We start from the raw sequence: 54,172 nt of genomic DNA, 5'->3' as shown, positions 1-54,172 counted from the left end.
TCGATGACGAACTTGGAGCGGTTTTCGGCGAGGGTTTCCTCGGCCAGTGTGGGTCGCTGAGAGATCAGCATTGTGTTCTTCTCCTTCTCGGCACCCGCTATTTGATGCCGTCTGGGTACTTACCGGCCGGGTGGCCGGTAAGTCATTACTTCGAGTAGAACTCGACGATGAGCTGTTCGGCGAGCGGCACCTGGATCTGCGCGCGCTCGGGCAGCTGGTGCACCAGGATGCGCTGACGCTCGCCGACGACCTGCAGCCACGACGGGATCGGACGCTCACCCGCGGTCTGCCGAGAAACCTCGAACGGCAGGGTGTTGAGCGACTTCTCCTTGACGTCGATGATGTCGTACTGCGACACCCGGAAGCTCGGGACGTTCACCTTGACACCGTTGACGGTGAAGTGGCCGTGGCTGACCAGCTGACGGGCCATCCGGCGGGTACGCGCCAGGCCGGCGCGGTACACCACGTTGTCCAGGCGGCTCTCCAGGATCTGGAGCAGGTTCTCACCCGTCTTGCCGGCCTTGCGGTTGGCCTCTTCGTAGTACTTGCGGAACTGCTTCTCCATCACGCCGTAGGTGAAGCGAGCCTTCTGCTTCTCCTGCAGCTGCGTGCGGTATTCGCTCTCCTTGATCCGCGCGCGGCCGTGCTGGCCGGGCGGGTAGGGGCGCTTCTCGAACGACTGATCTCCGCCGATGAGGTCGACGCCGAGACGGCGCGACTTGCGGGTGGCGGGTCCGGTATAACGAGCCATTGTTCAGATCCTCCCTAGACCCGGCGCCGCTTGGGCGGACGGCAGCCGTTGTGCGGCTGCGGAGTGACGTCGGAAATCGCGCCCACCTCGAGGCCTGCGGCCTGCAGCGAGCGGATGGCGGTCTCACGGCCCGAACCCGGGCCCTTGACGAACACGTCGACCTTCTTCACGCCGTGCTCCTGCGCCTTGCGGGCGGCGTTCTCGGCGGCCAGCTGCGCGGCGAACGGGGTCGACTTACGCGAACCCTTGAAGCCGACATGACCCGAGGATGCCCAGGCGATGACGTTGCCCTGGGGATCGGTGATCGAGACGATCGTGTTGTTGAACGTGCTCTTGATGTGCGCGGCGCCGTGCGGGACGTTCTTCTTTTCCCGGCGACGGGTGGTCTTGCCGCGCTTGGCGCCCGCGGCCTTCTTCGGTGGTGCCATCGGGGTTACCTAGCCTTCTTCTTGCCGGCGATGGTGCGCTTCGGGCCCTTACGGGTGCGCGCGTTGGTCTTGGTCCGCTGGCCACGCACCGGCAGACCGCGGCGGTGCCGCAGGCCCTGGTAGCAGCCGATCTCGATCTTGCGGCGAATGTCGGCCTGCACCTCGCGGCGCAGGTCACCCTCAACCTTGAGGTTGCCTTCGATGTAATCGCGCAGCTGGGACACCTGATCGTCGGTCAGATCCTTGGTGCGCAGGTCCTTCTCGATGCCGGTGGCGGCAAGGATTTCCTGCGAGCGCGTACGGCCGATGCCGTAGATGTAGGTCAGCGCGATCTCCATGCGCTTGTCGCGCGGAAGATCGACGCCCATGAGACGTGCCATGTGGCGGTGTTCCTTCTTCTCTGCGGAGGTCTGGTCCCAGCCCGTTCCCATCAGCCCCTAAGGACTCTCCGGGGTCCGGCCTCCGTTCCGGACGTGGATGCTTGCGCTCGGCTTGCATCGCAGATGAGCGGCGTATCGCTCAGTGGTGCTGGGAGTTCATCATTCAGTTGTCGTGCGCCGTCCGTGTGTGGACGGTTAGCCCTGGCGCTGCTTGTGGCGCGGATCGCTGCAGATCACCATGACCCGCCCATGCCGGCGGATCACCCTGCACTTATCGCAGATGGGCTTGACGCTCGGGTTCACCTTCACGGCTTTTCGATCCTTCTGGCTCTGTTGGTGGCGTGCACATGCGCACGTCACCGCTCTCGTCGTTACTGGTCGGGCTTCTATCGGGTCACTTGTACCGGTACACGATGCGGCCCCGGGACAGGTCGTAGGGAGAGAGCTCCACCACTACCCGGTCCTCGGGCAGGATGCGGATGTAGTGCTGCCGCATCTTGCCGCTGATGTGGGCCAAGACCTTGTGTCCGTTCTCCAGCTCAATGCGGAACATCGCATTGGGCAGAGGTTCGACCACGCGACCCTCGACCTCGATGGCACCGTCTTTCTTGGCCATACTTTTCGGCGATCCTTGCTTTCGTTTCGTAGCTTCATCAGTCGCAATGCAGCCCGTCGTGATGCTGCTGGCGACCGACTTCGAAACGTGAGCCGGATCGAGAGAAATTGCAGAAATTCAGCAGTTCCAAGACGGGGCACGCAAAAAGTCGGCACGATAGCCGCACCGTTGGTCCACAATACCCGCTCGACGGCCCGCGCCAAAATCACGGCTGATCAGCTCTGGCCGCCCGATACCTCCGCCGAAATTTGGTGCGCGGCGGACGCCTGGATCAAGCGAGAATGGTACGGACTGATCCGCTGTCCGGGGAACGGAGACCACGAGCACGTGATGGCTGTCTACCTGGCCGCGTTCGTCGTCGGCGGCATCGCTGTATTGGCCGCCCTTCTGCTCGCCGATGTCGGGCACGGGGACGGTATGCCGTTCCTGAGCCTGACCGGCCTGTCGGTGGCCCTGCTCGGCGCCGGGACCGGAGGCCTGATCGGCACGTGGCTGGGGCTGGGCACCGTGTGGACCGCAGCGCTGGCCGCGACCTGCGCCGTCGTGCTGGTGTTCGCCCTGAACGGACTACTGCTGCCCTACATGCGCCGCCAGCAGTCCAACTCGCACCGGGGCCGGTCCTCCTACGTCGGCCTGCTCGGCACGGTGACCCTCGATGTCCCGCCCGGCGGCTGGGGCGAGGTCTCCTTCGTCGACACCGACGGCAACCGGGTGTTCTCCCGGGCCAAGAGCGACGAGACCGCCGCGCTGCCCAAGGCCACCCGTGTCTACATCGCCGATATCGATCCCGACTTCGTTCACGTCGTCGCTGTTCCAGAAACCTGAGTAGTACCCGAGCACCGAACCTTCAGAAAGGCCACCACAGTGTCACTGGCGCTCATCGTCCTCCTGGCTGCCATCGCCGCCATCTTGATCCTGGTGGTCATACCGCTGGTCTACGTCAAGAACTACATCAAGGTGCCGCCCAACGAGGTGGCGGTCTTCACCGGTCGGGGCACACCCAAAGTGGTCCGGGGCGGGGCCCGGTTCCGGATGCCCGGCATCGAGCGGGTGGACATCATGAGCCTGGAACCGTTCAACGTCAGCATCAACCTGCAGAACGCGCTGTCCAACAACGGTGTGCCGGTCAACGTCGAAGCCGTCGGCCTGGTCCGCATCGGCTCGGCCGACGAGGCCGTGCAGACCGCGGTGCAGCGCTTCCTGACGTCCGACCTCAACGAGCTGCAGCGGCAGATCAACGAGATCCTGGCAGGCAGCCTGCGCGGTATCACCGCGACCATGACCGTCGAGGACCTCAACTCCAACCGCGACAGCCTGGCCCGCAGCGTGGTCGAGGAGGCCGGCGGCGACCTGGCCCGGATCGGCATGGAGGTCGACGTTCTCAAGATCGCCGGTATCTCCGACGCCAACGACTACCTGAAGTCACTGGGCCAGCGGCGCATCGCCGAGGTCAAGCGGGACGCCACGGTGGGCACCGCCGAAGCCGAGCGCGACACCCAGATCCAGTCGGCCAAGGCCCGCCAGGAAGGTTCGATCGCGCAGGCCGAGGCCGACACCGCGATCGCCACCGCCAACCAGAAGCGCGATGTCGAACTGGCCCGGTTGCGCGCGCAGACCGAGGCCGAGAACGCCCAGGCCGACCAGGCCGGACCGCTGGCCAACGCCCGCGCCCAGAAGGACGTCGGCATCGCCACCGAGCAGGCCGAGGCGGCCCGGGTGCAGGCCCGCATCGAGGTGGAGCAGCGTCGCGCCGAGCAGGCGCAGGCCGCTCTGCAGGCCGACGTGATCGCGCCCGCCGAGGCGAAACGGCAGGCCGACATCGCGCTCGCCGAAGGTCAGCGCCAGTCCACGATCCTGGCTGCCGAGGCCGCTGCCGAGGCCGAGCGGCGCAAGGGCCAGGCCGACGCCGACGCCCGCAAGGCCGCCGCCGACGCGTTGCGCGTCGAGAAGCAGGCCGAGGCGGACAGCCTGCAGGCCAAGCTGGTCGCCGAGGCTGCCGGCAAGAAGGAACTGGCCGACGCGCTGCGCGTCGAACAGCAGGCCGAGGCCGCCGGTATCGAGGCCAAGTTGCTGGCCGAGGCCAACGGCAAGAAGGAGATCGCCGCCGCACTCAACGGCTACACGGCCGACGCCGCGCGCCTGCTGATGCTGCCCGACGTGCTGGCCTCGGTGGTCAAGGCGACGGAGGCGGCCGCCGCACCGCTGGCCGAAATCGAGCGGCTGTCGATCATCGGCGGGTCAGGCGACACCCAGGACGCTGTGAGCAGCCTGCTCGGTGTCAGCCCCCTGGCGGTGGCCAACATCCTGGAGTCGCTCAAGGCCTCGGGCATCGACGTGGCGTCCATGCTCCAGGGTGCCAACGCGAACAACGGGAGCAGCTCGCACCCGAGCTGAGAAAACTGCTGGCGGCGGGGCGCATAATTGGTGACGATGACTGGCCCCGCCTCCCAGCCCCGTAAACCTGTAATCCTGACCGTCGACGACGATCCCGCGGTTTCGCGTGCCGTCGCCCGCGATCTGCGCCGCCACTACGGCGAGCGCTACCGGATCGTGCGTGCCGAATCCGGCCCGGACGCCCTGGAGACTCTCAACGAGCTGAAGCTGCGCGGCGACACCGTCGCGGTGTTCGTCGCCGACTACCGCATGCCGCAGATGAGCGGCATCGAGTTCCTCGAGTCGGCGATGGACCTTTACCCGATGGCCCGGCGCGTGCTGTTGACGGCGTACGCCGACACCACGGCGGCGATCGACGCCATCAACGTCGTCGACCTCGACCACTACCTGCTCAAGCCGTGGGATCCGCCCGAGGAGAAGCTCTACCCGGTGGTCGACGGCCTGCTGGAGGCCTGGCACGCCGTCGGTGACCGGGCCATCCCGCACACCAAGGTGATCGGACACCAGTGGAGTTCGCGGTCCTGGGAGGTGCGCCAGTTCCTGGCCCGCAACCAGCACACATTCCGGGCGTTCACCACCGACGAGCCCGTCGGCCGTCAACTCCTGGATGCCGCGGGACTGGACGGTCTGCAGCTCCCGGTGGTGATCACCGAGGGTGGCGAGACGCTGGTCGAACCCAGTGACGGCGAGCTCGCCGACATGCTGGGGCTCTCGACCACCCCGTCGCTGACCATGTACGACCTCGCGGTGATCGGCGGCGGCCCGGCGGGTCTGGCCGCCGCGGTGTACGGGGCTTCCGAGGGTCTCAAGACCGTGCTGATCGAGGGCACCACGACCGGCGGACAGGCCGGTCGCAGTTCCCGGATCGAGAACTACCTGGGCTTCCCGACCGGGGTGTCGGGGGCCGAACTGGCCACCTCGGCCCGCAGGCAGGCTGAGCGGTTCGGCGCCGAGGTGATCACCACCCGCGAAGCCGTCGCGCTCGACATCGCGGGCGCGGCCCGCACCATCACGTTCGCCGACGGCGAGACCATCGGCGCCCGCGCGGTGATCCTGGCCACCGGTGTCGAGTACCGGCAGCTCCCGGTGCCGGGATGCTTCGCGGATCCCGACAATCCGAACAACTACGTCGGCCGCGGCGTGTACTACGGCGCATCGGTGTCGGACGCCTCCGAATGCAAGGGCGAGGACGTATACATCGTCGGCGGCGCCAACTCGGCCGGGCAGGCCGCGATGTTCATGTCGCGCGAGGCCAAGTCGGTGACGCTGCTGGTGCGCGGACCGTCGCTGGAAGCGTCGATGTCGTACTACCTGATCCAGCAGATCGAACAGACGCCCAACATCTTCGTGCGCACCTGCACCGAGGTGGTCGGTGCCACCGGCGAGGACGACCACCTGGTCGGACTGGAGTTGGTGAACAGGCAGTCCGGCCAGCACGAGGAGGTGCGTGCGACGCGCCTGTGCTGCTTCATCGGCGCGACCCCGCGCACCGAGTGGCTCGACGGCGTGGTCGCCCGCGACGACCACGGGTTCATCCTGGCCGGCCCCGACCTGCGCGACGTGTGCGGCTGGACTCTGGAACGTCCGCCGCACCATCTGGAAACAAGTGTGCCCGGTGTGTTTGTTGCAGGAGATGTGCGTGCCGAGTCCGCCAAGCGGGTGGCTGCCGCCGTCGGCGAAGGGTCGATGGCTGTGATGCTCGTGCACCGTTACCTGGCAGAAGCGTGATGGCCGGCGAGGCCTGAGGAGTTGAGGACGGATATGGGCGAGACCTGCGTGCGGGACGAACTACGGACACTGTTTCTGTTCGAGCACCTGTCCGACGCGCAACTCGACACGTTGTGCCAGGCCGGCAGCATCGAGACGTTCCCGGCCGGCCCGATCGTCACCGAAGGTGATCCGGCCACGTGCTTCTACGTGATGCTCGATGGCGAGCTGGTGATGTCGAAGCGCTCCGGCGGCGTCGACATCCAGACCAACCGCACCTCGATGCGCGGCGTGTACTTCGGCGCCTGGTCGGCCTATATCCCCGGTGAGGAACACGTCTACGAGGCGTCCGTACGCCTGACGAAGCCGTCGCGGGTGTTCGTCCTGGATGCCAATGCGTTCGCGGGGTTCATGCAGTCCCAGTTCCCGATGGCCGTGCACCTGCTGGAGGGCCACAAGGTCGGCGGCCGGCGGCAGAGCCAGATCATCGGTCAGCGCGAGAAGCTGCTGGCCCTCGGCAACATCACGGCGGGCCTGACCCATCAGCTCAACAACCCGGCGGCGGCCACCGCCCGCGCCGTGGCCGACCTTCGCGAAGGCGTCGGCAAGATGCGTCACAAGCTGGCGATGCTGGCCGACGGCAAGTTCACCCCGCAGGCGCTGCGGATGCTGGTGACCATCCAGGACGAGGTCGCCGAGCAGGTCGCCAAGCACAAGGGGTTGGAGCTCACCGCGTTGGAGACCTCCGACCGCGAAGACGAGATGGGCGACTGGCTCGAGGACCACGACATCGTGTTCGCCTGGGACTACGCCCCGACATTCGTCGAGGCCGGTCTCGACATCGACTGGCTGGAACGTATCTCGGCATCCGTCGATGACGCGCTCAAGGACGGGGAGGCGTCGGCCACCCTGCAGGCGGCTCTGGGTTGGCTGAAGTACACGATCGACACCGAGCTGCGGATGAACGAGATCGCCGAGGCGAGCAAGCGGATCTCGGCGCTGTTGGCCGGCGCCAAGCAGTACTCGCAGATGGACCGCGGCGATTATCAGAGCGCCGACGTCCACGAACTGCTGCGCAGCACGCTGATGATGTTCGGCGACAAGATCGGTAAGGACAAGCCGGTCGGCCTGTGCAAGGACCTGGACAAGTCATTGCCCGAATTGCATTGCTACCCAGGCGATCTCAATCAGGTGTGGACCAACATCATCGACAACGCCGTCCAGGCGATGGGCGGCCACGGCACGCTGACCCTGCGCACCTGCCGGGAGACCGACGAGATGATCCGGGTGGAGATCGGCGACGACGGGCCGGGCATCCCCGCCGAGGACATCAACCGGATCTTCACGCCGTTCTTCACCACCAAGCCGTTCGGCGAGGGCACCGGCCTGGGCCTGGATCTGGCCTGGCGCATCGTGGTGGAGAAGCACCACGGGGATCTGCGGGTGCAGTCCAAGCCGGGCGACACCCGCTTCATCGTCTTGTTGCCGTTGGAGGCTCCCGCACCCGAGACCAGGGCCGCCGAGACTGAAGCGTCGGAGTAGTGCCGGCCCGGCCAGATCCACAATCAGCGTGATTCGCCCGGAATAGCCCCCGCACGGACCCCGGTTGACACGTTCATGACCCAGACCACGGCGGGCAGCAAGCCCGATCTCGGCACATACGGCGCGTTCGGCCACTATTCGCAGTTCCAGCAACTCTCGCCGCAGCAGCTGCGGGACATCGAAGCGCTGGGCTACGGCGCGATCTGGGCCGGCGGATCGCCGCCGGCCGAACTGGAGTGGATCGATCCGATCCTGGCAGCCACCGACACCTTGCAGCTGGCCACCGGCATCGTGAACATCTGGAGTGCGGCCGCCGGCCCGGTCGCCGAGTCGTTCCACCGCATCGAGGCCGCCTACCCGGGCCGGTTCCTGCTGGGCATCGGGGTCGGTCACCGTGAAGCGATCGGCGAGTACCGCAAACCGCTCGACGCGCTCACCGATTACCACGACAAGCTCGATGAGTACGGCGTTCCCAAGCATCGTCGGGTCGTCGCCGCTCTGGGCCCCAAGGTGCTGCAACTGTCGGCGGCCCGCTCGGCGGGTGCGCACCCGTACCTGACCACGCCGGAACACACCGCACAGGCACGCGAGTTGATCGGTCCCGACGCATTCCTGGCTCCCGAGCACAAGGCGGTGCTCACCACCGACACCGAGAAGGCGCGCGCCCTGGGTCGCAAGGCACTCGACATCTACCTCGGTCTGAGCAACTACCTCAACAACTTCAAGCGGCTCGGCTTCACCGACGAGGATCTGGCCAAACCGGGCAGTGACCGGTTCATCGACGCCGTCGTCGCGTACGGCACAGTGGACGAGGTGGCCGCCCGGTTGCGGCAGCATCGCGACGCCGGCGCCGACCACGTGCCTGTACAGGTGCTGACGTCACCGGACAAACTGGTACCCGCACTGGCCGAACTCGCCGGGCCGCTCGGCCTGGCTTAAGAGGACCGACAGACAAGGACTCTCAGATGACCGAATCGCTCTCGCTCAAGCCGGATCTGGGTCGCTACGGAGTGTGGACGTTCGGGGCGGTGCCGCCCGAGCAGGCCGTCGAGATCGAGAAGCTGGGTTACGGCGCACTCTGGGTGGGTGGCTCGCCGTCCGCCGACCTCGCCTTCGCCGAGCCGATCCTGGAGCGCACGCAGACACTTCAGCTGGCCACCGGCATCGTCAACATCTGGACGGCCGACGCCAACGCGGTCGCCGAATCGTTCCACCGCATCGAGGCGGCTTACCCGGGCCGGTTCCTGCTCGGCATCGGGGTGGGGCATCCCGAGCACACCGGCGAATACCGCAAGCCGTATGAAGCACTGGTCGAATACCTCGACGTGCTGGACGCGGCCAAAGTACCGACCAGCCGGCTGGTGATCGCCGCACTGGGCGACAAGGTGCTCAAGCTCTCCGCACAGCGCAGCGCCGGCGCGCACCCCTACCTCACGACGCCCGAGCACACCGCCCATGCCCGCGAGGTGCTGGGCGAGTCGGTGTTCCTGGCACCCGAGCACAAGGTGGTGCTGAGCACCGACGCCGCGGCGGCCCGGGCGATCGGGCGCGAGACCGTCGACTTCTACCTGAACCTGAGCAACTACCTCAACAACTGGCGCCGGCTCGGTTTCACCGAAGATGACATCGCCAAGCCGGGTAGCGACAAGTTGATCGATGCGGTCGTCGCGCACGGGACCGCCGAGGCGATCGCCGCGCGCCTGCAGCAGCACGTCGCCAACGGCGCCGACCATGTCACGATCCAGGTGCTCGGCGGTCCGGACAAGCTGATCCCGACACTGACCGAATTGGCCGGGCCACTGGGCCTGAAGGGCTGACGCTGCGGCCGGTTAGGGTTGGCGCATGCGGCTACTGGTCACCGGCGGCGCCGGGTTCATCGGCGCAAACTTCGTGCGACTTGCCGTCGGGGAGGCGACGACCACGTCGGTGACGGTGCTCGACGCGATGACGTACGCGGGCAGCCAGGAATCTCTGGCTCCCGTGGCCGGCCAGATTCGGCTGGTACAAGGCGATGTCGCCGACGCCGGCCTGGTGAACCAGTTGGTCGGCGAGGCGGACGCCGTCGTGCACTTCGCGGCGGAAACCCACGTCGACAATGCCCTGGCGAACCCGGAACCGTTCCTGCACAGCAACGTCATCGGCACGTTCACGGTGCTGGAGGCGGTCCGCGCGCACGGGGCCCGGTTGCACCACATCTCCACCGACGAGGTGTACGGCGATCTCGAGCTCGACGATCCGGCCCGGTTCACGCAAGCCACGCCGTATAACCCGTCGAGCCCGTATTCATCGACCAAGGCCGCCGCCGATCTTCTGGTACGGGCCTGGGTGCGGTCTTATCGGGTGCGCGCGACGATCTCGAACTGCTCCAACAACTACGGGCCCTATCAGCATGTGGAGAAGTTCATCCCGCGCCAGATCACCAACGTCCTCACCGGCAGGCGCCCCAAGCTCTACGGCACCGGCGCCAACGTGCGCGACTGGATCCACGTCGACGACCACAACCGTGCGGTGTGGCAGATCCTCATGGGGGGCCGCGTCGGGCAGACGTACCTCATCGGCGCCGAATGCGAGCGCAGCAATCTCACGGTCATGCGCACCCTGCTGCGGTTGATGGACCGCGACCCGGACGACTTCGACCACGTCACCGATCGGGAAGGCCACGACCTGCGCTACGCCATCGACCCGTCGACGCTGCACGACGAACTGGGCTGGGCGCCCAAACACACCGATTTCGACGAAGGCCTCGCGGCCACCATCGACTGGTATCGCAACAACGAATCCTGGTGGGGCCCTTTGAAAGAAAACGTGGAGACCAACTACTTGGTGCGCGGCCAGTGACCGCGCGCGAACTGACCATCCCCGGCGCGTGGGAGATCACCCCCAAGCTGCACGGCGATGCACGCGGCATGTTCTTCGAGTGGTTCACCGAGGCCGGGTTCACCGAGATGACCGGCCACCGCTTCGATGTGCGACAGGCCAACTGCTCGGTGTCGGCGGCCGGGGTGCTGCGCGGTGTGCATTTCGCTCAGCTGCCGCCGAGCCAGGCCAAGTACGTGACGTGTGTGCGCGGCGCCGTGCTCGACGTGGTGGTCGACATCCGGGTGGGCTCCCCGACTTTCGGACAGTGGGATTCGGTGCTGCTCGACGAACTCGACCGGCGTTCGGTGTATCTGTCCGAGGGGCTCGGTCACGCCTTCCTGTCGCTGCAGGACGACTCGACGGTGATGTACCTGTGTTCAGCGCCGTACAGCCCGGAGCGGGAGCACACCATTTTGGCCACCGACTTCGGGATCGACTGGCCGATCGAGGGCGAACCGCTGCTGTCCGACCGTGACGCAGCCGCCCCGACGCTGGAGCAGGTGCGGGCCGCGGGGCTGTTGCCGACGTGGGACGACACCCGCGCGTTCGTCGACGAGTTGCGCGCCCGCGTCCAGGGCTGAATGAGGTAGTCCACTACTGCATACGTGGCCGTGCGGCGGGGCGACGATGAGCGCATCAGCTCGACACGCGCCCGTGTCGAGCTCAGTGACCTTCCAGCACCAGGGCCGAGTGGAGCAGCTTGTGATCGAGCGCATGCGCGGTCAACCCGCCGCGGCCGGTCATGGTCTCAGCGGCCACCAGAGCATTGACGATGGCCTCCTCGGTGGCCTCGATCGCCAGGTCGAACAGTCGGGTCATCAACTGTGGCGCCACCATGCGCACCGCGATCTCGGGCCGGTTGGCATCGGGGTTCTCGTCCCACCCGTACGGCGGGATTCCCCGGTTGCCGGTGGAGAAGGCCAGCATCAGGTCGCCGCTGTACTGCTCCCCTGTTCCGCCGACCCGGCCGACGGCCAGGGCCGAGCGTTGCGCGAGCCGGGTGCACTGATGTGGCAGCAACGGCGCGTCGGTGGCGATCACGACGATGATCGAGCCGGATCCCGCCGGATACGGAATCGGAAGGTGAGGGGTCGGCACCAGCTCGGGACTCACCATCTCCCCGACAGGCACCCCGTTGACCCGAAGGCGTTCCCGCCGACCGTGATTCGCCTGCACGAGCACGCCGACGGTGTAGGGCCCGGCCACGGTGTCGGTGACCCGCGATGCGGTCCCGATCCCGCCCTTGAAGCCGTGGCAGATCATGCCGGTCCCGCCGCCGACATTGCCTTCGGCGACCGGGCCGCCCGTGGCGTCGGCGAGTGCGGCGCCCACGTGTTCGGGGCGGACGTGGTGGCCGTTGATGTCGTTGAGCAGCCCGTCATAGGTCTCCCCCACGACCGGCAGGGACCAGTAGAGCCCATCGCCACGGGCCCGCACCTGGGCTTGGACCAGTGTGTCGCGGACGACGCCGACGCTGTGGGTGTTGGTCAGGCCGATGGGTGTGGTGAGTTCACCGGACTCACGGATCCACTCCAGTCCGGTGAGTTCTCCGCTGCCGTTGAGCCGGTGGGCCCCGGCGAACACCGGCTCGGTGAAGATCTCGGGATGTGGGATCACGACGGTGACGCCGGTGTTGACCGGGTTGGGTCCGGGCCGCTGGATCGTGGTGTGCCCGACGCGTACGCCGGCGACATCGGTGATGGCGTTGTTCAGGCCCGTGGGGTGCTCGCCGATGACGACGCCGATATCGCGGGCGCGCGGACGCCGCGAGGAGCAGTCCAGCATGCGTCCTCCGGAAAGTTGTGGCCAAATTCTTTTCAGGATTGGAAAATAATGGCGGTGGGTAGCCACCGGAGTCAACTGAAGTGACCGAATTCGTGAAGGATGGGACCCGTGGGACGGCCGAACCGACAGGCGCAACGACGTGAGGAGATCCTCGACGCCACGATCGCCTTGATCGAGCGCAACGATCTGACCGCGTTCCGGATCGCCGACGTCGCCGCTGAGCTCAATCTGACCCCCAACGCCGTGCGCTACTACTTCCGCGAGATGGACCAGCTGCTCTCGGCGCTGGCGCAGCGCTCGGACAGCAAGTTCTACGACGACCGGCTCGCCGTCGTCGAGCGCACCGAGGACGCGCGGGATCAGATCACGTTCATGATCGCTGCCGGGCTGCCGTCCGGACCGGAGGACGTCGAGTGGCGGTCGATCTGGCGGGCTGTGATGGCCGCCGGATTCGTGCTCGACCAACGCCCCGACGTCCAGCACATCTATCACCGGCAGGTGGGCCTCTACGCTTCGATCCTCGAAACAGGCTCTACTGCAGGAATTTTCACACTCACCGCACCCGCGCGCGATATCGCCATGACATTGATGTCCATGGAGGACTATCTCGGGTACCGAATCGTGGCGCGGGACCCGGACCTCGACCGCGCCACTGCGCTACGGCTGATGCGGGGCTATGCCGAACTGGCGACGGGGGCCCACCTTCCGGTGACGGTGTGACGGTGGCGGTGTGACCACGCGCGCCCCACTCGGGGCTGCGCTGCTGGTGGTGGTCGCCGCGATCAGCCAGGAGGTGGGCGCGGCGTTCGCGGTCGGCCTGTTCGCCGCGGTCGGCACCGTGGGGGCCTTGTTCGCCCGGTTCGGGGTCGCCGGTGTCATCCTGTGCGCAGCGGTACGCCCATCGGTGCGGGGCCTGACGCGGCAGGCCTGGGGCGCGGCGATCGCACTGGCCGTGACGCTGGGCACGATGAACTACTGCTTCTACCTCGCCATCGAGCGGATTCCCCTCGGCATCGCGGTGACCATCGAAGCCCTCGGCCCGCTGGTCCTTTCGGTGGTGACGGGTACCCGCCGCGTCGCGTGGCTGTGGGCCGCGCTGGCCTTCGCCGGGGTCGCGATGCTGGGCCTGCCGCACGGGGACGGCGGGCACTTCGAGGCCACGGGATTCGCCTTCGCGGCTGCCGCGGGCGTGGCGTGGGCCGGCTACATCCTGGCGTCTGCGCGTACCGCCGCCGAGTTCCGTCGCGTCGACGGCCTGGCATTGGCCACGGCGATGGGAGCCCTCGTCGTCGCCCCCTTCGCGGTCGCCTCGGTACCCCTGGACGCACTCGACTGGCGCGTGCTCGGGGTGGGCGCGGCGGTCGGAATGCTGTCCTCGGTGATCCCGTACTCGTTGGAGTTGATATCCCTGCGCCGCCTCCCGCCTGCCACCTTCGCCGTGCTGACCTGCCTGTCACCGGTCACCGCCGCGCTGGCCGGGCTCGTGGTGCTCGGCCAGCAGATCGGACTGCTCGGCTATCTGGGCGTGGCCCTGGTCACCGTCGCGAGCATCGGCGCGGTACGTTCCGCGCATGCGGGGCCGGCCGAACCTCTCGGTTAGCCGCCGAGTTCGGCCACCGCCTCGTCGATCAGATTCGCAATCGCGGTGGGCTGGGACGCCAACGAGGCATGGCCGGCGTCGAGTTCGATGACCTTGCGGGGGTTCATCCGCTGAGCCATCCGGCGCTCGTTGTCCGGATGGATCATGCGGTCCGCGGTCGACACCTGATACCAGGTGGGCTTGGTCTTCCAGGCCGGGGTGGACACGGCGTCACCGAAAGTCGAACCGAGCGGCGCCTTTTGGGTCACCGCCATCACCAGGGTCTCGTCGTCGGGCAGATCCTGAGCGAAGCTCTCGCCGAATTTGTCCTGCTTGATCCACAGGTAGCCATCCGAGTCCGGGGCGATGTTGTCGAACGCCGCCGGTGGCAGTTGCTCACTGATCTGGCCGGGGCTCTCCCCCGCGTCGGGTGCGAAGGCCGCGACATAGACCAGCCCGACGACATTGGGCAGATCCCCCGCTTCGGTGATGACCGCCCCACCGTACGAGTGGCCTACCAGCAACACGGGCCCATCGACCTGCTTGACCATTTGCTGCGTGCGGTGCGTGTCGTCCCGCAGGGACGTGAGGGGGTTCTCCACCGCATACAGCTTGTCGTAGCCCCGCCTCCGCAGTTCCACGATCACCTTCGCCCAGTGCGCCGCTCCACCCCAAAACCCGTGCACCAGAACGATTGCCGGCTTGTCGGTCATCTTCGGACCCTCCTCGGTCTCGGAATCCCGGGCGTTGACCACCCGCGACCGTTCCACCATATTTGGAGGATGAGGCAACAGCCATGACCCATTCGCCGGGAAAATTAGCCGATCCTCTGAGTCCGCCGTCCGCAAGCCTAGCCGATTCGGACGCCCTGTCGGAGATCCTGCGCACCGTGCGCCTCCGCGGGGACACCGTGACGCGCTGGTCGCCGGCCGCGCCCTTCCATGTGGCCATCCCGGCTGCGGCCCGAGTACTGCACATCGCCGAGACCGACGGACTCACCCTGCACATCGGCGATCAGACCCTGTCGATGGACGCCGGCGACATGGCACTGCTGGCCCGCGGCGACGCACACAGCATCTCCCACGGGCGTGGCGCCGGCCCCCGCACACTGTCCGGAAGTGACCGGAATTCCGATCCTGGGCAGGATGATCCGGACTCGCCGCGCTGGCTCAGCGGAATCTTCGCCGTGGACAGCACGGTCGCCGGCCCGCTCTTGTCGGTGCTGCCACCGGCCATCATGATCCGGGCCGGCGCGCAGGGCCACGAGTGGCTGCCGCTGAGCCTGCAGTTGTTGCTGGCCGAGACCACAGAACCCCGGCCGGGCGCGAAGGTAATGATCTCCCGCATTCTCGATCTGTTGTTCATCCACGCCCTGCGTGCGTGGTCCGGGTCCGCGGACGCCGCCCCAGGCTGGCTCACCGCGGCGATGGATCCCCAACTGGGTCCGGTTCTCACGGCTGTGCACAACGATCCGGCACATCAGTGGTCAGTCACCGAACTCGCCGACCTCGCACGACATTCGCGGTCAACGTTCGCCGAACGGTTCACCCGCCTGTTCGGGCAGTCGCCGGCCGCCTACGTCACAGAGCGTCGGCTCGACCGGGCCGCGGACCTGCTCCGATCCACCACTACCTCGGTCAGCAAGATCGGGCAAGCCGTCGGCTACACATCCGATTCCGCGTTCAGCCGCGCGTTCCAGCGCCGGTACGGCGCACCGCCCTTGCGGTGGCGCAACAGCCAGAGCCGCTGAACCGCTGCTCAGCGGTTCTTCGTGAGGAATCGGCGGAACAACGGCCAGGTGATCGCCAGGTTGTATGCCACACCTCCCACCAGATACGGCCACCACATTCCGTGTGCGCTCGCCACCCAGAACGCCTTGGCTGCCCAGTAGGGCGGCAGCACACCGAACGCCAGGTTCCACGGCGAGTCGATGAACCAGGGCAGGCACGGCAGCCCGGCGATCAGCATGCCCAGCGCACGCACCATCGCGATGCCCTGGATCTTGTTGCCCGCCAATGTGACGATCAGCAGCAACGTCACCACCGCCGACAACCCTGCTACCAAACCGATCGGTATCAGCACGCCGACCAATCCTGGCGGCAGGATTCCGCTCAACGACATCGTCGCCACCACATACACCGTTGTGACTACCATCACAGTCGCCGCGCGGTAGGCGAAGAATGTCGACATTGAAACGGGTGTCACCCGCAACGCGGCCATGGTGCCGGCGTCGACCTCGTCGAGTACCAGGAACGCACCCAGGGCGCCCGCGATGATAATGCTGGTCAACAGCAGAAAAGCGGTCAGCACCAGCGGGTAGTAGGGCGCCAGGTCGAAGTCGTAGCGCTGCGCGAGCATATCGGCGAACATCGGGGTCAGAATCGCCACTCCGCTGGTCCAGATCACCGGTGCGACTATCAGCATGACCAGTAGCGGGTCACGGTATGTGCCGCGAATATCGTTGCGGCCGAACGCCGCCAGAGCCTTTCCCGTTGCCGAGCTCAGCATCGCAGTCACAGCACTCCCGACCTTTCGACGACGTAGCGACCAAAGAACACATGGGCAGCCCGCCACAGAACAACCAGCGACAGCACGGGATAGAGCACCGAATAGAGCAGCTGCCAGCCCGTCAACGTCACTTGGCCGAACGCTGCACCCAGCAGCAGCAGCGGACCTTGCGTCGGCACGACGTAGAGCATGGGATGCGGCCACAGGCCCGAGTAGTAGATCAGCGGCGGCACCAGCATGACCGCGAGCGGGATGGTGGCGGCCAGAAACCAGTCGGTGACCGAGTCGAACGGTAGTGACGTGATGAACCCGACCAGCAGCATCAGCAGCGTGCCGAGCAGGACCCCGAGGATCAGCTGCACCGGACGATAGCTGAAGCCGTCGGTGATGGTTGATATCGCGATCGCTACGGACAACGAGATAGCCGACAGCACACAGAGTTTGGCTGTCAGGTACTCCCAGAACCGCAACGGGGTGGAGATGATGGCGCCGAGCGTGCGCTCCTGCTTCTCGAAGAACACCGAGCCGCCGATGAAGAAGAATCCGATGATCGCGATGTCACCGACGAGCACGTACGGCTCGGCGACTGGGCGCAGGTCGCGCGGCATCGGCAGCAGGACTGCCAACCAGATGAGACCGGAGAACACACCCGCGTGCAGGAACTTCTGGCGGGTCGCGATGGTCAGTTCCAGCCGGACCGCGGTGAGCAACCGGGTCATGACAGCCGCCGCCCGGTGACCTCGACGAAGACGTCGTTGAGACTGGCTTCGCAACTATGGATCGTCTCGACATGATGATTGCGCAGAATGGCATGGAATTCCGGATCGTCGGCCAGGCCGTCCATCCCGTACTCGGCGGTGGCGAGACCGCCGGAGGTACGGTACTGCAACCGGACACGGCGTTGACTACGGGCGATTTTGAGTTCGGCCGGGGTATCCAGCGCGACGATCGCGCCGTCGACGACGACGGCCACCCGGTCGCACAGTTCATCGGCTGTGGACATGTCGTGTGTGGTGAGGAAGATCGTGCGGCCACGCGCCTTCAGGTCCAGGATGATGTCCTTGACCTTGCGGGCGGTGACGGGATCGAGCCCCGAGGTGGGCTCATCAAGGAACAGCAGCTCAGGGTTGTTGATGAGCGACCGGGCGAACGTCAGCCGCATCTGCATTCCCTTCGAGTAATTGGCAACTCGGGTGTTGGCGGTGTCACCCAGTCCAACCGCCTCCAGTAGCTCCATCGGGTCGGCGGTGGGACCGTCATAGAGGGAACCGAAGAATTTGAGGTTCTCCAGCCCGGTCAGCTTGTGATAGTGGTTGGGCAGCTCAAAGGACACGCCGACACGCTGGTAGTAGTCCGGCCCCCAGGCCACCGGGTCCCGGCCCCACACCGTGGCTTGACCGCCATGCCCGCGCAGCAGACCGATGAGCAGCTTCTGGGTGGTGGATTTCCCAGCGCCACTGGGCCCGAGGAACCCGAAGATCTCCCCGTTTCCGACGGCGAAGTCCATTCCTCGCACCGCCGGCTCGGTCGACCGAGGGTAGGTGAATGTCAGATCCCGAACATCGATGACGTCGGTCGCAGTTTGCATCAGTGCCCTTCCGCGCAGGCGAATACTGTTTCCGACCAGACTTCCCGGAGCACCGGCCACGACTGTACTAAACTTTCAGAAATAATTGAAGGATATTCCTGGCGAGGAGGATTCGCAGTGGCGAAAGCGGCAGATATGCAGCACGAAGCCGAGCGACTCGCCCTGGTGCTCAGCAGTCACGGCATGCAACGGATGCCCGCACGCGTGCTTGCCACTCTGCTGTTCACCGAGCAACCCAGTGTCACGATGGCCGAGTTGGCCGACACCCTGCAGGCCAGCGCCGGGTCGATTTCGGGTTCGCTCAAGATGCTGACGTCGGTCGGCCTGGCCGAGCGGGTTCCCGTTCCTGCCAGCCGGCGCGATCACTTCCGGTTGCGTAACGACGCGTGGGCGGTCTTGTTCACCAGCCAGAACGAGACGATCGCGGCCATGCAAGCCGCCGCCGACGCGGGGATCACGGCCACCGACCGCAATGGCCCGGCTCACCACCGACTGACTCAGATGCGCGACTTCTACGCGTTTCTGATGGCCGAGATTCCCACCCTGCTGGATCGCTGGCAGCAACAGAAGGGTTAGGGCAGCAACCCGACCTGGCGGTACACGGCCCGCAGATAGCGGCGCATCTCGTCGGTGTCGGGAGGGTCGGGTTGTAGGACTCGGTAGGTGATCGCACCCACCATCATGTCGATGGCCACGTCGAAATCGGTGTCGGCAGCTACAGTCCCGCACTCGCGAGCCCGTTCCAGCAGACGTGTGGCAAGCACGCGGCGCGGCACGATGTAGCGATTCCAGTACACCGCCATGAGCCCTGGATGACTGACCGCTGATCCGTAGACCCTTGCCACCAGCGCACGGTAGTACGGCGTGGTGGTCGTAACGGCGGCGCTTTCGATTGCCGTCTCCACCAGCTCATATGGGGACTCGATGTCGATTTCGTCCGGCGAGGCCCAGCCCACCTCCTCGGCGATCAACGTCTCCATCGCAGCGGCGATCAACTCGTCCTTGGTGGACCACCTCCGATAGATGGTCGGTTTGCCGACACCGGCGCGCTTGGCGATCTGCTCGATGCTGGAGCCCTCGACACCGCGCTCGATGAATGCGTCCAACGCCGCCTGCAGAATTGCGCGTTCGGCCGCCGCATCTCGCGGCCGCCCGCGACCGGACGTGGTCACCGCACCGTCCCCGAGCCCAAAGCGGCTGTCAGCCAACGACAGAGCTCATCAACCTTGTTCAACTTGCCCCGCCACGCGAGGTGCGCGTCGGGCCGGATCAGCATGATGTCCGCGCCGTCGTGGCGCAGAGTTGCGACGAACTCGCCAAGCCGGCGCCGCACCGGCTCAAGTTCATCGCCCACGCCGCCGGGCAGCAGCAACGCCCAGTGCCTGCCGAGCTCACGATGCAGTCGAGTGGAGGTGCCGTCTGGGCGCGTGCAGTCACGGTCGGCAATCCGATCCCCGGGCCGCGGCTTGCGGCCGCGACCGCCGAGCGGCCCCTTGCGATAACTCACCCACAGCTGCGAGGCGGTGTACGTTGTCCACCGCTGGATGAATGGCAGGCCGAACAGCCGGGTAGCCACGTGGTCACGCAGAAATCGGCCGACCGGATTGCTCGCCACGTTGACCCGGGTCACCGCGCTGGTGCCGCGCAGCACTTCGGTTGCCAGGGGCCTGCGCTCGGCCTCATAGGTATCGATCAGTTTGTCGGAGGCCAGGTTTCGGATCACCAGAGCGAGCTTGAATGCCAGGTTCTCCGCATCCCCGAGGCCGGTCAGCATGCCCTGTCCGCCGAATGGCGCGTGGACGTGCGCGGCGTCACCAGCGATGAGGACATGCCCGTGCCGGTACGTGTCTGCGAGCCGGCGGTGCACCGTGAACACCGAAAGCCACTCGGCGTCGCCTACGGCTACCGCACGTCCGGTCCGGTGCGGCACAACCTCTTTGATTCTGTCCAGAATCTCGCTCTCACTTGGCTTTTGCGCGAGCGTCGGGTCGTAGACGAACAGTCGCCACAAGTCGTCACGCCCAGTCGAATCGGGCATGGGCATCGCCCCGATCACTCCGTCAGGGTGGATCCAACCGGTCGTACCACCACGGTCGAGCGCCCAGTCCAGGTGGACATCTGCCAGCAGGAAGCGTTCAGAGAGTTTGACGCCGGGAAATGCGATGCCGACCTGCTGCCTGACCACACTGGAGGTGCCGTCACATCCGACGAGCCACTTGGCACCGATGCGCTCACCGTCACCGAGCTCGGCCACGACGGTGCCACCCTCCTGCCGCACGCCGACCAGCGCTCGGCCCCATTCCGGTTCAACCCCCAGCTCAGCCAGACGGGCCCGCAACGCCCCTTCGACCTTGGCTTGCGACACCACCATGGGCGGGGCCGCCGTCCGCATGCCGGGATCGCCGAACTCCAGGGTCATCACGGGGCGATCGCCGAGATAGTTTGTGATGCGCATGGCTCGCAACGACTCGTCGGGCAGGGACCCCAAGGCGCCGATCCGGCCCAGCACTTCCGAGCCGCGGGCGTGCAGGAAGTTGGCCCGCGACGTGGTGGCCGGTCCCTGCGCACGGTCGATGACGCGAACCGAAAGACCTTGCAGCCGCAGTGAACACGCGAGGGTGAGTCCCGTCGGCCCGGCGCCCACAACGACGACTTCCGGAGCGGTAGCGATCATGCCGAATATATTAACGATACGGATCCGTAAAGAAAAGGTCTCACCGCCAGAAGCGTAGATCCCGAACCCTTGCCAAACACTCCGACCAATTACTAGGATATGCAAGTATCTCGGGCATGCCCGAGCCTCATAACTGCGCATCTCTCTTGGGACGGAACGCCATGACCACTCAGATCCCCCACTTCATCAACGGCCAGCGCACCTCCGCCGGGTCGACCCGCACCGCCGATGTGCTCAACCCGAGCACCGGTGAAGTGCAGGCGCAGGTGGTCCTGGCGTCGGCCGCCGACGTCGACGCCGCGGTGGCCGGCGCCGTCGAGGCCCAGAAGGAATGGGCCGCCTACAACCCGCAGCGCCGCGCCCGGGTGCTGATGAAGTTCATCGAACTGGTGAACCAGAATTCCGATGAGCTCGCCGAGCTGCTCTCCCTGGAGCACGGCAAGACCGTCGCCGACTCGCTGGGCGACATCCAGCGCGGCCTCGAGGTCATCGAGTTCTCGGTCGGCATCCCCCACCTGCTCAAGGGTGAGTTCACCGAGGGCGCAGGCACCGGCATCGACGTGTACTCGATCCGCCAGCCGCTGGGCGTGGTCGCGGGCATCACCCCGTTCAACTTCCCGGCGATGATCCCGCTGTGGAAGGCCGGCCCCGCGCTCGCGTGCGGAAATGCGTTCGTGCTCAAGCCTTCCGAGCGTGATCCCTCGGTTCCGCTTCGGCTGGCCGAGCTGTTCATCGAGGCCGGTCTGCCGGCCGGCGTGTTCCAGGTGGTGCAGGGCGACAAGGAAGCCGTCGACGCGATCCTCGAGCACCCCGACATCAAGGCCGTCGGCTTCGTCGGCAGCTCCGACATCGCGCAGTACATCTACTCGGGCGCGGCCGCGCACGGCAAGCGGGCACAATGTTTCGGCGGCGCCAAGAACCACATGATCGTGATGCCCGACGCCGATCTGGACCAGGCCGTCGACGCATTGATCGGTGCCGGCTACGGCAGCGCCGGCGAGCGCTGCATGGCCATCAGTGTCGCGGTGCCGGTCGGCGAGGACACTGCGAACCGGTTGCGCGCCAGGCTCGTTGAGCGCATCAACCAGCTGCGGGTCGGCCACAGCCTCGACCCCAAGGCCGATTACGGGCCACTGGTCACCGGCGCGGCCCTCGAGCGGGTGCGCGACTACATCGGCCAGGGCGTCGAGGCCGGCGCCGAACTCGTGGTCGACGGCCGCGAACGGGCGAGCAATGAGCTGACCTTCGGCGACGCCAGCCTCGAGCGCGGCTACTTCATCGGCCCCACCCTGTTCGACAACGTCACCACCGACATGTCGATCTACACCGACGAGATCTTCGGTCCGGTGCTGTGCATCGTCCGGGCCCACGACTACGAGGAAGCGTTGAAGCTCCCGTCCGAGCACGAATACGGCAACGGCGTCGCCATCTTCACCCGCGACGGGGATGCCGCGCGCGACTTCGTATCCCGGGTACAGGTCGGCATGGTCGGCGTCAACGTGCCGATCCCGGTTCCGGTGGCCTACCACACGTTCGGCGGCTGGAAGCGGTCCGGATTCGGCGACCTCAACCAGCACGGGCCGCATTCGATCCTGTTCTACACCAAGACCAAGACCGTCACGGAGCGGTGGCCGTCGGGCATCAAGGATGGCGCTGAGTTCGTCATCCCGACCATGAAGTAGTGCACCTGTGAATCTGGACGACCTGGATGACGACGAACGCGTGATCGCCGAGACAGCGACCGCGTTCGCCGAAAAGCGCATCGCGCCATACGCGTTGGAATGGGATGAGACCCATCACTTTCCCACCGACGTGTTGCGCGAGGCGGCCGAACTCGGCATGGGCGCCATCTACTGCGGTGAGGACGCGGGCGGTAGCGGGCTGCGGCGACTGGATGCGGTGCGCATCTTCACCGCACTCGCCGCCGCCGACCCCACCTTGGCGGCGTTCCTGTCCATCCACAACATGTGCGCGTGGATGGTGGACAGCTTCGGCACCGAGGAGCAGCGCAAGACCTGGGTGCCCAGGTTGGCGTCGATGGAGGCCATCGCCAGCTACTGCCTCACCGAACCGGGTGCCGGCTCGGATGCGGCGGCGCTGCGGACCAGGGCGGTCCGCGACGGCAGCGATTACGTCCTCGACGGGGTCAAGCAGTTCATCTCCGGGGCGGGCAGCTCCGATGTGTACGTGGTGATGGCCCGCACCGGCGCCGACGGCCCGAAGGGCATTTCCGCTTTCGTGGTCGAAAAGGACGCGGCGGGGCTGAGTTTCGGCGCACAGGAGCAGAAGATGGGCTGGAATGCCCAGCCCACTGCGCAGGTGATCTTCGAGGGCGTGCGGGTTCCGGCCGAGGCACTGCTGGGCAGCACCGAGGGCACCGGCTTCGGGATCGCGATGAACGGTCTGAACGGCGGGCGGATCAACATCGCCGCCTGCTCGCTCGGCGGAGCACAGGCCGCCTACGACAAGGCACTGGGCTACCTGGCCGACCGCCAGGCGTTCGGTGGCGCCCTGCTCGACGAGCCGACCATCCGATTCACCCTGGCCGACATGGCGACCGGCCTGGAGACATCACGAAACATGTTGTGGCGGGCGGCCTCCGCGCTGGATGCCAACCATCCCGACAAGGTGACGTTGTGCGCGATGGCCAAGAGGTATGTCACCGACACGTGCTACGAGGTGGCCGATCAGGCGTTGCAGTTGCACGGCGGCTACGGGTATCTGCGCGAGTACGGTCTGGAGAAAATCGTCCGGGATCTGCGGGTGCACCGCATCCTTGAGGGAACCAACGAAATCATGCGCGTGGTGATCGGCCGCTCCGAGGCGAGCCGGGCCCGCAATTCTGCATAGGAGGCGTACGTGAGCACGATCGCGTTCTTGGGGCTGGGCAACATGGGCGGCCCGATGGCTGCCAACCTGGTGACCGCCGGGCACACCGTGCGCGGCTTCGACCCAGTTCCCGCCGCGCAGGAGGCGGCAAAGGACAACGGCGTCAACGTGTTCGCCACCGGCGCGGAGGCCGTTGCCGGTGCTGACGCGGTGATCACCATGCTGCCCAACGGCGCGTTGGTGAAGCGCTGTTACGCCGAGGTGCTGCCCGCTGCCGCCGAGGGCGCACTGTTCATCGACAGCTCGACGATCTCGGTCGATGACGCCCGCGAAGTGCACAAGGTTGCGCTCGAGCACGGCTTCGCCCAGCTCGACGCCCCGGTGTCCGGCGGGGTCAAGGGCGCGGTCGCGGGCACGTTGGCGTTCATGGTGGGTGGTGAGGACGATGCCGTCGAGCGCGGCCGCGCCGTACTGGAACCCATGGCGGGCAAGATCATTCACTGCGGCGCCACCGGTGCAGGTCAGGCCGCCAAGGTGTGCAACAACATGGTGCTGGCCGTGCAACAGATCGCCGTCGGTGAGGCATTCGTCCTGGCCGAGAAGCTGGGTCTGGACAAGCAGGCCCTGTTCGACGTGATCACCGGTGCCACCGGCAACTGCTGGGCCGTCCAGGTGAATTGCCCGGTGCCCGGACCGGTTCCGACGTCCCCGGCAAACAACGATTTCAAGCCGGGGTTCGCCACCGCGCTGATGAACAAGGACCTGGGCCTGGCGATGGCGGCCGTGGAGTCCACCGGTTCGTCGGCCCCGTTGGGCACCCACGCCGCCGAGATCTACACGAAGTTCGCCGTTGACAACGCCGGCAAGGATTTCAGCGCGGTCATCGAAACACTACGCAGCTGACTCGTCCTCGCGTTCGTAACGTGGTGGCGAAGAAAAACGCGTTTCACCGCCACCACGTTACGAACGTGAAGCCCAGGCCTTGGCCAACCTGCAGAGAACGTTGGCCTCGCCGTCGCGGCAGGTGACGCGAATGACGATCCAGCCCATCTCGATCATTTCGTCGATCCGGGCGATGTCCTTGCGGAGGACATCGGGATCGGTGTGGTGCAGGCCTTCATACTCCATCGCGATCTTCAACTCTGGCCACGCATTGTCGACCTCCCCGATCAACGTGCCGTACTCGTTGTAGATCGGATGCTGTGTCTGCGGTGGCGGATATCCCGCGCGAACAACCAACAGCCGCAACCACGTTTCCTTCGGAGATTCAGCTCCCGGGTCGACCAGGGCAATGCTCGCGCGTGCCTGTTTGATGCCCTTGCGTCTGTTGTGCCGTTGCGCGGCCAGTTCGATGTCAGCGACTTTCAGGCGAGTGGCGCGAGCCAGCGCATCGATCGCTGCCACAGCGGCATCTTCAGGCAGCCGACAGGCGAGATCCACCGCGGTACGAACCGGGGTGGTCAATCTGATGTCGCCGATTCGGCAGATTTCGTCATCGTCGATCACGTCGGCCCACGCGACGACTCCCCGGGTCGGCCTCCGATTGGTGTCGAGAATGTTGGCGGGGAGCGCAGCATCGATCCAACGGGCCCCGTGCAGCGCCGACGCGGAGTACCCGGCCAGCACGCCCCGCCGTCGTGATCGCAACCAGGCCGCTTTCGCGCGCAGCACCGCGGTAGGCCGAGTCCCCCGCGGGACATAGATGTCGTGGTGCACGGCGGTGAACCGCACTCGCAGTTCGTGGCGGGTCAGGTCTCCGGCCGCAATCGCCTCACTCCCGATGAACGGGTCCACCATGCGGGAGAAGTGTGCCCGCACCCACCGACAGCCTCGCGTTCGTAACGTGGTGGCGAAGAAAAACGCGTTTCACCGCCACCACGTTACGAACGCGGATCTTGTCGGACTGTTATGCCGCAGACGGGCTGCGCTGCACCCACCACTGGGTGTGCAGGCGCTGGCATACCGGCAGGCGCAGCGCGTCGGCACCGGCGAAATCGGGCCGCACCGCAACCGCCGCGTATGAACCGGCACCGGCGTCGGGGTCGATGAGGACGCTGGCCATCCCGGCGCCGTTGGCGGCACGCAGGCCCGCTGCCGAGCCCACCATGGCCAACGCATCGTGGCCCACCACCCCCAGTTCGGCCAGGGCGTGCCGGTATAGCTCGGCCCCGGTTGCGCTCACGTCATCGGTGGTGACGACGGTCTCCACCACGCCGTCGCCGACGAGCTGGCGCACCAGGGGTTCGGCCCAGCGCCGACGGCCTCCGGCAACCACCGCGACCGGCAGGTCGGCCAGGAACGCGTCGTTCACCAGATCCTCCAGACCTGGCCGTGCTGTCAGGCCGGCGTCGAGGATCATCTCGTCGAACATCATGTCCTTGGTCATGCAGATTTCGTCGGCGAGCACTTCAGTGAGCACATCGCACTCCGGTCCGACGCACTGCTTGCGCAGTTCGGCGGTGACCCGCTGGCGTTCGTCGTGCAGTGCGAGGAGCTGCTGATAACGGCCGACGCTCCATTGGATCGGCAGACCGTGCGCAGCGAAGGCGGCGTTGAAGACGACGCGATGCCCCTCCAGGTCGAGGTCCGACAGCGCATCGAGGTCGAAGACCACCGCACGCAGCGGACGGGCACTGACTTCGGTCTGCGGACAGTCCCACCAGAACCGTCCGGCACGCCATGACTTCTCTTGTAGTGAGGGCACCACATGACAGTGGCCCACGTCACATCTGTCGCGCGTCCCCCGTAGGGGGGATTAGAAGAGTTGATGTTGATCTGCTCCGGCCCTCGGTACCCGTCACCACCTCTAGGGTGATGCCATGGCGCCCTCCAATCCGGTGCGCCTTGTGCTGGTCGATGACCATGAGATGGTCATCGAGGGTCTCAAGGCCATGCTTGCTGCGTTCAACGACCGGGTCGAGGTGGTCGGCCAGGCCGTCGGCGCCGAACGGGCACTGAGCGTGATCGAGACGCTCAACCCCGACATCGTCTTGTGCGACGTGCGTATGGAGGGCTCCAGCGGGCTGGATCTGTGCCGGGTGCTGCGCGAGCGCGACCCGGACCGGAAGGTGGTCATGTTGTCGGTCTACGACGACGAGCAGTACCTGTTCCAAGCGCTACGCGTGGGAGCCGCCGGGTATCTGCTCAAGAGCATCAGCAGTGACGAGCTCGTCCGTCAGCTCGAATTCGCCCACAGCGGCCAGACCGCGATCGATCCGGGTATGGCGGCCCGCGCGGCCGGCACCGCGGCCCGGCTACAGCGCGACGAGTTCTGGCCCGGCGTACGGCAAGGGCTGACCCAACGCGAAAGCGAGATCCTGTCCTTCGTGGTCACGGGCCTGTCCAACCGCGGGATCGCCAACAAACTGGTGATCGGCGAGGAAACGGTGAAGACCCATCTGCGCTCCATCTACCGCAAGCTCGGGGTCAGCGACCGGGCCGGCGCGGTGGCCACGGCACTACGTGAAGGTATCTACCAGTGACCGCCGGGAAGCCCGAGCGCGAACTCGGCCCCATCGACCTCACCGCCGACCGTGAACTGGCCCTGCTGCGCGAGCTCATCCGGGCGGCGTCGAGCGGCCCGGGTGTGGAGCCGCTGGCCGCCGCGGCGGCCCGGATGATCACCGAGGCCACCGCCACCGACGTGTGCTTCGTGCACGTGCTCGACGATTCGGAACGCGCCCTCACGCTGGCCGGGGCCACGCCGCCGTTCGATGCCGAGATCGGCAAGATCCGGTTGCCGCTCGGGCAGGGCATCTCCGGTTGGGTGGCCAGCCACCGCCAGCCCGTGGTGATCAGCCACGACAAGGAATCCGATCCCCGCTACAAGCCCTTCGAGTCGCTACGCGGGCGGGACTTCACCTCGATGGTGTCGGTCCCGATGGAGACCGGACCGGGCGGGCTCGTCGGGGTGCTCAACGTGCACACGGTCGATCGCCGCGAGTTCACGCCGCGTGACGTGGAGTTGCTGTTGGTGATCGGCCGGCTGATCGCCGGTGCGCTGCACCAGGCCCGGCTGCACCGCCAGTTGGTGGCACGCGAGCGGGCACACGAGAACTTCGTCGAGCAGGTGATCCAGGCGCAGGAGATCGAGCGGCGCCGGTTGGCCGGGGACATTCACGACGGCATCTCCCAGCGGTTGGTGACGCTGTCGTACCGGCTCGACGCCGCCGCCCGCGCGGTCGAGCCTGACATGGTCGCCGAGCAGCTGGCGGCCGCACGGGAACTGGTCGCGCTGACGCTGCAGGAAGCGCGGGCCGCGATCAGCGGGCTGCGCCCACCGGTCCTCGACGACCTCGGCTTGTCGGGCGGGCTGGCCAGCCTGGCCCGCTCGATCCCGCGGATCCCGATCGACGTCGACCTCGCCGAGACCCGGGTGCCCGACCATATCGAGCTGGCGCTGTACCGCATCGCCCAGGAATGCCTGCAGAACGTGGTCAAACACGCCGAGGCGGACCGGGCCCGGCTCACCTTCGCCGTCGACGACGGCGTAGCCCGGCTCGAAATCGTCGATGACGGAAAGGGTTTCGACACATTCGAGCATCCGCTGGGCAGTGACGAGATGGGCGGCTACGGGTTGCTGTCGATGGCGGAGCGGGCGGAGATCGTCGGCGGCCGGCTACACATCCGGTCGCGCCCGGGTGCGGGCACCACGGTGACCGCAACCATCCCGCTACCGGCTGTGATGGAGTAGCCGCCGGCCGTCAGCCGTCCTCGCCGAGGTGCACGCGCACGGCGGGCACCGCGCGGGCGATCAGCTCCTCGGTCGATCGCGATGCGATCGGCTCGATCCGCAGGATGTGGCGCAGGTAGGCGATGCCGAGCAGTTGACCCATGGCCAGGTCCACCCGCAGTTCGGCGTCGGCGCCGGTGAGCGCGGTGGCGATCTGCGGGTAGAGCCGCTGCTCGATGAACTGGCGGACCAGTGCGGCCGATTCCTCGTGGGTGGCTGCGCCGCGCAGGATCGCCAACAGGGGCGGACGGGTGTTGGGATGTTCCCACAGCTCGAAGAAGGCCCGGGTGAGGCGTTCGGCCAGGCCGGTGCGACCGTCGTCGAGAAGTCGCCCGCTGAACTGCTCGGGGTCGAACGGCCAGCCCACGGTGGCCCGGAACAGCTCGGCCTTGCTGCCGAAATAGTGCCGGATCAGGGCTGGATCCACGGCCGCGGCGGCGGCGATGTCGCGCAGGGAGGTCTTGTCGTAGCCGCCCTCGGCGAACAGCCGCCGGGCGGTGGCGACCAGCTCCGGCCGGACCTTCCGGACACCGCTGTGGGCCTTTCGACGACCGCACGGCTACGTCATCGCCCTGACCTACGGCTCGCAGGCAGACTGGGTGCGCAATGTGCTGGCCGCCGACGGGTGCGAATTGGAGGCCCGCCACCATCGGTACCGGCTGACCGCGCCCGAGGTCTACCGGGACGAGAACGCCACAGACATGCCCGCGTTCATCAGATTCATGCTGCGCCGGGTGATCAAGGCCCCCGAGTTCCTCAGCCTGCATATCGCGGACTAACCGCCGAGCTTCCCGGCGAGCTCGGGGCACTCGTACTTGATCGCCACGGTCACGATCGTCATGAGCGCGGGGGGTGAGATCCTGCTGCCCATCTGGATCAGCGTGTTGACGACATCCTGCTTTGTCTTGTTGAAACTGCTCTCGCCCATGATGCAGGCGAGCATCAGCTGATCACGGATCGCCGAATCGGAACCCTGCAGGCCGCCCGCCCGCACCTCCGCATAGGCCTCAGGTGGCAGTGCCCCCGAACCACCGCCAGGGGTCGCGCTCGGCTTGGGACTCTTTGTGGCAGTTCGCGCGGGTGCCCTCGACGCCGACGTGAACGGTGTGACGTCATCGGGGGCGGTGGCCACCCCGGTAGTCGTGTTACTGCAGGCCGCCATCAACACGACCGCGACGGCACCCAGTGCCGCTCCCACCCGCTTGGCGTTCATCCGCCGCTCCCCTCAGCTGTGTTCGAGGGTAGTGGGTTCGCACCGGGTGGCCGGGAAACCGGGAGTCAGAAATCCCCGGAGTGTCGGCGCAGCGTCTCGATCGACGCCACCAGGGCCTGGGACTGCTCATCCGACATCCCGACATCGGCGAACACCTGCTCGTTCAGTGTCACCGTGGCGTCCTCGACCGTCGAACGCCCGAGTTTGGTGATCTGCACCAAGGTGGTGCGCCCATCGGTCGGGTGCGGGATGCGCTCCACCAGACCGTTGGCTTCCAGGCGCCGGATGGCGTGCGTGACGCTGGTGACATGCACCTGGAGGCGATCGGAAGCCTTGGTGATCGGCAGTGCACCGGCCCGGCTGAACGCCAGCAGTCGCAACAGCTCGAACCGAGAGAAGCTCAGATCGTACGGCCGCAGCGCAGACTCCACCCGGGCCAGCAGGATCTGGTGGGCGCGCATCACCGACGTCACCGCGACCATGCCGCCGGCCACGTCGCCCCATCCGGCTGCCTCCCAGTTCGCGCGAGCCTGCGCGATGGGGTCACGTTTGTCTGGTGGTGAGGGCACGCCTCTTCTTACCGCATCACCGTGCAGGCGCCGCGCATTCTGCGCCCATCCGGGCGCGCATCGTGGCCTTCAGGCGGCCGCTGTCACCGCACCCAGCACGGCGCAGGTGGATTGCCTCGATCCGATCGTGATCCGCACCCCGCCGTCGGCGTAATGGCGGAGCTGAAGTCCGGTGCCGTCGAACACCTCCGGCCACGACAGGGACCCGCCGGGTAGGTACAGGAAGTTCGCCTGAGCGTCGGTGCTGTAGACCCCGAGCGCGCGCAACCGCGTCTGCAGGTAGCGCCGTTCCGCTGCGATCATCCGGATACGTTGGCGCAACTGATTTTCCGCATCGTATGAGGCGGCGACAGCCACCTGGGCACTGAGCCCGATTCCGAACGGCAACTGCATCTGCCACAGCTGCCGGCCCAGATCGGGGGCACAGAACCCGTAGCCGATCCGCAGCCCGGCCAGGCCGTAGGCCTTCGAAAAGGTGCGCACCACCACGACATTGCCGAACCGGGCCACCAGGCTCGGCCCGTCGATCCGGTGTTCGGCGGTCAAGAACTCCGCATATGCCTCGTCGAGCAGCACGACGGTGTTCTCGGGAAGCCGGGTCAGGAGGCGCTCGATCTCGATGGCCGGTTCGACGGTGCCCGTCGGGTTGTGCGGCCGGCAGACCGCCACGACCCTCGCGTCCTTCCCGGCCTCGGCCATCGCATCCAGATCGTGATGGCCGTGCGCATCGAGTGGAATCGTCACCGTCCGCAACCGCGCCATCTGCGCGAAGATCGGATACCCGTCGAACGTGGGCCCCGCCATCACCATGGTGTCGCCGGGACTGGTCACCGCCTGCAGCACCTGCATGATGACCCCGGTGGCTCCGGCCCCGACGATCACCTGCTCCTCGGCCACTCCGTCGTGATCGGCGATCAGCGATCGCAACCGTTGCGGCAGGAATTCCGGATACCGGTTGGCGGCCTCATCGCACGCGCGCAGCGCTGAGCGAACCGCGGGCAGTGGCGGAAACGGGCATTCGTTGAGCGACAACGCCAACGGGTTGACCGCCTGCGGCAGCGCGCCGACCACGTCGGACAGTGCGGTGCGCGGTGCCACCATCACCCGTTCCCCAGGTCGCCGCCGTTGCCGGCCCGCCCGCCCCACCGCACTGCGGCGGCTCCGGCGAAGTCACCGGCGTGGGCGAAGGCGGCCATCAGCACGGTGTCGCCGGCCTTCACCCGACCGCCGGTGACGGCCCGGTCCAGATTGACGGGAATGCCTGCGGCGAAGAGGTTTCCACATTCGTCAAAGGTGTCGACGTGGCGTTCGGGCGGCAACTCGAGCGCATCGCGCCAGTTGCGGAGGAACACCCGGTTGGGCTGATTCGTGACGAGCAGGTCGATGTCCTTGGGCTGCACACCGATCCGATCGCAGACCGCATACGACACCTCGGGAACCTGTCGGTTGCCGCGGGCCAGCACCTTGGTGATCTTGCTCTCGGTGAAGCCGATGGAGGCCTCTCCCGTGCGGGCCTGCCACCATTTGGCCGGCGGGTCGATTGCCAGGGTCATATCACCCGCGTACTCGCCGTACGTGCGGCATTCGATGTCGAGGATGGGCGAGGAGTCCGACAGCGTCACGAGCGCAACCGCCGCGCCGTCACCGGGGACCGAGGCCTGGGCTTTGCGCCGGACGGTCGGCTGGTCGAACACCGTGCCCGCGGCGTTCTGGGCGATCGCGATCACCGCGGTCCGGCCCTCCCCCGCGCTCAGCAGCGTACGGGCCACCTTGAGCCCGAGCACGAATGCCGCGCAGCCGCCGTTGTGCAGGTCGATCACCCAGTCGGGCTTCATCCCCAGCCGGTGTGCCATGCCGCCGCCGCCACCGTAGAACGGCATGTCGGGCAGCTGGGTGTGGGTTATCAGCACATCAGCCCCGGTGATGACGTCGGAACCGTGCCGCTCGATCAACCCGGCGGCGGCCCGCTCGACCATGTCGATCGCGGTTTCCTCGGGCGCCACATGATGACGGAACCGCGGCGCACGGAACATCACGTTCTCGGCCAGCTCATCGGTTTCGGCGAACCCGGCGTAGTAGTCGGCGCCGAGCGGGTCACCGGGCAGGTAGGTGGACAGATCGATGAGGCTGACGGGAGCTTTCTCAGACATGGCCGGGCCTCACTTCATCCAGGCCGGGGTGACCGGCAGGCCGTTGCGGTGCCGGTATTCGGCGATCGCCTTGAGGTTTCGCAATTCCAGCAGGTGGCCGGGGCCGAACATGTCCCAGAAGTCGCCCACCCAGACCGGTCGCGCCTGCGGCGCGGTCTCCGGGTAGGGGTTCTCGTCGTAGAACGGATGATGGCAATTCGTCCACAGCACAACCGATCCCGGCTTGTCCAAGACCACCTGCGCATCGACGATCCGCATCAGGTAGATCATCCACAGGTGCTTGCCCTGATCCCAGGCGCAGTGGTAGTCCACGGTGAGCGCGTCGCGGTTGGCCACCGTGCGGGTGTAGATCGCGCTGCCCGGGCCCGACGGCCCGGCACCGAGCCGATCATGGGCCAGCCACAACCCGGGCTCCTCGGTCGGGGTGAAACCACGCAGGCTGTACGTCCACTCTTCCAGGCAGCGGGTGTCGGACATGTAGTCGAACAACTCGTCGGGTGGGCACTCGATGTAGTCGTTGACCGTGCAGTACTGACCGAACACCTGGTCATGCGGGTAGACCGACCGCATCATGTCCATGATGATCGGGGTGGCCTGCTCCTTGGGTGAGGTCTCGATCCGGATCAGTCCGTCGAGCGGGGTGCGGGTGGCCCGATGGGCCGTGATGTCTTCAAGCGCGGGCAGTGACATGGGTCCTGTTCTCCTCTGACGTGGAAGGTGTGCTGTCGTTGGGGGTGAGAAATGCTGCGAACGGCGGGATTTCGTCGGCTGAGCATTCGATGCTCAGCACCGATGGGCCGTCGGTGTCCAGTGCCATGCCGAGTGCCTGGGGCAGTTGACGGATCTCGGTGACGTCGTATGCGGGCAGGCCGGGGAACATCGCCGCCAGCCCGGCACCCAGCCGGCTCGGGCCGAACCTGTTGTAGGAGTAGCGATCGTCGTAGAACAGCTGTTCGCGGGTGACGCACATGGCGTGGGCATGGTTGTCGAACAGCACGAACGTGATCGGCAGCCGGTACTGCACCGCAGTGTGAATCTCCATGCCGTGCATGAAGAATGAGCCGTCACCTGCGATCACCGCGGTGCGCCGGTTGGTCACAGCGCCGACCGCAGTGGCCCGGTGGAACGTCATCCCGATGCCCGCGCCGAAGCTGTAGCCCATCCCGCCCATGCCCAGCGCCACCATGAAGCGGCCGTCGCGCCGGGCCGGCAGATAGTGGATGGCCGAGGCCCCGACGTTGCCCGCGTCGACGACGATGTCGGTGCCGTCGGGCAGGGCCTCGTCGAGCACGGCCATCGCGTCGCGGTACCGGATGCCCGGACCGTCATGGGCCGGTGGGCGCAATTCGGTCCGCGGGGCCATGTCCGCCACCCGAAGCTGGGCGGGTCGGCCGGGACCGGACAGCGCCCGGGCCAGCAGCGTCAGCGATACCCGCAGATCATCTGAATGGAGGTGGGTACACGAGAGGTGGGGCACCTGGGCGCCGATCGAGTAGGTCGGTACCGAACCCAGCGCGCCGTCGAGGCCCGTCCGGGCGGTCACCGTCATGCGGGTGCCGACCAGCAGGCACAGTGCGCTCCGCGCTGCGGCAACGGACACCCCGGGATGGCCCATCACGCCGGCCACCCCCAACGAGGAGGACGAGCCGAGCCCGGGGATGCCCGCCACGTCTTTGGCGTCGGGCACCGTGGCCACCTGCGCCCGCAGCGTGGCCCGCAGTCGTTCCAGTTCGGCGCGGGCGTCGTCTCTCGCCACCTGTTCACCGGCGATGATCGTGATCGGGCCGTCGACGCCGCGCAGGGCCTGTTCGAGCACGCCGAGATCGGAATGGCGTGCGGTCGTCCCGGTGGCGCCGGCCCGTCCGTTGCCGGCACCGAACTCCCCCAGCTCGGCCTGCTGAATGTTCTTGGGCAGTAACAACACCGCGGGTCCACCGGTGCGGGCGGCAGCCAGAGCTTCGGGCAACGCGGTGACGATGTCAGCGGGCGTCAGCACCCTGCGGCAGTACACCGAGACCGCCGAGAACAAGGCGTGCCCGTCCAGGCTGCCGTTGTCCCCACTGGTGTCCTGGAAGGCACCGTGGCCGTCGAGCGTCGTCGGCGCCTGCCCGATCAGGGCCAGCACGGGAACCCGGCTGGCCAGCGATTCCGCCAGCCCGGGCACGGTGTTCAGGCAGCCGCCGCCGGAAGTCGCCGCCACCACGCCGATCCCGGCGCCGCTGCGGCTGTATCCGTCTGCCATTGTGGCAGCGGAGAATTCGTGTTTGGCCAGCACCGCGGTGATGTCGTCACGGAAGTACGCCGCGTCGTAGAGGTCCTCGATGTTGGCACCGTCCACGCCGAAGATGTGTGAGACCCCATTCGCGGCCAGATGGCTGACGATGTGGTCCACCACCCTGTGCGTCTCGACCATGTGTCACCTACTTCCGTGCTCTGCCAGTGACACGACGCGTGGACGGCGTCGGTTCACCGCGAGACGGGATTTGTGCAAACTCCCCGCGATATCGCAGGACATCCCAAGGTGGTAGCCACGCCGAACGTCACGCTGGAGTGTCCCTCGGGTCCGAGGGCCACTCCAGCGTGACGAAGCTGCGCCTGAGCCGGTCGGCAGGGCCGGAAGCTCAGAGCTGCTTTTCCAGCAGTACCTTGCCTTCGGGGGACGTAACCAGTTGCACCGCAGCGATATCCGTCATCGGCATCTGGGTATTGCCGCTGGGCAGTGCGGTGGCGCCGGACAGCCCCAGCCACGTCGCGATCTCGCTGTGGCTGCCGTCCCGGCCGATCACCACCATGCCCAGGTTCTGCGGAGGCGTATCCTGCTTGCCCCAGCTGCCGTAACTGCAGGCCATGTCGATCCGGGTGCCCCACGAATAGCTGGTCATCGCGATGCTGGCGTTGATGGGAGTGTCGGAGACCTTGCTCATGGCCAGCATCTGCGAGGTCTGCTGTTCGGTGCCGCTGTGCAGGCCGAACACCTCGGGACGGATACCGATCACCACACCGACCGCCAGCAGCGCCGCGGCCAGGCCCACGGCCGCCGTGGTCACCCACCGCGAGCGCCGCCGCCCCCAGCTCACCTTGGCCAGCACGGACTGCAGCACCTCGGGCCGCAGCGGCGGATCGGGCTGTTCTGATTCGAGGGCGAGCACGTCGTCAAGGTCGAGCATGGCCAGCAGCGCGGGCATACCACTCAACTCGGCCACCGAGGAACGGCACCGCCCGCAGCCCTCCAGATGGGCCTCATACTCGCGGCGCTCGCTGCTTTCCAGCGATCCCAGCACGTAGGCCGCATCCCAGGTCCGGTAACGATCGGATTCCACCGGATCAGGAATGTGGGGTACACCGAACTGTGTCATCGTGTCACCCCCATCTCCTGCAAGTTCAGTCGTAACGCGCGTACCGCATAGTGCAGCCGTGATTTCACGGTGCCCTCGGGTATATGCAGATCGTCGGCAATCTGCCCGGTGGTCCAGCCCTGGTAGTACGCCCGGCGGACCACTGCCCGGTGTTCGTCGGACAGTTGGCTCAGCGCTGTGGTCAGCAGTATTCGATCCAAGGCGTTGTCCACTTGGTCGGGGGTCGCAACAGTCCCGGCATGGTCTGCCACCTGTTCCGGGTCGGGCACACCGGTTTCATTCCGAAACCGGGCACTCCGACGCTCATCGATGATCATATTGCGCGCCACGGTGAACAACCAGGCACGTGCTGATCGATCGGTATCGGCGGTGACGTCAGGGTGACGCCACGCACGCAGCAGCGTCTCCTGCACCACGTCCTCGGCCCGGGCACGGTCACCCGTGAGCCGAAGTGCGTAGCGCCATAGCGCGGCAGCATGCTCGTCGTAGAGCACCCGCATCATGGCGGCCTCCGGATCATCCATTCCCTACCTCCGTCTGTGATACGACGTTGGTGGCGATCCGGTTCAATTACTACCTTTGCGCGCGGGCATACACCAGCGCAGGCGCCCGATTCGGGTAGTGATTGCTGGCGCTAATTACCGGGTGAGGATTCGGGGGCCGTCTTCGGTGACGGCGACGGTGTGCTCCCAGTGCGCCGCGCGGGTCCCGTCGGCGGTGACGACAGTCCACTCGTCGTCGAGAATCTTGGTCTCGGTGGTACCCAGGGTGAGCATGGGTTCGATGGCCAGTACCGAGCCGGGCTCCAGGTACGGGCCGCGCCCCGGTGAGCCCTCGTTGGGCAGGAACGGGTCCATGTGCATCTGCCGGCCGATGCCGTGGCCGCCGTAGCCGTCGACGATGCCGTACTTGCGGTCGTGGCGAGCCTCGGCGGCGTGGGTCTCGACCTCGATCGCGTGCGAGACGTCGGTCAGCCGATTTCCTGGCAGCATCGCGGCGATGCCGGCCTCCATGGCCGATTTCGTTGCGGCAGAAAGGGCTTCGTCGGCCGCGATGAGCGCGCCGATTCCGAAGGTGACCGCCGAGTCGCCGTGCCACCCGTCGACGATCGCGCCGCAGTCGATGGACACCAGATCTCCGGCGGCCAGTTTCTCTCCGGCCGACGGAATGCCGTGCACCACACGGTCATTGACGGATGCGCAAATACTGGCCGGGAATCCGTGATAGCCGAGGAACGACGGGGTGCCGCCACCGTCACGGATGACGGACTCGGCGATCTGGTCCAGCTCGAGGGTGGACACGCCCGGGGCGGCGGCAGCGCGGACTGCGCGCAGCGCCGAGGCGACGAGCGCCCCGGCCACGGCCATCGCGTCCAACTCTCCGGCGCTACGCTGCGCAACGACCTTGCGCTTACGCAACCCCGGCAATCTGATCACTTACCCAGTGCGTGCAACGCGCGGGCGAACACCTCGTCGAGGGCACCCACCGCATCCACGGTCTTCAGGTCGTCGCGGTAGTACTCCAGCAGCGGCTCGGTCTCGTCGCGGTAGACCTTCATCCGGTTGCGGATGACCTCGTCGGTGTCGTCGGCGCGACCACGGCCCTTGAGCCGGGTCAGCAGCTCGTCCTCGGACACCTGGAACTCCACCACCGCATCGAGCTTGGTGTTGCGCGCGGCAAGCATGTCCTTGAGCGCACCGGCCTGCTCGACCGATCGGGGGTAGCCGTCGAGGATGAATCCGTCAGCGGCGTCGGCCTGATCGATGCGGTCCTCGACCAGACGGTTGGTCAGCTCAGCGGGCACCAGGTCGCCGGCGTCCAGGTAGCCCTTGGCCTCCAGCCCGAGCGGGGTGCCCTCACCGATGTTCTTGCGGAACAGGTCCCCGGTGGAGATTTGCGGGATGCCGAGCTTCTCGGACAGCTTCTCTGCCTGCGTGCCTTTGCCCGCGCCGGGCGGTCCGAGTAGGACGACTCTCACTTCAGGAACCCTTCGTAGTTACGTTGCATGAGCTGGCTCTCGATCTGTTTGACGGTATCCAAACCGACACCGATCATGATGAGAACCGCGGTTCCGCCGAACGGCAGATTCTGTACCGAGCCGGTGTTTCCGATCTGCAGGAACAGGTTGGGCAGAACGGCGATCGTACCGAGGTAGATCGAGCCGGGCAGGGTGATCCGGCTGAGCACGTACCGCAGGTAGTCCGCGGTCGGCTTTCCGGGCCGGATGCCCGGGATGAATCCGCCGAACTTCTTCATCTCGTCGGCGCGCTCGTCGGGGTTGAAGGTGATCGACACGTAGAAGTACGTGAAGAAGATGATCAGGCCGAAGTAGAGCGCGATGTACACCGGATCCGCCGGGTTGGTCAGATAGTCGGCGACGAACTTGTCCCACCATCCGGTGCCCGGGTTGGAGCTGCCGCTCTGGATCAGCTGCGTGATCAGGTGCGGGATGTAGATCAGCGACGACGCGAAGATCACCGGGATGACACCGGCCTGGTTGACCTTGAGCGGCAGGTAGGTGGAGGTGCCGCCGTACATCTTGCGGCCCACCATGCGCTTGGCGTACTGGACCGGGATGCGGCGCTGGCCCTGCTCGACGAACACCACGCCGACGATGATGGCCAGAGTCGCGGCGACGACGGCGGTGAACACCAGTCCGCCGCGACTCTCCAGGATGGTCTGGCCTTCGGCCGGGATCCGGGCCGCGATGCCGGCGAAGATCAGCAGGGACATGCCGTTGCCGATACCGCGTTCGGTGATCAGCTCGCCCATCCACATCACCAGCGCCGCGCCTGCGGTCAGCACCAGCACGATGACGATCAGACCGAAAATCGAGGTGTCCTGGATGATATCGAGGCTGCAGCCCTGCAACAGCCCGCCGTTGGCGGCGAGCGCCACGATGCTGGTGGCCTGCAGGACGGCCAGCGCGATCGACAGATAACGCGTGTACTGCGTCATCTTGGCCTGACCGGCCTGGCCTTCCTTCTGCAGCTGCTCGAAGCGCGGGATCACCACGACCAACAGCTGCACGATGATGCTCGCGGTGATGTAGGGCATTACGCCCACCGCGAAGACGGTCAGCTGCAGCAGTGCGCCGCCGGAGAACAAGTTGATCAATGAGTAGATCTGCGCCGAATCTCCGCCGCTGACCTGCTCGATGCACTTCTGGACGTTCGGGTAGTTAACCCCCGGAGACGGGATCGACGCGCCGGCCCGGTACAGGATCACCAGGCCCAACGTGAACAGGATCTTGCGTCTGAGGTCGGCCGTCCGCAGTGATGAGATGAAAGCCGAAAGCACTCTTCCTCCTGCGCAGCCGACTTCTCAGCGCGGCGTGCCAAATGGGGCTGGTGGAGCCAGCGTCAATGGTCAAGTCATGTCCGGCCGCCCTGCAGGCGCGCAGCCTGCGAACTCAGCCGTCAAATCAGTCTACGAGAGTAACAGTTGCCTCGGAGACCACCCTGCATGCACCCGCGGCAGCCCACTGCGGCCCGCCCGATCCGTCCGAGATTCCGCCCAACGACGGAGCAGAGCATCTCTTCAGAATCGGAGCGTACAGTCGGCGACAGCTCATTACATCACCTAACTAACACGTTGATTTTCACTGAACAAAAGGGGGATCCATGGCCCGGACTGCTGACGATTCGTGGGATCTGGCGTCGAGCGTTGGAGCCACGGCGACCATGGTCGCAGCAGCGCGTGCGATGGCCACCAATGCCGATGATCCGGTGATCGACGACCCCTTCGCCGCTCCCCTGGTTCGCGCCGTCGGGATGGACTTCTTCTCCCAACTCGCCGACGAGAACTTCACCACCGAGGGACTCGACGAAGAGGCGGCGACCGGCCTGGTCCGGTTCGCCAACGGCATGGCTGCCCGCACCCGCTTCTTCGACGACTTCTTCCTGAGCGCGAGCCGCGCGGGTATCCGGCAAGCAGTGATCCTGGCCGCCGGGCTGGATTCCCGGGCCTACCGGCTGCCATGGCCGGACGGCACCGTCGTGTACGAGGTCGACCAGCCCGAGGTGATCGAGTTCAAGAGCGCCACCCTGGCAGGCCTGGGCGCGGTGCCGACGACCGAGCGCCGGACGGTGGCCATCGACCTTCGCTTCGACTGGCCCTCGGCACTGGCCGAGGCGGGGTTCGACCCGTCGGTGCCGACGGCGTGGATCGCCGAGGGGTTGCTGGGTTACCTGCCAGGCGATGCCCAGGACCGTTTGCTCGACCAGATCACCGCGCTGAGCGCGCCGGGCAGCCGCTTCGGTGTCGAGGGCGTGCCGGCGACCGAGACCAACGACGAGGAGACCATCCGGGCCCGGATGCAGGAGTTCACCGACCGCTGGCGGGCACACGGCCTCGATATGGACCTCAACGAGCTGATCTTCCTCGGCGACCGTGCCGACGTGACGAAGTATCTGGAAGGCCACGCGTGGCGGACCACCGGCATCTCGTCGAACGATCTGCTGGTCCGTACCGGCCTGCCACCGGTCGAGGATGAGGCCCACGCGGCATCGGTTCTCTACATCAGCGCCGAGAAGTGAGGTAGGGCAAGCAATGGCACGGTCTGACACCGACAGCTGGGATCTGGCCTCCAGTGTGGGCGCGACGGCGACGATGGTCGCCGCGGCCCGTTCGATCGCCAGCGCCGAACCCGATCCGCTGATCAACGACCCGTACGCCGCGGACCTGGTCCGTGCTGTCGGGGTGGAGTTCTTCACCAAGCTCGTCGACGGCGAGATCGCGCTCGACGGTGAGCTGGCCGCCGGCGCCGAGTTGATGATCGGGATCATGGCGGTGCGAACGAAGTTCTTCGACGACTTCTTCACCGAAGCCGTCGCCGAGGCCGGTATCCGCCAGGCCGTCATCCTGGCCTCGGGTCTGGACTCGCGCGCGTACCGACTGCCCTGGCCGGACGGCACCGTGGTCTACGAGATCGACCAGCCTGAGGTGATCGGCGCGAAGACGGCCACCATGGCCCAGATCGGGGCCACGCCCACGGCCGAACGCCGCACCGTCGCCGTCGACCTCCGCGAGGACTGGCCCGCCGCACTGCAGGCGGCCGGCTTCGATCCGGCCGCGCCCAGTGCGTGGAGCGCCGAGGGCCTGCTGGCTTATCTGCCGCCGGAAGCCCAGGACCGGTTGTTCGACAACATCACCGCGCTCAGCGCCCCGGGCAGCAGGCTGGCAACCGAGTTCCATCCCGACATCGCGGCCAACCTGCGCGAGCGCGGCAACGCGATGAGCGAGCAGTGGCGTCAACACGGCCTCGACCTCGACCTGGCCAACCTCTGGTACGACGGCGAGCGCAATTCGGTCGTCGACTACCTCACCGGCAGCGGATGGTCGGTGACCGCACGGCGGCGGCCCGAGTTGTTCGCCGAATACGGGCGCGCCTTCCCCGACGGAGAAGCCGCAGCGCCGCAACGCAATTCACAGGCCATCATCGCGATACGAGGTTAGGACCACCTTGACACGCACCGAAGGCGACACCTGGGATCTCGCCACCAGCGTCGGGGCGACTGCCACCGGGGTGGCGGCGTCCCGCGCCCTGGCCACCAAACAACCCGACCCCCTCATCAATGATCCGTACGCCGACGCCCTGGTGCGTGCGGTGGGTCTCGAACACAGCATCCGCCTCGCCGACGGCGAGGCGTGCGTCGAGGGCGATCTGATGCTGGACCGGCAGCGGATGTGCGAGCAGATCGCCGTTCGCACCCGGTTCTTCGATGACTTCTTTCTTGCGGCCGCTGACGCCGGCGTCCGCCAGGCGGTGATCCTGGCCTCCGGGCTGGACACCCGCGCCTACCGGCTGGCCTGGCCTGCCGGCAGCGTGGTGTTCGAGGTGGATCAGCCCGCGGTGCTGGAGTTCAAGTCCCGCACCCTGACCGGACTCGGGGCCGAGCCGGCCACCGAATTGCACACCGTGCCGGTCGATCTGCGCGACGACTGGCCGAAAGCCCTGCGTGACAACGGCTTCGATCCGCAGATCCCGACCGCCTGGATTGCCGAGGGGCTGCTGATCTACCTTCCCCCCGAAGCCCAGGACCGGCTGTTCGAGAACATCACCGCGCTCAGCGCCCCGGGCAGCCGCCTGGCCACCGAGCACATGGACGCCGCCTCGCTCACCGAGAAGTGGTCCGAGCGGGTGACCCAATGGTCCAAGAAGGTCGGGTCCGATGTCGATCTGATGGACCTGTTCTATTCGGGTGAGCGCACCTCGGCCCGCGACCACCTCACCACGCTGGGATGGGACGCCACGGTGCAGCCCACCCGGGCGGCCTACGAGTCCCACGGTTTCGCCTATCCCGAGGAGCTTGCCGATCTCGCCGGTGATTCTGGTTATCTGTCAGCAACACTGAAGACATCGCACTAGACGACCAGGAGGCGCAAGATGGCACGCACCGATGGCGACAGCTGGGATCTGGCCTCCAGCGTCGGCGCAACCGCAACGTTGGTGGCAACCGGGCGGGCGATCGCCAGCCGGGATTCCCATGGGCTGATCGACGATCCGTTCGCCGCTCCATTGGTCCGCGCGGTGGGCATCGAGGTGTTCACCAAGATGGTCGATGGCGAGCTGAGTCTGGATGCGCTGGCCCAGCTCGCACCGGAGGCCGCCGAGCGGGCCCGGTCCAACATCGATGAAATGGCCGTGCGTACCCGGTTCTTCGACGACTACTTCCTCGCGGCCGGTAAGGCAGGCGTCCGGCAGGCGGTGATCCTGGCCTCCGGTCTGGATTCGCGTGCGTACCGGCTGCCTTGGCCAGAGGGCACCATCGTCTACGAGATCGACCAGCCCGAGGTGATCGAGTTCAAGACCCGCACCATGGCGGGTCTGGGCGCCGAACCAACGGCAGAACGACGTACCGTACCGATCGACCTGCGCGACGACTGGCCGGCCGCCCTGCGGGCAGCGGGATTCGATCCGGCCAAGCCCACGGCGTGGTGTGCCGAGGGGCTTTTGATCTACCTGCCGCCGGAGGCGCAGGACCGGCTGTTCGACAACATCGCCGAACTCAGCGCACCCGGCAGTGCGGTGGCCACCGAGTTCGTGCCCGGGCTCAAGGATTTCGACCCGGAGACGGCCCGTGCCGCCACCGCGACGTTCAGCCAGATCGGTTTGAACATGGACATGCCGTCGCTCATCTACCACGGCGAAAGGCATTCGGCCGCCGACTACCTGACCGCCAAGGGCTGGAAGATGACCGGGGTGGGCCGTTCGGAGCTGTTCGGCCGCCACGGTCTGGCGGTTCCCGACCGTGACCTGAACGACCCGATGGGCGAGATCGTCTACATCAGCGGCACTCTGGACTGAGGAGCGGTCAGACGGCCCGGCCGGCTGCGGTGTACGGCTCCGTGATTGATTCGGCGTCATAACCGACAGGCGGCGGGGCCTCCGGCGTGCCGGGAATCTCGGTGCCGCTGATCGGACACCGCGCGGTCTCGGGGATTCTCACCAGCGCCACCGCACCGATCACGCAGGCCACCATCATGTAGTAGGCCGGTACCAGGTCCTCGCCGGTGAGGCTCACCAGCCAGTCGTTGACCGCGGGCGCGGTGCCCCCGAATATCGACGTCGACACGTTGTAGGCGATCGCGAAGCCCGCGTATCGGACCTGAGTGGGGAACATCGCCGGGAAGGTCGCCGAGATGGTGGCCAGCTGCGGCACGTACAACAGCCCCAGCACCGCGAAACCGATCACCGCACCGACCACGCCCGTGCCCATCAGCAGGAACATCGGCACCCCCGCCACGAACAGCCCGATCAGCGAGAACCACCACATCGGTTTACGCCCAACATGATCGGAGATGTGGCCGGCGAACGGCACGAAGATCATCATCGCCAGCATGCCGATGATGGGCACGACCAGCGACATGTCGGTGGACAGGCCGATGGCGCTCTTCAGGTAGGTGGGCATGTATGTCAACAGGGTGTAGTTGACCACGTTGAGTGCCACCACCAGACCGCCCAGCTGCAGCACCGGTCCCCAGTACCGCAGCAGCAGATCCTTGAGTTCGGTGGAAGGTTGCGGCTCCCCCTCCTCCGCCTCGGAGAGTTCGCGGAACACCGGGGTCTCAGACAGCCGGGTACGCAGATAGACACCGATCAACCCCAGTGGAGCGGCGACCAGGAACGGCAATCGCCAACCCCACGAACCCATCTGGTCCTCGGTGAGGATCACCGAGAAGCCCAGCATCATCAACGCGCCCAGCGAGAACCCGGCCAGCGTGCCGAACTCGAGGAAGCTGCCGAGGAATCCGCGCCGACGAGACGGAGCGTACTCGGCCATGAATGTCGCTGCGCCGCCGTACTCCCCGCCGGTGGAGAAGCCCTGGATCATCCGCAGCAGCACCATCAGCACCGGCGCCCAGAGACCGATCGCGGCATACGTCGGGACCAAACCGACACACAGGGTGGAACCCGCCATCAACAGAATTGTTATGGCCAGCACCTGTTTTCGGCCGATCCGGTCTCCCAGTGGACCCCAGACGAATCCGCCGAGGGGACGGACCAGGAAGGACACCGCGAACGTCATGAGCGCCAGCAGTGTCGCTTGCTTCGCATCGCCGGGGAAGATCGCCGCGGATATGTAGGTCACGCCGTAGGCGTAGATACCGTAGTCGAACCATTCGGTGGCGTTACCGATCGCCGATGCGGCGACGGCACGCCGCTGAACTTCGGGAGGCGTGTCCTCCACGGTGGCCGGTTCTGCCGTTTCCGGCGAATCTGACGTCTTGCCCGTACTGCTCGTGCTGTCCGAGTGCGCGGTGCCCACGGGAACCCTCCTCGTGCCTGACGACACTGCTCCCGTCGGATCACATCTTCGACGTCGGCTGATTCAGATCAACACCGCAGGGCCAGACCGTAGTTTGATTGGCTACCTTCTGCTCCGGAGCCGACGTTACCGCGCCACGCGCCACGATGCGAATCACCTACCGTCATCGGCGGGTCCGCATCAGAACCGGTAGTCCCCCAGCCATAGCGCATTGGCACCGGTCACCGTGCGCCCAGCCTGGTCCAGCAGGCCGAGCACCGACTGGCCGAGGAGGTTACCGACGGCCTGCGGCAGCGAGGCCGCGGCAGGTTGCGAGGAAGGCTTGGGCCGCAACATATCCAGCCAGGACGAACCGGGGTAGTTCAGCACTCGCACCTTGGTGTCCGGATCCAGTCCGGCCAAGACCTTGGCCCGGGTGACCGCGGCACGTAGCCCGCCGAGTTCGTCGACGAGACCGCGCTCCAGGGCATCGGCACCGGTCCATATCCGGCCTCGGGCCACCTCGTCGACCTGCTCCACCGACAGCTTCCGTCCATCTGCCACCCGCGTGATGAAATCGGTGTAGAACAGCTCGGTCTCGGCTTCGACGTGGGCGTGCTGCTCGTCGGTGAACGGCGCATTGGAAGACCAGGCGTCGGCATTGAGGTTGGTGCGTAAGGAATCTGATCCGACCCCGAGCTTGTCCTTGAGCTCGCGCGAGACCAGCTTGCCGGTGATCACACCGATGGATCCGGTGATGGTGCCTGCGTTGGCCACAATCTCGTCGGCCGCCATCGATACGTAGTAGCCGCCCGACGCGGCGACCGCACCCATCGAGGCGACGATGGGCTTGCCGCGCTCGCGGGTCCGAACCACCTCGCGCCAAATCGTTTCCGATGCGGTGACCGAGCCGCCGGGGCTGTCCACCCGCAGCACGATCGCCGATACGTCGTCGTCGGCGGCGGCCTCACGAAGGGCCGCGGCGATGGTGTCTCCGCCGGCGCTGGATTTACCAAGCGGCAGCACCTGTGACCCGCCGCGCCCGCTCACGATGGGACCGTGCAGTGTCACCACCGCGATGGCGGGCTTGGACTTGCGGCCCGGTATCTGCGGCGCAGGCACCTTCGGCGACGTCCGCGCATAACGCGAAAGATAAAGTCGCGGTAAGGCATCCGGGTGATTGTCGGCGTCCGCCCCGGCCTCGGTCGGGCCTCCGGAAAGTTCACCGATCCGCGAATAGGCCTCGTCACGGAACCCGATCCGGTCGATCAGGCCGGCGGTGACCGCCTCATCACGCAGCACCGGCGCCGCGTCGGCCAGCGTGTTGATTCTCTCCACCGCCAGCTGCCGTGATTCGGCGATGGCCTGCCACACCTGCGACTGCAGGTTCTCGATCATCCGGCCGTCAGCCTCGCGTTGCGCGTCGGTGTAGCTGGCTTGCGTGAAAATGTTTGCGGCGGACTTGTATTCACCGCGCGCAACGAACTGTGCCTCGATACCTACCTTGTCGAGCGCATCGCGCAGGAACATCGCGTTGGTGGCGAAACCAACCAGGCCGACCGTGCCCGACGGCTGCATCCACACCTCGCGGAACGCCGATGCCAGGTAGTAGGACAGCGTGCCGGGGTAGGTCTCGGCCCAGGCCAACGTGGGCTTGACGGCGCTGAATGCCGCGATGGCGGCACGCAGCTCCTGCACCGGGCCGGGGGCGGCAGCGGGCAGCTGGACGCGCGCGATCAGCCCGGCCACCCGATCGTCCTCGGCGGCACGGTGGATCGCCGCGACGGCCTGCCGCAGAACAAGCGGCCGGCCGCCGCCCGAGATCACGGCCAGCGGGTCGAAACCGGTGGTCTCCGGCGGCATCGACTGCAGGTCCAACTCCAGCACACACCCGTTGGGCACTCCGTTGTGCCGAGCGGTGTCGACGCGCCGGACCAACGTCTTGAGATCGTCCTGGCCGGGCAGCCCTGGGAGAAAAGCGAACATGAACCGAGCCTACCGATCCGCGGATTCTGCGCGCGTCGACGAGAAGTCGCCGGCCACCGGATCCACCGTCGTACCGTGAGACAGGTGACGTTCTCCATCTCGCTCCCGCAGCTCGATCACGACGGCTTCGACGACACGGGTTTCAAGGCATATCTGGCTCGCGCCGAGGAACTCGGGTTCGAGGGCGGTTGGACGATCGAGCAGACCGTCGGCCCCGCACCGACGATCGCCCCGCTGGAGCTGCTGTCGTATGCCGCGGCGGTCACGACCACGCTGCGGTTGGGCGTGGCGGTCCTGGTCACTTCGCTACACGACCCGCTGCAGTTGGCTTCCGCGATCACCGCGGTGGACCGGCTCAGCCACGGCCGCCTCGACGTCGGGGTCGCACCCGGCGGCAGCTTCCGGCAGTTCCCGGCCTTCGGGGTCGACTCCTCGACGTTCATCTCCAGCTTCACCGAGGGCCTGGAGCTGATGAAGGCTGCCTGGTCGGATGAACCCCGGATCACTTTTCACGGCCGGTTCCGTGACGTCGACGACCTGGCCATCAGCCCCAAGCCCGTTCAGCGTCCGCACCCGCCGATCTGGTTCGGCGCCAACGCGCCGGCGGCACTGGCGCGGGCGGTGCGCCACGGCGATGCGTTTCTCGGGGCCGGTTCCTCGACCACCGCGGCCTTCGCCGAGGCAGTGCGCACGGTGCGCCGGGAGATCGACGAGCAGGGCAAGGATGCGGCGGCCTTCCGGATCGGCAAGCGGGTGTACCTGATCGTCGACGACGACACGGCCCGGGCGCGGGAGCGGGTGGACGCGGGCCTGCGGCGGATCTACGGGGACACGTCCTGGCTGGCAGATGTGGCCGTGGCCGGCACCGCGGACGACGTGGTGCGGGGCCTACGCGAGGTTCTCGATGCGGGCGCGCAGACCATCGTGCTCAACCCCACGGGCGCAAGCGTCGCCGAGGACCGCGAGCAGATGGAACGCCTGGCCGCCGATGTGATCCCGCAGCTCACCTAGATCCGTCCACCCCACCGCGAGCGTGGATCATCTGCGAGATTTCGCGGCTTTTCTCGCAGAGGTTCCACGCTCGCCGAACCCATGGCGCTCAACGCAAGAAGCCCCCGCCGAAGCGGGGGCTTTTGTGTCTGCTCGCGCAGAGAAACTACAGTTCGGTGGCCGAACCGCCGGCAGCGGTGATGGCCTCACGGGCGCTACCGCTGAACTTGTTGGCGGTCACGTCGACCTTGACGGCCAGCTTGCCGTCGCCGAGCACCTTCACCAGGCTGTTCTTGCGAACGAGGCCCTTGGCAACCAGCTCGTCGACACCGATGGTGCCGCCCTGCGGGAAGGCCTTGGTGATGTCGCCGACGTTGACGACCTCGTACTCGGTCCGGAAGCGGTTCTTGAAGCCCTTGAGCTTCGGCAGCCGCATGTGGATCGGCATCTGGCCACCCTCGAACGTCGCGGGGACGTTCTTGCGGGCCTTGGTTCCCTTGGTACCACGACCGGCGGTCTTACCCTTGGAGCCTTCACCACGACCCACGCGGGTCTTGGCCTTCTTCTCCCCGGGGGCGGGCCTCAGGTCGTGCAACTTAATGACGCTCATTTGACTTCCTCCACCTCGATGAGGTGATGAACGGCCTTGATCAGACCGCGGGTCTGCGCGTTGTCCTCACGAACCACCGACTGACGAATCTTCTTCAGTCCCAGGGTCCGCAGGCTTTCGCGCTGCTTCCAGCGTGCGCCGATGGTCCCGCGCACCTGGGTGATCTTCAGCTCTGCCATGGTTATGCCGATCCCTCACGCGCTGCTGCGGCAGCCAGCGCTTCGCTCTCGCGCCGGGCCTTCAGCATGCCGGCCGGCGCAACGTCCTCGAGGGGCAGACCGCGACGGGCCGCCACCTCTTCGGGACGCTGGATCATCTTCAGCGCGGCAACGGTGGCGTGCACCACGTTGATCGCGTTGTCGCTGCCCAGCGACTTGGCCAGGATGTCGTGCACGCCGGCGCATTCCAGCACCGCGCGAGCCGCACCACCGGCGATCACACCGGTACCGGGGCTGGCGGGGCGCAGCATGACCACACCCGCGGCCGCCTCACCCTGGACCGGGTGGACGATGGTGCCACCGATCAGCGGGACACGGAAGAAGTTCTTGCGAGCTTCCTCGACGCCCTTGGCGATGGCGGCCGGAACTTCCTTGGCCTTGCCGTAGCCGACGCCGACCATGCCCTTGCCGTCACCGACGATGACCAGAGCGGTGAAGCTGAAGCGCCGACCACCCTTGACCACCTTGGAGACGCGGTTGATGGTCACCACGCGCTCGATGTAGTTGCTCTTCTCACCGCTGTCGCGGCCACCACGGCCACCGCGGTCGTCGCGGCGGCCGCGGCCACCACGGTTGTCGGAAGCGCCTGGGCCGCCGGCACCAGTTGCCTGCTCGGCCATCATGCAGTCCTCTCGTTGACAGTCATCAGAATTTCAGCCCGCCCTCGCGCGCGGCATCCGCCAGCGCGGCGATCCGGCCGCCATAGGTGTAGCCACCACGGTCGAACACCACGGTGTCGACGCCGGCAGCCTTGGCGCGCTCGGCGATCAGCTGACCGACCCGAACGCTGTGCGCCTTCTTGTCACCCTCGACGGCGCGAACGTCGGCCTCGATCGACGAGGCAGCCGCCAGCGTGACGCCTTCCAGGTCGTCGATGAGCTGGACGTGGATGTGCCGTGCCGAGCGGTTGACCACCAGACGCGGGGTCGCGGCGGTGCCGGAGACCTTCTTGCGGAGCCGGGCGTGCCGACGCAGCCGTGAGTTGCGGCGGGTCTCAGAGATGTTCTGCCCCACCGGCTTGCGGACGGCGGCAGCTTCAGTCTTTGCAGCCATGGTTACTTACCTGTCTTTCCGACCTTGCGGCGGATCTGCTCACCCTCGTAACGCACGCCCTTGCCCTTGTACGGGTCGGGGCGGCGCAGGCGGCGGATGACCGCGGAGATCTGACCGACCTTCTGCTTGTCGATACCTGTGATCGAGAACTTGGTGGGCGTCTCGACGGCGAAGGTGATGCCCTCGGGCGCCTCGATCACCACGGGGTGGCTGTAACCGAGCGCGAACTCCAGGTTGGAACCCTTGAGTGCGACGCGGTAGCCGACGCCGAAGATCTCCATCTTGCGGGTGTAGCCCTCGGTGACACCGGTGACCAGGTTGGCCACCAGGGTGCGGGACAACCCGTGCAGGGAGCGGCTGCGCCGCTCGTCATCGGGACGGCTGACCACGATGGCGCCGTCTTCGTTGCGCTCGACGGTGATCGGCTCGGCGACGTCCAGGGTCAGCGTGCCCTTGGGGCCCTTGACCGAGACGTTGCGGCCGTCAATCGTCACATCGACCCCGGCGGGAACCAGGACCGGCTGCTTACCAATACGCGACATGTCTTCTATCCCCTCACCACACGTAGGCGAGGACTTCGCCGCCCACGCCGCTTCGTGCCGCCTGACGGTCGGTGAGCAGACCCGAGGACGTGGAGATGATCGCCACGCCCAGGCCGCCGAGCACCCGAGGCAGATTGGTGGATTTTGCGTAAACCCGCAGACCGGGCTTGCTCACGCGGCGGAGGCCGGCGATGCTGCGCTCACGGCTGGGGCCGTACTTGAGCGAGACCACCAGGGACTTGCCGACGCGGGCGTCCTCAGTGCGGTAATCGGAGATGTAGCCCTCTTTCTTGAGGATCTCGGCGATGTTCGCCTTGATCTTCGAGTGGGGCAGAGTCACCTCATCGTGGTACGCCGAATTGGCGTTGCGCAGACGTGTCAAAAAGTCTGCGATCGGGTCAGTCATCGTCATGACAACCGGCTCACCTTCCTCGCGGCGGTTCCCTCTTCAGGGCCTTCCGCAACCTGTTTGGATTGGTCTGTGGTCTGCTGCGCTCGCGCGCGGTGCCTGCTGGGTGTTACCAGCTGGACTTCTGCACGCCGGGCAGCTCACCCGCGTGCGCCATCTCGCGCAGGCAGATACGGCACAGCCCGAACTTGCGGTAAACCGAGTGCGGGCGACCGCACTTGTTGCACCGCGTGTACGCGCGAACCGCGAACTTGGGCTTCTTGTTGGCCTTGTAGATCAACGCCTTCTTTGCCATGTGCTCAGTTCTCCTTGAAGGGGAAGCCCAGCGCCTTCAGCAGCGCACGGCCTTCGTCGTCGTTGGTCGCCGAGGTGACCACGGTGATGTCCATGCCGCGGGGACGGTCGATGGAATCGACGTCGATCTCGTGGAACATCGACTGCTCGTTGAGGCCGAAGGTGTAGTTACCGGTGCCGTCGAACTGCTTGCCGTTCAGGCCGCGGAAGTCGCGGATACGGGGCAGGGCGATGGAGATCAGCCGGTCCAGGAACTCCCACATCCGGTCGCCGCGCAGCGTGACGCGCGCGCCGATGGGCATGCCCTCACGCAGCTTGAACTGTGCAATGGACTTGCGGGCCTTGCGGATCTCCGGCTTCTGGCCGGTGATCAGGGCCAGATCGGCAACCGCGCCGTTGATCAGCTTGGCGTCGCGGGCGGCGTCGCCGACGCCCATGTTGACGACAACCTTGACGACGCCCGGGATCTGCATGACGTTGTCGAACTCGAACTGCTTGTTCAGCGACTCACGGATCTCTTCGCGGTAGCGCTGCTTGAGCCGAGGCTGAACCTTCTCAGGTGCGGTCATCAGATGTCCTTGCCATTGGTCTTGGCGATGCGGACCTTCTTGCCGGTCTCTTCATCGACGCGGTAACCCACACGAGTCGGCTTGCCGTCGGAATCGACGACCATCACGTTGGACACGTGGATCGCGGCTTCCTGGGTGACGATGCCGCCCGACGATGCGCCGCGCTCGTTCTGTGACTGCGCGGTGTGCTTCTTGATCCGGTTGACGCCCTCGACCAGGATCTTGTCGCGGGTCGGGTAGGCCTCGATGACCTTGCCCTTCGCGCCCTTGTCCTTACCCGAGACCACCAGCACGGTGTCGCCCTTGTGGACCTTCATTTACAAAACCTCCGGAGCCAGCGAGACGATCTTCATGAACTTCTTCTCGCGCAGTTCGCGACCGACCGGCCCGAAGATGCGGGTGCCGCGGGGGTCGTTGTCGGCCTTGATGATGACGGCGGCGTTCTCGTCGAACTTGATGTAGCTGCCGTCGGCGCGGCGGCGCTCCTTGACGGTGCGCACCACGACGGCCTTGACGACATCGCCACGCTTGACGTTGCCGCCCGGGATGGCGTCCTTGACGGTCGCGACGATGATGTCGCCGATACCGGCATAGCGTCGCGATGAGCCACCGAGCACGCGGATGCACAAGATTTCCTTGGCGCCCGTGTTGTCGGCGACCTTCAACCGCGATTCCTGCTGAATCACTCGATCTCCTGACCTGGATTTGTATGCACGCCAGATACCGACCTGGACGTGCGCGGTCTTTGTTTCCGAAGGGCACGCAGAGCTGACTCAAAACAGCAGTCAACCGAGGTCTGCCCAAGGCAACCCCTACATAGTAGGTGAGCACGGCGAATGCGCCAAATCGCGGCACTTTACCCGTCGAGCGTGGGTCCTGGCCTCAGCTCGCCACGCAGCGAAACCCGATGTGCGTCGTCGAGCTGTCCTGCGACTGCGGTGACCGGGCTGCTGGACGGTACCGGTGACAGTACTCCGGTGCACATAGGTGCGAACCACCCTTGAGCACCTGGTTAACGGTCGGATCCGCCACCAACTCCGGCGTCGCCGGCCGGGCGGATCCCGCAGGTGGGCAGCACGCCGGGGCGTCGGCCGCCAACCGGTGCTGCCCGGTGAACCGCGTGGTGGTCCACTCCCACACGTTGCCGATCATGTCGAGAAGACCGAACGCGTTCGCCGGGAAGCTGCCGACCGGCGAGGTGCCGTGCCAGCCGAGCGCACCGTCGTTGCGATACGGGAACCGGCCCTGCCACGTATTGGCCATGAGCGCTCCGCCGGGGGTCACCTCGTCGCCCCACGCGTAGATCCCCTCGACTCCCCCACGCGCCGCGTACTCCCATTCCGCCTCGGTGGGGAGCCGGCGCCCGGCCCAGGCCGCGTAGGCCGCGGCGTCGGGATAGGCCACCTGTACGACGGGGTGCTCGGGGGCGGCAGCGTCGCGATCGGGCCCGAACGGGTGGCGCCAGTCGGCGCCGGGCGCCCAGTCCCACCACTGCCGCCAGTCCCGCAGGTCGACGGGGCCATCGGTCGGCCTGAACACCAGGGCCCCGGGCACCAGATCGGCCTCGTCCACCCCGGGATACAGCGCCGGGTCCATCGGCCGTTCGGCGATCGTGACGTACCCGGTGGCCGCGACGAACTCGCCGAACTGGGCGGTGGTCACGGGATGCTTCTCGATGGCGAATGCGGCGACGGTCGCGGAGTGGACCGGGGCCTCCTCGGGGTAGAACGCCGTCGAACCCATCTGGAAGGTCCCGCCGGGAAGCGCGACGAGTTCGGTGACCACGGCACCGAGGCTAGTCGGGCCCGGCATCGGCCGATTCAGCCCGGCATCGTGATTCCGAAGTCTGCCAGCATCGCCGTCCTGGCTTCGTCGAATCCCGGCGTTTCACTCGGGGCTTCGAGGCGCACGACGGCCAGGAAAGCCCCCTGATTGGTCCATACGTGAACGATCCGGTCGGCGTATTCGATGCCCTTTCCGGGCCGCTCCGCCAGGGTGCCCATCAGCTTCTGCCCGCTGTACCCGCACAGGTCACCGGGGAGCACGCTGACACTGTTGATCGGGTACTTCGCGACGCGGTCGCCGGCGTACTGCTCAAAATCTGCCCGGGCGGTCCGCGTCGTCGGGGTGAGCGTGATCTCGGCGGTCATCCCCGCCGGGCCGGTCAGCCGTACCGCTGCCGCATGCGGTGTCACCTCGGTGAACCCTTCGGGCACGGCGACGGTGAGCGTCGGCGAGCCGGGCGCCTGGCTCCCGGCGGTGAGGGTCGGGCCGGCCGGGGGCGGGCAGGTGACCTCGCCGGCGGCCAGCACCCTTGTGGTGGTCGGCTCGACGCCGTAAGCAGGCACGGCGAACTCCGACGGCCGTTCCCGCTGAGGTGTTGTCACGGGAAGCGTCGTGACAGGCCCCGCCGAGGTCGTGGTGGGAGCGAGCGGATCCGCGATGTCGACGCCGCCCCCGCAGCCCGACAATGCCAGCAGCGTCAACGCACCGGCGCCCACTCTGATCGCGTTCACTCTCATCGACAGCCCTTCAGTCCTTGGAGAACGCGACGGCGAGTTCCCGCTCGAGGTCCTGATATGGCTCGCCCGACAAGTCCACGGTGACCTGCCCGATGGTGCCGCCGGTGAAGGCGAACGGAGCCCGGTATTGCTGCGACACCGCCGATCCCGTGTTGCGGCCGATGCAGATACCGCCCCCGGCGAGCGCGAACATGCCGGGGTGCGTTTGCATTCCGTCCAGCGTGGCCACCGCGGCATCGTCGACGTACAGGGTGGTGTCCCCGAGTGGGGTATGGCTGCCCTCGACGGTGCCGGTGCGCTGGTACTGCACACCGAAGATGTGCCGTCCCAATGGGATCGGATCCGGCGAGACCAGTGACTGCTCGTGCTCACCGAGGAAGTTGTAGACGTAGTGCAACCGCCCGTCGGCGAGGAACAGCACGTGACCGCCGTGTGCGCCGCCCTGCTTGAACAAGACGCCCTGCGTGTCGGCGCCGTCCACGGTGACATCGGCGAGCACGGTGAACGACTGCCCGCGCAGTTCGGCGGCCGCCCCCAGGCCGACTTCCGCGGTGTTCGGGTAGTAGGTG

64 protein-coding genes and 1 pseudogene (2 of these 65 cut by a window edge) are annotated in these 54,172 nt (G+C 66.7%); 23 read left to right on the top strand and 42 right to left on the bottom strand.

Annotation, left to right across the window (positions count from 1 at the left end; all coding sequences use genetic code 11):
* From EYZ64_RS07835 to infA, 6 genes are all read right to left on the bottom strand, one after another.
* Positions 1-71 carry the start of a DNA-directed RNA polymerase subunit alpha gene (locus EYZ64_RS07835; RefSeq protein ID WP_135452941.1) on the bottom strand. It extends 982 nt beyond the left edge of the window, so the window shows 71 of its 1,053 coding nt (coding positions 1-71); it begins with the start codon at positions 69-71; its stop codon lies beyond the left edge, outside the window.
* A gap of 74 nt (positions 72-145) precedes the next feature.
* Positions 146-751 (bottom strand): 30S ribosomal protein S4, encoded by a 606-nt coding sequence (rpsD, locus tag EYZ64_RS07830; RefSeq protein ID WP_135452940.1) that lies wholly within the window; start codon positions 749-751, stop codon positions 146-148.
* 14 nt (positions 752-765) lie between these two features.
* Positions 766-1,179 carry a 30S ribosomal protein S11 gene (gene rpsK, locus EYZ64_RS07825; RefSeq protein ID WP_004571524.1) on the bottom strand — a complete coding sequence of 138 codons (414 nt, stop codon included), beginning with the start codon at positions 1,177-1,179 and terminating at the stop codon, positions 766-768.
* 5 nt (positions 1,180-1,184) lie between these two features.
* A complete protein-coding gene (gene rpsM / locus EYZ64_RS07820) occupies positions 1,185-1,559 on the bottom strand; it encodes a 30S ribosomal protein S13 (protein WP_135452939.1) in 375 nt (124 codons plus the stop codon).
* Positions 1,560-1,754: 195 nt separating this feature from the next.
* A complete protein-coding gene (gene rpmJ / locus EYZ64_RS07815; protein WP_003879483.1) occupies positions 1,755-1,868 on the bottom strand; it encodes a 50S ribosomal protein L36 in 114 nt (37 codons plus the stop codon).
* Between the two features lie 85 nt (positions 1,869-1,953).
* Positions 1,954-2,175, bottom strand: coding sequence for a translation initiation factor IF-1 (infA, locus tag EYZ64_RS07810; RefSeq protein WP_003418601.1), 222 nt, complete (start codon positions 2,173-2,175; stop codon positions 1,954-1,956).
* A 330-nt stretch (positions 2,176-2,505) separates the two neighbouring features.
* On the opposite strand from infA, the gene EYZ64_RS07805 reads away from it, so the two are divergent.
* From EYZ64_RS07805 to EYZ64_RS07770, 8 genes are all read left to right on the top strand, one after another.
* Entirely contained in the window at positions 2,506-3,000 is a 495-nt protein-coding gene (locus tag EYZ64_RS07805; protein ID WP_210115484.1) for an NfeD family membrane protein, read from the top strand.
* 39 nt (positions 3,001-3,039) lie between these two features.
* The gene (locus EYZ64_RS07800; RefSeq protein WP_135452937.1) at positions 3,040-4,569 is read left to right on the top strand and encodes a flotillin family protein; all 1,530 of its coding nucleotides are present in this window, start codon (positions 3,040-3,042) and stop codon (positions 4,567-4,569) included.
* 36 nt (positions 4,570-4,605) lie between these two features.
* Positions 4,606-6,297 (top strand): NAD(P)/FAD-dependent oxidoreductase, encoded by a 1,692-nt coding sequence (locus EYZ64_RS07795; RefSeq protein ID WP_135452936.1) that lies wholly within the window; start codon positions 4,606-4,608, stop codon positions 6,295-6,297.
* A 33-nt stretch (positions 6,298-6,330) separates the two neighbouring features.
* On the top strand, positions 6,331-7,818 hold the full coding sequence (locus EYZ64_RS07790; protein WP_135452935.1) for an ATP-binding protein: 1,488 nt from the start codon (positions 6,331-6,333) through the stop codon (positions 7,816-7,818).
* Between the two features lie 75 nt (positions 7,819-7,893).
* On the top strand, positions 7,894-8,757 hold the full coding sequence (locus EYZ64_RS07785) for an LLM class F420-dependent oxidoreductase (protein ID WP_135452934.1): 864 nt from the start codon (positions 7,894-7,896) through the stop codon (positions 8,755-8,757).
* A 26-nt stretch (positions 8,758-8,783) separates the two neighbouring features.
* Positions 8,784-9,635, top strand: a complete 852-nt coding sequence (locus EYZ64_RS07780; protein WP_135452933.1) for an LLM class F420-dependent oxidoreductase — start codon at positions 8,784-8,786, stop codon at positions 9,633-9,635.
* A gap of 25 nt (positions 9,636-9,660) precedes the next feature.
* Positions 9,661-10,656 (top strand): dTDP-glucose 4,6-dehydratase, encoded by a 996-nt coding sequence (rfbB, locus tag EYZ64_RS07775; RefSeq protein ID WP_135452932.1) that lies wholly within the window; start codon positions 9,661-9,663, stop codon positions 10,654-10,656.
* Positions 10,653-11,258 carry a dTDP-4-dehydrorhamnose 3,5-epimerase family protein gene (locus tag EYZ64_RS07770; protein ID WP_135452931.1) on the top strand — a complete coding sequence of 202 codons (606 nt, stop codon included), beginning with the start codon at positions 10,653-10,655 and terminating at the stop codon, positions 11,256-11,258. The genes rfbB and EYZ64_RS07770 overlap by 4 nt, the downstream gene beginning before the upstream one ends.
* Positions 11,259-11,340: 82 nt before the next feature.
* Here the strand turns inward: EYZ64_RS07770 and EYZ64_RS07765 are convergent, their stop codons facing one another.
* Positions 11,341-12,462, bottom strand: a complete 1,122-nt coding sequence (locus EYZ64_RS07765) for a DmpA family aminopeptidase (protein WP_135452930.1) — start codon at positions 12,460-12,462, stop codon at positions 11,341-11,343.
* 99 nt (positions 12,463-12,561) lie between these two features.
* On the opposite strand from EYZ64_RS07765, the gene EYZ64_RS07760 reads away from it, so the two are divergent.
* Positions 12,562-13,182, top strand: coding sequence for a TetR/AcrR family transcriptional regulator (locus tag EYZ64_RS07760; protein WP_135452929.1), 621 nt, complete (start codon positions 12,562-12,564; stop codon positions 13,180-13,182).
* A 10-nt stretch (positions 13,183-13,192) separates the two neighbouring features.
* Positions 13,193-14,062: an EamA family transporter gene (locus EYZ64_RS07755; protein ID WP_135452928.1), complete on the top strand. Its 870-nt coding sequence runs from the start codon at positions 13,193-13,195 to the stop codon at positions 14,060-14,062.
* Here the strand turns inward: EYZ64_RS07755 and EYZ64_RS07750 are convergent.
* A complete protein-coding gene (locus EYZ64_RS07750) occupies positions 14,059-14,754 on the bottom strand; it encodes an alpha/beta hydrolase (protein WP_135459878.1) in 696 nt (231 codons plus the stop codon). The genes EYZ64_RS07755 and EYZ64_RS07750 overlap by 4 nt on opposite strands.
* A gap of 83 nt (positions 14,755-14,837) precedes the next feature.
* Between EYZ64_RS07750 and EYZ64_RS07745 the strand changes: the two genes are divergently transcribed.
* Positions 14,838-15,791, top strand: a complete 954-nt coding sequence (locus EYZ64_RS07745; protein ID WP_135452927.1) for an AraC family transcriptional regulator — start codon at positions 14,838-14,840, stop codon at positions 15,789-15,791.
* Positions 15,792-15,799: 8 nt separating this feature from the next.
* On the opposite strand, the gene EYZ64_RS07740 is transcribed toward EYZ64_RS07745, so the two are convergent.
* The 3 genes from EYZ64_RS07740 to EYZ64_RS07730 are packed head-to-tail and all read right to left on the bottom strand — an operon-like array spanning position 15,800 to position 18,137.
* Entirely contained in the window at positions 15,800-16,549 is a 750-nt protein-coding gene (locus EYZ64_RS07740) for an Rv2686c family ABC transporter permease subunit (RefSeq protein WP_502703009.1), read from the bottom strand.
* A 5-nt stretch (positions 16,550-16,554) separates the two neighbouring features.
* Complete coding sequence (locus tag EYZ64_RS07735) at positions 16,555-17,268, bottom strand: fluoroquinolone export ABC transporter permease subunit (RefSeq protein ID WP_135452925.1); 714 nt, start codon at positions 17,266-17,268, stop codon at positions 16,555-16,557.
* Positions 17,265-18,137 carry an ABC transporter ATP-binding protein gene (locus EYZ64_RS07730; RefSeq protein ID WP_135452924.1) on the bottom strand — a complete coding sequence of 291 codons (873 nt, stop codon included), beginning with the start codon at positions 18,135-18,137 and terminating at the stop codon, positions 17,265-17,267. The genes EYZ64_RS07735 and EYZ64_RS07730 overlap by 4 nt, the downstream gene beginning before the upstream one ends.
* Positions 18,138-18,272: 135 nt before the next feature.
* On the opposite strand from EYZ64_RS07730, the gene EYZ64_RS07725 reads away from it, so the two are divergent.
* Positions 18,273-18,713, top strand: coding sequence for a GbsR/MarR family transcriptional regulator (locus tag EYZ64_RS07725; RefSeq protein WP_135459877.1), 441 nt, complete (start codon positions 18,273-18,275; stop codon positions 18,711-18,713).
* Here the strand turns inward: EYZ64_RS07725 and EYZ64_RS07720 are convergent.
* Both EYZ64_RS07720 and EYZ64_RS07715 read right to left on the bottom strand, forming a co-directional pair.
* Positions 18,710-19,309 (bottom strand): TetR/AcrR family transcriptional regulator, encoded by a 600-nt coding sequence (locus tag EYZ64_RS07720; protein WP_135452923.1) that lies wholly within the window; start codon positions 19,307-19,309, stop codon positions 18,710-18,712. The two genes, EYZ64_RS07725 and EYZ64_RS07720, sit on opposite strands and share 4 nt — an antisense overlap.
* Positions 19,306-20,811, bottom strand: a complete 1,506-nt coding sequence (locus EYZ64_RS07715; RefSeq protein ID WP_135452922.1) for an FAD-dependent oxidoreductase — start codon at positions 20,809-20,811, stop codon at positions 19,306-19,308. The genes EYZ64_RS07720 and EYZ64_RS07715 overlap by 4 nt, the downstream gene beginning before the upstream one ends.
* A 161-nt stretch (positions 20,812-20,972) precedes the next feature.
* Here EYZ64_RS07715 and EYZ64_RS07710 point away from each other — a divergent pair, with 161 nt between their 5' ends.
* The 3 genes from EYZ64_RS07710 to mmsB are packed head-to-tail and all read left to right on the top strand — an operon-like array spanning position 20,973 to position 24,543.
* Positions 20,973-22,493 carry a CoA-acylating methylmalonate-semialdehyde dehydrogenase gene (locus EYZ64_RS07710; RefSeq protein ID WP_135452921.1) on the top strand — a complete coding sequence of 507 codons (1,521 nt, stop codon included), beginning with the start codon at positions 20,973-20,975 and terminating at the stop codon, positions 22,491-22,493.
* 7 nt (positions 22,494-22,500) lie between these two features.
* The gene (locus tag EYZ64_RS07705) at positions 22,501-23,661 is read left to right on the top strand and encodes an acyl-CoA dehydrogenase family protein (protein ID WP_135452920.1); all 1,161 of its coding nucleotides are present in this window, start codon (positions 22,501-22,503) and stop codon (positions 23,659-23,661) included.
* A gap of 9 nt (positions 23,662-23,670) precedes the next feature.
* The gene (mmsB, locus tag EYZ64_RS07700) at positions 23,671-24,543 is read left to right on the top strand and encodes a 3-hydroxyisobutyrate dehydrogenase (RefSeq protein WP_135452919.1); all 873 of its coding nucleotides are present in this window, start codon (positions 23,671-23,673) and stop codon (positions 24,541-24,543) included.
* Between the two features lie 57 nt (positions 24,544-24,600).
* Here the strand turns inward: mmsB and EYZ64_RS07695 are convergent, their stop codons facing one another.
* Together EYZ64_RS07695 and EYZ64_RS07690 are read right to left on the bottom strand one after the other, a co-directional pair.
* On the bottom strand, positions 24,601-25,437 hold the full coding sequence (locus tag EYZ64_RS07695) for a putative endonuclease domain-containing protein (RefSeq protein WP_135452918.1): 837 nt from the start codon (positions 25,435-25,437) through the stop codon (positions 24,601-24,603).
* A gap of 109 nt (positions 25,438-25,546) precedes the next feature.
* Entirely contained in the window at positions 25,547-26,344 is a 798-nt protein-coding gene (locus EYZ64_RS07690; RefSeq protein ID WP_135452917.1) for an HAD family hydrolase, read from the bottom strand.
* Positions 26,345-26,459: 115 nt separating this feature from the next.
* Between EYZ64_RS07690 and EYZ64_RS07685 the strand changes: the two genes are divergently transcribed.
* Both EYZ64_RS07685 and EYZ64_RS07680 read left to right on the top strand, forming a co-directional pair.
* Entirely contained in the window at positions 26,460-27,122 is a 663-nt protein-coding gene (locus tag EYZ64_RS07685; RefSeq protein WP_135452916.1) for a response regulator, read from the top strand.
* A gap of 32 nt (positions 27,123-27,154) precedes the next feature.
* A complete protein-coding gene (locus tag EYZ64_RS07680; RefSeq protein WP_135459876.1) occupies positions 27,155-28,333 on the top strand; it encodes a GAF domain-containing sensor histidine kinase in 1,179 nt (392 codons plus the stop codon).
* 10 nt (positions 28,334-28,343) lie between these two features.
* Here the strand turns inward: EYZ64_RS07680 and EYZ64_RS07675 are convergent, their stop codons facing one another.
* Complete coding sequence (locus EYZ64_RS07675) at positions 28,344-28,799, bottom strand: TetR/AcrR family transcriptional regulator (protein ID WP_502702939.1); 456 nt, start codon at positions 28,797-28,799, stop codon at positions 28,344-28,346.
* Between the two features lie 82 nt (positions 28,800-28,881).
* Between EYZ64_RS07675 and EYZ64_RS07670 the strand changes: the two are divergent.
* Positions 28,882-29,151: pseudogene (locus tag EYZ64_RS07670) on the top strand (PNPOx family protein); the annotation flags it as partial.
* Here the strand turns inward: EYZ64_RS07670 and EYZ64_RS07665 are convergent.
* The 11 genes from EYZ64_RS07665 to secY all read right to left on the bottom strand — a co-directional run bounded on the left by EYZ64_RS07665 (position 29,148) and on the right by secY (position 38,960).
* A complete protein-coding gene (locus EYZ64_RS07665; protein WP_135452914.1) occupies positions 29,148-29,585 on the bottom strand; it encodes a hypothetical protein in 438 nt (145 codons plus the stop codon). The pseudogene EYZ64_RS07670 and the gene EYZ64_RS07665 sit on opposite strands and share 4 nt — an antisense overlap.
* Positions 29,586-29,650: 65 nt before the next feature.
* Positions 29,651-30,154, bottom strand: a complete 504-nt coding sequence (locus EYZ64_RS07660; protein WP_135452913.1) for a MarR family transcriptional regulator — start codon at positions 30,152-30,154, stop codon at positions 29,651-29,653.
* Positions 30,155-30,223: 69 nt separating this feature from the next.
* Positions 30,224-31,255, bottom strand: coding sequence for a pyridoxal phosphate-dependent aminotransferase (locus EYZ64_RS07655; protein WP_135452912.1), 1,032 nt, complete (start codon positions 31,253-31,255; stop codon positions 30,224-30,226).
* Positions 31,255-32,304 (bottom strand): 3-oxoacyl-ACP synthase III family protein, encoded by a 1,050-nt coding sequence (locus tag EYZ64_RS07650; protein ID WP_135452911.1) that lies wholly within the window; start codon positions 32,302-32,304, stop codon positions 31,255-31,257. Before EYZ64_RS07650 ends, EYZ64_RS07655 begins: the two co-directional genes overlap by 1 nt.
* A 9-nt stretch (positions 32,305-32,313) precedes the next feature.
* Positions 32,314-32,994 carry an SRPBCC family protein gene (locus tag EYZ64_RS07645; RefSeq protein ID WP_135452910.1) on the bottom strand — a complete coding sequence of 227 codons (681 nt, stop codon included), beginning with the start codon at positions 32,992-32,994 and terminating at the stop codon, positions 32,314-32,316.
* Positions 32,975-34,717: a thiamine pyrophosphate-binding protein gene (locus EYZ64_RS07640; protein WP_167857745.1), complete on the bottom strand. Its 1,743-nt coding sequence runs from the start codon at positions 34,715-34,717 to the stop codon at positions 32,975-32,977. Before EYZ64_RS07640 ends, EYZ64_RS07645 begins: the two co-directional genes overlap by 20 nt.
* A gap of 208 nt (positions 34,718-34,925) precedes the next feature.
* Positions 34,926-35,660: an anti-sigma factor family protein gene (locus EYZ64_RS07635; RefSeq protein WP_135452909.1), complete on the bottom strand. Its 735-nt coding sequence runs from the start codon at positions 35,658-35,660 to the stop codon at positions 34,926-34,928.
* On the bottom strand, positions 35,657-36,184 hold the full coding sequence (locus EYZ64_RS07630) for a sigma-70 family RNA polymerase sigma factor (RefSeq protein ID WP_135452908.1): 528 nt from the start codon (positions 36,182-36,184) through the stop codon (positions 35,657-35,659). Before EYZ64_RS07630 ends, EYZ64_RS07635 begins: the two co-directional genes overlap by 4 nt.
* Before the next feature lie 114 nt (positions 36,185-36,298).
* Positions 36,299-37,096, bottom strand: coding sequence for a type I methionyl aminopeptidase (gene map / locus EYZ64_RS07625; protein ID WP_135452907.1), 798 nt, complete (start codon positions 37,094-37,096; stop codon positions 36,299-36,301).
* Positions 37,093-37,638, bottom strand: coding sequence for an adenylate kinase (locus EYZ64_RS07620; RefSeq protein WP_135452906.1), 546 nt, complete (start codon positions 37,636-37,638; stop codon positions 37,093-37,095). The genes map and EYZ64_RS07620 overlap by 4 nt, the downstream gene beginning before the upstream one ends.
* Positions 37,635-38,960 carry a preprotein translocase subunit SecY gene (gene secY, locus EYZ64_RS07615; RefSeq protein ID WP_135452905.1) on the bottom strand — a complete coding sequence of 442 codons (1,326 nt, stop codon included), beginning with the start codon at positions 38,958-38,960 and terminating at the stop codon, positions 37,635-37,637. Before secY ends, EYZ64_RS07620 begins: the two co-directional genes overlap by 4 nt.
* 323 nt (positions 38,961-39,283) lie before the next feature.
* Here secY and EYZ64_RS07610 point away from each other — a divergent pair, with 323 nt between their 5' ends.
* From EYZ64_RS07610 to EYZ64_RS07595, 4 genes are read left to right on the top strand one after another with little or no spacing between them, the layout of a single operon-like run.
* Entirely contained in the window at positions 39,284-40,198 is a 915-nt protein-coding gene (locus EYZ64_RS07610; protein WP_135452904.1) for a class I SAM-dependent methyltransferase, read from the top strand.
* A gap of 13 nt (positions 40,199-40,211) precedes the next feature.
* Positions 40,212-41,117 (top strand): class I SAM-dependent methyltransferase, encoded by a 906-nt coding sequence (locus tag EYZ64_RS07605; protein WP_135452903.1) that lies wholly within the window; start codon positions 40,212-40,214, stop codon positions 41,115-41,117.
* Between the two features lie 7 nt (positions 41,118-41,124).
* Positions 41,125-42,030 carry a class I SAM-dependent methyltransferase gene (locus tag EYZ64_RS07600; RefSeq protein WP_135452902.1) on the top strand — a complete coding sequence of 302 codons (906 nt, stop codon included), beginning with the start codon at positions 41,125-41,127 and terminating at the stop codon, positions 42,028-42,030.
* Positions 42,031-42,048: 18 nt separating this feature from the next.
* Positions 42,049-42,969: a class I SAM-dependent methyltransferase gene (locus EYZ64_RS07595; RefSeq protein WP_135452901.1), complete on the top strand. Its 921-nt coding sequence runs from the start codon at positions 42,049-42,051 to the stop codon at positions 42,967-42,969.
* A gap of 7 nt (positions 42,970-42,976) precedes the next feature.
* On the opposite strand, the gene EYZ64_RS07590 is transcribed toward EYZ64_RS07595, so the two are convergent.
* A complete protein-coding gene (locus EYZ64_RS07590; protein WP_135459874.1) occupies positions 42,977-44,353 on the bottom strand; it encodes an MFS transporter in 1,377 nt (458 codons plus the stop codon).
* Between the two features lie 258 nt (positions 44,354-44,611).
* Entirely contained in the window at positions 44,612-46,396 is a 1,785-nt protein-coding gene (gene sppA / locus EYZ64_RS07585; protein WP_135452900.1) for a signal peptide peptidase SppA, read from the bottom strand.
* An 84-nt stretch (positions 46,397-46,480) separates the two neighbouring features.
* Here sppA and EYZ64_RS07580 point away from each other — a divergent pair, with 84 nt between their 5' ends.
* Complete coding sequence (locus tag EYZ64_RS07580) at positions 46,481-47,407, top strand: LLM class flavin-dependent oxidoreductase (RefSeq protein WP_167857744.1); 927 nt, start codon at positions 46,481-46,483, stop codon at positions 47,405-47,407.
* A gap of 145 nt (positions 47,408-47,552) precedes the next feature.
* Here the strand turns inward: EYZ64_RS07580 and rplO are convergent, their stop codons facing one another.
* The 13 genes from rplO to EYZ64_RS07515 form a co-directional block, all read right to left on the bottom strand.
* Positions 47,553-47,996: a 50S ribosomal protein L15 gene (gene rplO / locus EYZ64_RS07575; protein WP_135452899.1), complete on the bottom strand. Its 444-nt coding sequence runs from the start codon at positions 47,994-47,996 to the stop codon at positions 47,553-47,555.
* Positions 47,993-48,175 (bottom strand): 50S ribosomal protein L30, encoded by a 183-nt coding sequence (rpmD, locus tag EYZ64_RS07570; protein WP_044516182.1) that lies wholly within the window; start codon positions 48,173-48,175, stop codon positions 47,993-47,995. The genes rplO and rpmD overlap by 4 nt, the downstream gene beginning before the upstream one ends.
* Positions 48,176-48,177: 2 nt before the next feature.
* Positions 48,178-48,834, bottom strand: a complete 657-nt coding sequence (gene rpsE, locus EYZ64_RS07565; protein WP_135452898.1) for a 30S ribosomal protein S5 — start codon at positions 48,832-48,834, stop codon at positions 48,178-48,180.
* A 25-nt stretch (positions 48,835-48,859) separates the two neighbouring features.
* Positions 48,860-49,267 (bottom strand): 50S ribosomal protein L18, encoded by a 408-nt coding sequence (rplR, locus tag EYZ64_RS07560; protein WP_135452897.1) that lies wholly within the window; start codon positions 49,265-49,267, stop codon positions 48,860-48,862.
* Between the two features lie 2 nt (positions 49,268-49,269).
* Positions 49,270-49,809: a 50S ribosomal protein L6 gene (rplF, locus tag EYZ64_RS07555; protein ID WP_044516177.1), complete on the bottom strand. Its 540-nt coding sequence runs from the start codon at positions 49,807-49,809 to the stop codon at positions 49,270-49,272.
* A gap of 13 nt (positions 49,810-49,822) precedes the next feature.
* Entirely contained in the window at positions 49,823-50,221 is a 399-nt protein-coding gene (rpsH, locus tag EYZ64_RS07550; protein WP_029106887.1) for a 30S ribosomal protein S8, read from the bottom strand.
* A 106-nt stretch (positions 50,222-50,327) separates the two neighbouring features.
* Positions 50,328-50,513, bottom strand: a complete 186-nt coding sequence (locus EYZ64_RS07545; protein WP_135452896.1) for a type Z 30S ribosomal protein S14 — start codon at positions 50,511-50,513, stop codon at positions 50,328-50,330.
* Between the two features lie 4 nt (positions 50,514-50,517).
* Positions 50,518-51,081 (bottom strand): 50S ribosomal protein L5, encoded by a 564-nt coding sequence (rplE, locus tag EYZ64_RS07540; protein ID WP_044516174.1) that lies wholly within the window; start codon positions 51,079-51,081, stop codon positions 50,518-50,520.
* Positions 51,081-51,398, bottom strand: a complete 318-nt coding sequence (gene rplX, locus EYZ64_RS07535) for a 50S ribosomal protein L24 (protein WP_135452895.1) — start codon at positions 51,396-51,398, stop codon at positions 51,081-51,083. Before rplX ends, rplE begins: the two co-directional genes overlap by 1 nt.
* On the bottom strand, positions 51,399-51,767 hold the full coding sequence (rplN, locus tag EYZ64_RS07530; protein ID WP_029106885.1) for a 50S ribosomal protein L14: 369 nt from the start codon (positions 51,765-51,767) through the stop codon (positions 51,399-51,401).
* 196 nt (positions 51,768-51,963) lie between these two features.
* Positions 51,964-52,866: a formylglycine-generating enzyme family protein gene (locus tag EYZ64_RS07525; protein ID WP_135459872.1), complete on the bottom strand. Its 903-nt coding sequence runs from the start codon at positions 52,864-52,866 to the stop codon at positions 51,964-51,966.
* A 35-nt stretch (positions 52,867-52,901) separates the two neighbouring features.
* On the bottom strand, positions 52,902-53,603 hold the full coding sequence (locus EYZ64_RS32345; protein WP_286174676.1) for a hypothetical protein: 702 nt from the start codon (positions 53,601-53,603) through the stop codon (positions 52,902-52,904).
* A 10-nt stretch (positions 53,604-53,613) separates the two neighbouring features.
* Positions 53,614-54,172: the 3' portion of an arylsulfatase gene (locus EYZ64_RS07515; RefSeq protein WP_135452894.1), read on the bottom strand. The gene runs 1,793 nt beyond the window's last position; only the last 559 of its 2,352 coding nucleotides appear in the window; its start codon lies beyond the right edge, outside the window; it ends in the stop codon at positions 53,614-53,616.

The sequence above is a fragment of the Mycobacterium sp. DL99 genome (assembly GCF_004762045.1).
Taxonomy (GTDB): Bacteria; Actinomycetota; Actinomycetes; order Mycobacteriales; family Mycobacteriaceae; genus Mycobacterium.
Note: the sequence above shows the minus strand (reverse complement) of the source record. Positions and strands in the feature narration are given on the sequence as shown.

Bases quoted from the DNA above. Each gene is read 5' to 3' on its own strand.
- rpsH (WP_029106887.1), bottom strand. From the start codon at position 50,221: ATGACGATGACTGACCCGATCGCAGACTTTTTGACACGTCTGCGCAAC.
- EYZ64_RS07650 (WP_135452911.1), bottom strand. From the start codon at position 32,304: ATGTCTGAGAAAGCTCCCGTCAGCCTCATCGATCTGTCCACCTACCTG.
- rpmD (WP_044516182.1), bottom strand. From the start codon at position 48,175: ATGGCAGAGCTGAAGATCACCCAGGTGCGCGGGACCATCGGCGCACGC.
- EYZ64_RS07780 (WP_135452933.1), top strand. From the start codon at position 8,784: ATGACCGAATCGCTCTCGCTCAAGCCGGATCTGGGTCGCTACGGAGTG.
- rplR (WP_135452897.1), bottom strand. From the start codon at position 49,267: ATGGCTGCAAAGACTGAAGCTGCCGCCGTCCGCAAGCCGGTGGGGCAG.
- EYZ64_RS07715 (WP_135452922.1), bottom strand. From the start codon at position 20,811: ATGATCGCTACCGCTCCGGAAGTCGTCGTTGTGGGCGCCGGGCCGACG.
- EYZ64_RS07740 (WP_502703009.1), bottom strand. From the start codon at position 16,549: ATGCTGAGCTCGGCAACGGGAAAGGCTCTGGCGGCGTTCGGCCGCAAC.
- EYZ64_RS07630 (WP_135452908.1), bottom strand. From the start codon at position 36,184: ATGGATGATCCGGAGGCCGCCATGATGCGGGTGCTCTACGACGAGCAT.
- EYZ64_RS07595 (WP_135452901.1), top strand. From the start codon at position 42,049: ATGGCACGCACCGATGGCGACAGCTGGGATCTGGCCTCCAGCGTCGGC.
- EYZ64_RS07735 (WP_135452925.1), bottom strand. From the start codon at position 17,268: ATGACCCGGTTGCTCACCGCGGTCCGGCTGGAACTGACCATCGCGACC.
- rplE (WP_044516174.1), bottom strand. From the start codon at position 51,081: ATGACCGCACCTGAGAAGGTTCAGCCTCGGCTCAAGCAGCGCTACCGC.
- EYZ64_RS07655 (WP_135452912.1), bottom strand. From the start codon at position 31,255: ATGGTGGCACCGCGCACCGCACTGTCCGACGTGGTCGGCGCGCTGCCG.
- EYZ64_RS07665 (WP_135452914.1), bottom strand. From the start codon at position 29,585: ATGAACGCCAAGCGGGTGGGAGCGGCACTGGGTGCCGTCGCGGTCGTG.
- rplF (WP_044516177.1), bottom strand. From the start codon at position 49,809: ATGTCGCGTATTGGTAAGCAGCCGGTCCTGGTTCCCGCCGGGGTCGAT.
- rplX (WP_135452895.1), bottom strand. From the start codon at position 51,398: ATGAAGGTCCACAAGGGCGACACCGTGCTGGTGGTCTCGGGTAAGGAC.
- EYZ64_RS07640 (WP_167857745.1), bottom strand. From the start codon at position 34,717: ATGGTCGAGACGCACAGGGTGGTGGACCACATCGTCAGCCATCTGGCC.
- EYZ64_RS07635 (WP_135452909.1), bottom strand. From the start codon at position 35,660: ATGACACAGTTCGGTGTACCCCACATTCCTGATCCGGTGGAATCCGAT.
- EYZ64_RS07785 (WP_135452934.1), top strand. From the start codon at position 7,894: ATGACCCAGACCACGGCGGGCAGCAAGCCCGATCTCGGCACATACGGC.
- EYZ64_RS07730 (WP_135452924.1), bottom strand. From the start codon at position 18,137: ATGCAAACTGCGACCGACGTCATCGATGTTCGGGATCTGACATTCACC.
- rpsE (WP_135452898.1), bottom strand. From the start codon at position 48,834: ATGGCCGAGCAGGCAACTGGTGCCGGCGGCCCAGGCGCTTCCGACAAC.
- EYZ64_RS07805 (WP_210115484.1), top strand. From the start codon at position 2,506: ATGGCTGTCTACCTGGCCGCGTTCGTCGTCGGCGGCATCGCTGTATTG.
- EYZ64_RS07695 (WP_135452918.1), bottom strand. From the start codon at position 25,437: ATGGTGGACCCGTTCATCGGGAGTGAGGCGATTGCGGCCGGAGACCTG.
- rpsD (WP_135452940.1), bottom strand. From the start codon at position 751: ATGGCTCGTTATACCGGACCCGCCACCCGCAAGTCGCGCCGTCTCGGC.
- EYZ64_RS07605 (WP_135452903.1), top strand. From the start codon at position 40,212: ATGGCACGGTCTGACACCGACAGCTGGGATCTGGCCTCCAGTGTGGGC.
- EYZ64_RS07645 (WP_135452910.1), bottom strand. From the start codon at position 32,994: ATGTCACTGCCCGCGCTTGAAGACATCACGGCCCATCGGGCCACCCGC.
- EYZ64_RS32345 (WP_286174676.1), bottom strand. From the start codon at position 53,603: ATGAGAGTGAACGCGATCAGAGTGGGCGCCGGTGCGTTGACGCTGCTG.
- EYZ64_RS07725 (WP_135459877.1), top strand. From the start codon at position 18,273: ATGCAGCACGAAGCCGAGCGACTCGCCCTGGTGCTCAGCAGTCACGGC.
- EYZ64_RS07610 (WP_135452904.1), top strand. From the start codon at position 39,284: ATGGCCCGGACTGCTGACGATTCGTGGGATCTGGCGTCGAGCGTTGGA.
- sppA (WP_135452900.1), bottom strand. From the start codon at position 46,396: ATGTTCGCTTTTCTCCCAGGGCTGCCCGGCCAGGACGATCTCAAGACG.
- EYZ64_RS07750 (WP_135459878.1), bottom strand. From the start codon at position 14,754: ATGACCGACAAGCCGGCAATCGTTCTGGTGCACGGGTTTTGGGGTGGA.
- rpsK (WP_004571524.1), bottom strand. From the start codon at position 1,179: ATGGCACCACCGAAGAAGGCCGCGGGCGCCAAGCGCGGCAAGACCACC.
- rpsM (WP_135452939.1), bottom strand. From the start codon at position 1,559: ATGGCACGTCTCATGGGCGTCGATCTTCCGCGCGACAAGCGCATGGAG.
- EYZ64_RS07790 (WP_135452935.1), top strand. From the start codon at position 6,331: ATGGGCGAGACCTGCGTGCGGGACGAACTACGGACACTGTTTCTGTTC.
- EYZ64_RS07545 (WP_135452896.1), bottom strand. From the start codon at position 50,513: ATGGCAAAGAAGGCGTTGATCTACAAGGCCAACAAGAAGCCCAAGTTC.
- EYZ64_RS07765 (WP_135452930.1), bottom strand. From the start codon at position 12,462: ATGCTGGACTGCTCCTCGCGGCGTCCGCGCGCCCGCGATATCGGCGTC.
- EYZ64_RS07745 (WP_135452927.1), top strand. From the start codon at position 14,838: ATGACCCATTCGCCGGGAAAATTAGCCGATCCTCTGAGTCCGCCGTCC.
- EYZ64_RS07685 (WP_135452916.1), top strand. From the start codon at position 26,460: ATGGCGCCCTCCAATCCGGTGCGCCTTGTGCTGGTCGATGACCATGAG.
- EYZ64_RS07760 (WP_135452929.1), top strand. From the start codon at position 12,562: ATGGGACCCGTGGGACGGCCGAACCGACAGGCGCAACGACGTGAGGAG.
- infA (WP_003418601.1), bottom strand. From the start codon at position 2,175: ATGGCCAAGAAAGACGGTGCCATCGAGGTCGAGGGTCGCGTGGTCGAA.
- EYZ64_RS07795 (WP_135452936.1), top strand. From the start codon at position 4,606: ATGACTGGCCCCGCCTCCCAGCCCCGTAAACCTGTAATCCTGACCGTC.
- rplO (WP_135452899.1), bottom strand. From the start codon at position 47,996: ATGAGCGTCATTAAGTTGCACGACCTGAGGCCCGCCCCCGGGGAGAAG.
- rfbB (WP_135452932.1), top strand. From the start codon at position 9,661: ATGCGGCTACTGGTCACCGGCGGCGCCGGGTTCATCGGCGCAAACTTC.
- EYZ64_RS07710 (WP_135452921.1), top strand. From the start codon at position 20,973: ATGACCACTCAGATCCCCCACTTCATCAACGGCCAGCGCACCTCCGCC.